The sequence below is a fragment of the Humibacillus xanthopallidus genome (assembly GCF_006717145.1).
Taxonomy (GTDB): Bacteria; Actinomycetota; Actinomycetes; order Actinomycetales; family Dermatophilaceae; genus Humibacillus; species Humibacillus xanthopallidus.
In genome coordinates, this window is sequence record NZ_VFQF01000001.1 from 2469882 (window position 1) to 2526999 (window position 57118).

A 57118-nucleotide genomic window follows, 5' to 3' on the forward strand; every position below is an offset into this window, starting at 1 on the left:
GCGGCAGACCTCGGCGCACCCGTGCCCGTGCCTCGTGATGCGCCATGGTTCCCCCGTGACGTCGAGGCGTGGTCGGTCCGCTGGGTGGCGATGCACGTCGTCGAGGAGCTCGCGCGCCACGCAGGGCACGCCGACATCGTCCGCGAGTCGATCGACGGCGCGACGATGTACGAGCTCGTGGCCGCGCGTGAGGGCTGGCCCGAGACGCCGTGGCTCAAGCCGTGGCGGCCGTCGACGCGGGTCGTCAGCTGACCGGTCGGGCGCGAGACGTCATGGGCTACAGGGCTGCTCACGACTGGAGTCGTGGGGTGTGAGGACCCGCAGACAGGCGAAGGGCCCTTGGGAGTATGAGTCTCAAGGGCCCTTCTGGGGTGATCGGTCGATGTGACGCTCCCGATCGACTGCTCTTCTGCTCCGGTCCCGGTCGCCGCGTCACCCGGCTTCCGCAGTGGGTTGCCCCGCTGTGTGGACCCTCGCCTCCGAGCCGTCCCGCTCTCCCCGAGAGGAGGGCGTAAGAGATTTCTAGCCCCCTTTGCCAAGCCCCGCAAGGGAATCCGCGAAGTACTTCGCCCGTCCACAGGCGGTCGGCGTGTCGTCCACAGGCAGTGAGCGCTTCTCCACACGGAGCGAGCGTCCGTGCACAGCTTGTGCACCGGCCCTGTGGACGACGCGCCTTACGGGGAGCTCTGCGCGGACTCGCAGAGGACGGCATGCAGGAGCGTCACCCCGCCCGCAGCGGACTGGGCGCGCGGCGCGTCTCCGGCGGCGGCATACGCCTGCTGGGCCTCGTGGAGGAGAGCGACCTCGGCGACGACGATGGCGCGCTCGGCCGCGGCGTCGAGGAACCGCCGCTGCGCCTCGGTCGCCCCGACACCGACGGCCGCCCCGGCCACGCGAGCTGAGCTCGTCGCAGAGGGGCCACGCGCGCCCTCCGCGTCAGGGGACGGGACGGCTTCGGCGTTCTCGATGGCGGCGATCGCACTGCGCAGCACGGCGGCCGCCTCACGGTCTCGCTGGCGCATCGCGAGGGTGAGGCGCGAGCGCAGGGAGGCTCGGAGCGTGGACGTCATGCCGTGACGCTACGCCTTGGGCGGCGTTGCGATCCAAGGGTTTTGGCTCCCGCCGCTGTCAGTCGGGCGCAGCGGTCCTGTGATCGAACAGCCGCTCCTTGAGAAAGCCGACGACTCGCTCGACGGCCTCCGGGTGACGGTGGTCGGTCAACGTCGCGTGCCCGTGACCTTCGAGCTCGACCCGGATGAAACCGTCGCCGAGGAGCTCGGTGAGGGTGTCGAAGCGGGTGCCGGTCACCCAGTCGTGGTGGTAGCGCACCCCGAGGACGGGGCACCCTTCCGCGGCACGGCGGGCCACTGCGGCGAGGTCGTCGTCCGAGAGGTTGACGTCGCCGGCGCGACGCCTGCCGAGCGGTATCGGCGTCGCCGGCTGGGCGACGACCGGCGCGACGACGACGGGGTCGACCATCATCGCCAGCGCGAAGCCGCCCGTGACGCACATCCCCACCGCGCCCACACCGGGGCCGCCGACGTCGGCATGGAGGGCGCGGGCCAGGCTGCGCAGCCACGACGCGAGCGGCGCGGTCACCCCGGTCGCGAACATCGTGAACTCCCGGGTCACGCAGAGACGCGGGATGACGAGTGCCCCTTCGTGCCGGCGTGGTCGCGAGTGCGAGCTGCCGAAGAGGTGCGGCATGACGACCGTGAAGCCGTGCTCGACGAGCTCGTCGCCGAATGCGATGACCTCGGGAGTCAGGCCCGGGCTCTCGTGCATGACGACGACGCCCGGCCCCGCACCGCGGCGGTAGGTCGGGAAGTTGACGCCCTCCGCGATGTGGCGACCCGCCTCCCACTGGGCGAGCAGGCTCACCGCGCCACCACCTTCCGTCGTCGCACCGGCCCGCTCGCAGGCCCCTCGGGCGGCCCGAGTGCCCTCGGTCTCCCGTGCCCCAAAAGTACAGTGGCGCCATGACGCCGAGCCGGTATGCCGGGATGTTCGCCCCCACGGACCGTGACCCTGCGCTGGTGGCCGAGCCCCAGGCCCGACGCTCGCTCGGCCTCGAGACGGCCCTCGTGCTCGGGGTCAGCCTCGGCGCGTCGGCGATCTGGGCCATCCTGTCGATCATCGAGAAGCTGACGCGGCCGGTCCCCTTGTCGCAGCAGACGACGGCGATGAACCAGTCGGCGACACCGGGGCGCCCGTGGCTCGACCTCGCCTACCAGCTCGTCGGCATCGCGCTGCCGCTCGTCGCGGTGGTGCTCGCGATCTACCTGCTCAACACCGTGCAGCGGCCCTCGGTCGACGTGCGGGCCGGGCGCTTCATCGGGCTCGACCGGAGCGAGCCCGGCCGCGACCTGCTGCGCGGGGTGGGGCTCGCCGCCCTCATCGGCCTGCCCGGGCTGGCGTTCTACTTCTTCGCCAAGGCGATCGGCATCAACACCCAGGTGTCCGCGGCCAACCTCGAGGCGGTGTGGTGGTCGGGGCCGGTGCTCGTGCTGTCGGCGATCGAGAACGCCGTGCTCGAGGAGGTCATCATGGTCGGCTACCTCTTCACCCGGTGGCGCCAGATCGGGTGGTCGTGGCCCGTCATCATCGGCGTGTCGGCTCTCATCCGCGGGACCTACCACCTCTACCAGGGCTTCGGCGGCTTCGCGGGCAACATCGTCATGGGCCTCGTCCTCGGGCTCGTCTTCGTGCGCACGCGCCGGGTCATGCCGCTCGTCGTCGCGCACTCGATCCTCGACATCGTCGCCTTCGTCGGCTACTCGGTGCTGCGGTCGCGGGGGGTCTCCATCTGAGGGCCCTCGGACGGCCATTTCTGCTGTCTCCGTGCGGCCTTCCTGTGGATGACCCTTGTTTCTGATTCGAACATGTGTTCTGCATATCTGCTTAAGTGAAGTCGGGTATGGGTGCTTCGTCAGGTCTGAGGAGTTCGTGGAGCGGATGGGGATCGGTAACCACGGCCTGTTCGAGCAGCCGGTAGAAGAGCAGCCCGCGGGACTTGGCGTTGCGCCGGTTGAACCGGAAGGTGTACTCGTCCAGGTAGTAGGGCAGCTGGTGCTCCTCGACCCGGAAGTGCAGCGTGCCGATCAGCCAGCGTTTGAGCAGCGAGGCCACCAGGTGGACGCCGGGCAGGACGCTGGCCTTGTCCGCGGCGTTGTAGCCGGTCGTGAACTCGTGCTTGTAGCCGAGCTCCGAGAGGCGTCGCAGGGTGCGCAGGCCGTCGGTGCGGACCGTCGATCCGGGCTCGATGACCTGACTCGCCCAGTCGACGAGCTCGCCGGTGTTGGGCCGCTGCGCGACCGCGAGCCGGACCCGGCCAAGGCGACGAGTTCCGTTGCGCTCCACGGCGATCATGACGGGGACCTTGTCGCTCCCGGCCCCCGGTTTGCCTGGGCTGACGCCGCCGATCATGGTCTCGTCGAGCTCGACGAGACCGGACAGCTTGTCGCGTTCCGGGCGCACCATCGCACGGCGAAGCTTGTGCATCCAGGCCCACGCGGTCTCGTAGGAGCCGAACCCGAGGACCCTTTGCAGCCCGAGGGCTGACATCCCGTTCTTCTGCGAGGTCAGGAACCAGATCGCCGCGAACCACGTCGACAGCGGGGTCCTCGTCCGGTGGAAGATCGTCCCCGCGGTCACCGATGTCCGCCTGCCACATGACCGGCACATCCACAGGCCCGCGCCCGTGCGCCAGAACTCACGCGCCGTGCACTTGGGGCAGACGAACCCGTCCGGCCACCGCAGGGCCGCGAGGTAGTCCAGGCACGACTGGTTGTCCGGGAACCACTCCAGCAGCTGCTGGTACGTCGACGGGTAGTCCACTCCCCGAACCGGATTCGCGGTCATCCACAGATGTTACTTCACCCAAGCAGATATGCAGAACATGTGTTCTAATTGAGCAGTCAGGGAGGAGGCGTCATGCCGTTCACGAGCGACTCACGGTCGCGTCTCGAGGGGTTCCTCGAGCGCGGGTTCGTCATGACGATGGAGCAGCGTGACGAGCGGCACGTGGCCCCGTCCGCACACCGGCTCGTCGCCACCCTGATGTCCGAGACCGCCCCTGCCACTGGACCCGGGCACGTGGACCACGCTGGGGTGGCTGACGCGCTCGCCGACTCCGAGGACTCCGGGGATGCCGGCGACGGCGTGCACGCTGGGGCCGCTGGCGACGCTGGCGACGCGGTGGACGCTGTGGACGCTGCGGACGCTGACAGCGTGGAGAGCCTCGAGGATCGTGAGGATGCGGCGAGTGCGGCCTCCTTCGAGGCGCTGATGGCCGCCGACCTCGCCTGGTTCGAGGGCGGGCAACGCGTGAAAGGTATGGCCGAGGACCACCAGCTCGAGGCCCTCGCCCGGCTGCACGCGACCGCCCTCGCCGAGCTCGGCGCCCGGCACGCGCAGTCCTGGGTCGAACGCAACCCCTTCTCGGCCCGCGAGGCCGTCGTCATGGAGGTCTCGGCCGCGACCGGGCTGGCCCAGGGCGACCTGTCGTTGCGGCTCGAGCTCGCCACCGGAGCGCCGGCCCGCACCGCCTTCCTCCGGGAGCAGATCCGCACCGGTGCCACCACCCTGCAGCGTGCCTGCGAGCTGGTGCGAGAGACCCGAGAGCTCGACGACGAGCTCGCCGACCACATCGCTCGCACCACGCTGGCCCCGACCCGTGACGGGTCCGGGCTGTCGGGAGCGCTGTTCCGCCAGCGGCTGCGCCGGGCCATGCTCAGCGCCGACGCCGACCAGGCTGCCCGCCGCCGCGCCGCCCGCCGGCGCATCGGCGCTCACAGCGAGGTCTTCGACGACGGCACCGGCCGCCTCACGGTCGTCAACGACGCCGACAAGATCGTCGCCGCCATCGAGCGGGCCGACGCCGCCGCGCGCGCCGCCAGAGCTGCCGGCGACCCCCGCACCCTCGACCAGCTCCGCGCCGACTACCTCACGGGCGCTGCCATCACGGGTTGGCCGGACGGTGATGTGGGCTTCGCGCGGCAGTCCCCCTCCCCGGCCGGTCGGGCCGTCGTCGTCGTGCCGTTCGAGACAGCCCTGGGCCTGTCCGACCGTCCCTGCGAGCTGCCCGGGCACGGCTTCGTCAGCGCCCAGCAGGCCCGCGAGATCATCACCGCACCCGGGTCGATCTGGCAGACGCTTCTGGCCGACATGACAACCGGCCGCGCCCTCGCCCTCTCTCGTAGCGGCTACCGCCCCACCCCCGAGATGATCGAGCACATCCGAGCCGTCGACGGCACCTGCCGCGGGCCAGGGTGCACGGTCCCCGCCCGCGCCTGCGACCTCGACCATGACGTGCCTTGGCCGCACGGCCCCACCGCCGTCGACAATCTCAGTGCGAAGCACCGTCAACACCACCGGGTCAAGACTGCTGGTTGGTGGCGCGCCACCCGAGACGGCGACACCCTCACCTGGCACACCGCTGCCGCCCGCACCTACACCACCCATCCCAAGGACTGGCTCGACGGCCACCGTCGTCACCACGACCCACTGACGTCGCCGGGCTGCGGCCCCGAGCCCAGTCCTCCCGCAACGCCACACTCCTCCACGACGGCAAGGCCGACTCAAACGGCCTCGACCCGGCGGGCGCCCTCCTCCACGGCGGCAAGGCCGACTCCAACGGCCTCGACCCGGCCGACGCCAGACCCGCCGCCGTTCTGATCTCGACGCTCCGGGTCGCAGGAGCGTCAGTGACGCGCCCGATCCCAACGCGCGAGCCGCGGTCCCCGCCTGACCGCCCGACCGAGCCACACTGCATACACTCTCGCCCATGAACTCGGCCCGGCAGGTGCGCGCGCGCCTGCTCGGGGACCCCGCCGACGACTACCGCCTCAGCCGGCGCACGTCGGGACGGATCGCGTGGCTCGGCTGGCTGGGGCCACTCTTCTTCACCGCCGTCGGCGGCATCATGCGCTTCTGGCACGTCGGCGCGCCTCACAAGCTGGTGTTCGACGAGACGTACTACGTCAAACAGGGCTGGTCGATGGTCCTGTTCTGGTTCGAGATGAAGAACGACGACCTCCTCCAGGAGGCGCAGCAGGTCGACCAGCACTTCACGGCCAACGACCCGTTCATCTACGGCACCCAGGGCGACTTCGTCGTGCACCCGCCGGTCGCCAAGTGGCTCATCGGCTGGGGCGAGATGCCGTTCGGCATCCTCAACTCCTTCGGCTGGCGATTCTCGGTCGCCCTCGCCGGCACGCTCTCGATCCTCATGCTCGGGCTCATCGCGCGGCGCCTCTTCCGCTCCGACCTGCTCGGCACGGTGGCGGCAGCACTGCTCGCGTTCGAGGGTCACCACTTCGTCCACTCGCGCACGGGCCTGCTCGACATCTTCGTCATGTTCTTCGGGCTCGCGGGGTTCGGCGCGCTGCTCATCGACCGCGACCGAGCCCGAGCGGTGCTGGCCCGCAAGGTCGGTGACCGCCCCCGTGCGGCGACGTCCTACCTCGGCCCGTGGCTCGGGTGGCGCCCGTGGCGGTGGGTGGCCGGCGTCATGCTCGGCCTCTCGACCGGCGTCAAGTGGTCGGGCCTCTACTTCGTCATCGCGTTCGGTCTGCTCACCGTCCTCTGGGACCTCGGGGCACGACGGGCCGCCGGCGTGCGCGGCTGGAGCGCCGGCACCCTCGCCAAGGACGCGCCCTATGCGTTCGTGCAGGTCGTCGGGGCCGCCCTCGTCACGTACGTTGCGAGCTGGACGGGCTGGATCCTCAGCAAGGGCGGCTCGTTCCGCAACTGGGCCGACACGAACCCGACGCCCTACACCTGGCTGCCCGACTGGTGGCGCTCGCTCTGGGCCTACCACCAGCAGATGTTCCTCTCGACGCAGGCGATCAACGCGCCACACCCCTATCAGACGAGCCCGTGGTCGTGGCTCATCCAGGGTCGGCCCACGTCGTTCTTCTGGGAGGGGCCGAAGCAGGGCACCGAGGGCTGCACGGTCGACTCGTGCGCCAAGGCGATCACCTCGATCGGCACCGTCTCGATCTGGTGGGGTGCGACGATCGCGATCTTCGTGCTCCTCTTCATGTGGGCATTGCGCCGTGACTGGCGCGCGGGCGCGATCCTCTGCGGCATCGCTGCGGGCTATCTCCCGTGGTTCGTGCTCTCGGGTCGCACGATCTACTCGTTCTACGAGGTGGCCTTCGTGCCGTGGATCGTGCTGGCGTGCGTCTACGTGCTGGGCCTCATCATCGGCGGGCGCGGGGCCTCGCTGACGCGGCGCCGGGTCGGTTACGGCGTGCTCGGAGCCTTCGTCGTGCTGACGATGGCCCTCTTCGCCTTCTTCCATCCCATCTACGTCGCCGACGTCATCCCGCTCACCGAGTGGCAGCGTCGGATGTGGTTCCCGAGCTGGGTCTGAGGCCGGTCCGCCGACCGCCCATCGATTGGGTATGCCGTCCGGCGTGGTGTTAGCATTCACGCGCACCAGGGGCTGTGGCGCAGTTGGTAGCGCGTCTCGTTCGCAATGAGAAGGTCAGGGGTTCGAATCCCCTCAGCTCCACCAACGCCAGATGGACCAGACACGCTTTTCGTCTGGTCCATGTGGCGTTTTGCGGATGTGTATGGGGGGATTCGGGAGGACGACCGAGCGCCAGCGAGGAAGGACGGCTCCCCTCAGCTCCACAACATGAAGAAGGACCGGGCAGCTTTTAGCCCGGTCCTTCTTCATGTTCTGGGACGACGAGCGGGGATTCGGGAGGAGCCGGAGCGAAGCGGAGGCGACGGCTCCCCTCAGCTCCACCGGATGTACTCGGCGACGGGAGGGGCCCCTGCGAGGTGGGCGCAGAGCCGCTCGGGTTGTCGTCAGCCGCCTGCGGGCGGCTTCAGCGCCCACCAGTTGTCCATCCGACCGATAGCGACCGGACGGTCGACGACGACGCCGATGCCGCCATCAGCGACGCTGTCGAGGACGCGCCGCAGTCGGTAGAGGTAGGTCACGATGCCGGCTGCACCCTGCATCCAGCCGACAGCGGGCGGCAGCAGCGGATCGTCGTTGCGGTGCTCGACGGAACGCCAAAAGGCGCGGTCACCCTCGACCACGGCGTGCTCGACGAGGGCATCACCGAGGCGGACCGCGAGCGCCAGGTCGCGAGAGTCCCCTAGGCTGGTCCAGGCGTCCAGCAGCATGTCACCCACCCCTGCCGTGCCGCAACAGCGACCATCGTTGTCCCAGAAGCCTGGTCGCAGCCTTTCCGGTATGCCGGAGGCGTGGATCGCGTCTAGGCACCGTCGGTGCCAGCTGAGCGGGTGCTCCCCCGCCACCTTGTCGACTCCCGCCTCGTCGAGCGCGCGGAAGAGGACCGAGGTGCCGGTCGGGCCGTGGCACCAGCCGTAAGCAATGGGTTCGAGCCCGAGCTCCGGCGCCGCGGGCACCAAATGCGGGAGCGCCAACCCTGGATGGCCGGACACGCGGAGCCCGACGAGGTGCTCCGCCCCTCGCCTGGCCTGCTCCACGACGTCTGGCCGCTCGAGCTCGGAGCCGGCGAGGGCCAAGGCGGTCGCGATGCCCGCCAGGCCGTGAGACCAGTTCGGCATGTCACGGCGCGGGCGCAGCCGGTGACGCTCCGGCACCATCGACCAGTTGACGCCGTCGGCCATCGGCTCGGCTTCAGCCAGGAGCACGTCGACGCAGCGGTTGGTCAGCTCGCGCGCGGCCGGCGCGCCGTGTCGCATCGCCCACAGCGCCGCGAGGAGGACACCGGCGGTGCCGGTCGTGGCGTCATGGATCCGTGCGTCCGGCGTGTACCCAGGGGGCCCCACGTGCTCGGTGGGCCAGCCGTCAGGGGTGAGCAGCTCCAGCATCCGCAGGAGTGCCGTGTCCACGCCCGTCGGCGCTGCGACGCCTCCGTCCGGCCTCGCGCTCGGAGATGCCGGCCTCGCGATGAGCCCATCGGCGGCGACCAGCGTGCCCACCGTGCTCGACTGGCCGTCGAAGTACGTCACGTCCGTGGCGACGGGAGACTCGGCACGCAGCCGATGGACGGCGCCGTCGACGAGCCGGCTCTCCTCGTCGGTGAGCTCGCGGGTGAGCCCGATCTCGCGGAGCGCGTGGACGAGGCCGGAGACGCCGCTGTGCAGGCCCTGTGGGAACTGCGACGGCTGGGCAGGTCCGCCGTCGAGGTCAACGGAGTCCGGGATCCACGGGCCACGGTCGTCCCACTCCACCTGGTCGAGCACCCAGCGCCAGGCAGCGGAGCCGAGTCGGGCGTAGTTCTCGGCCCTGGCGGCGGGATTCGGGCCGGGGAGTCCCGTCGGTGCCTGCTTCGACATCACACCATCGTGGCAGGCGCCCGAAATCGGCGCAGACTGTCTGTATGCCCCTCAGCGCCGAGGCACGAGCGAGGCTGGAATGGATCCGCGACGACTACGTCGCGCTCGTGAGGTCTGCCGCGCCGCGCGACCTCCTCGCCCCGTCGGATGGCACGAGGTGGACGAACCGCGAGCTGCTCTTCCACATGTGGTTCGGACAGCGCATCGCCCGAGCGCTCATTCCCGTGATGGGAGGCTTCTCGCAGTTTCCGCCGTCGGTTTCACAGGCGTACGCCGGCATGCTCTCCGCGGCGACCCGGCCCTACACCTGGATCAACTATGCGGCCGCCGTGGGCGGAGCCCGGGCGGCCGGCCTCGAACGCTCTCAACGGTGGATGATCGCCGACACCGCCTGGCTCCTGCGCTGGGCCGAAGGCGCCAGCGATGCCGACCTCGCACGCGGGATGAGCGTCCCGCCCGGCTGGGACCCCTACTTCACGCCGTGGATGAGCCGGGCTGACGTCATGGACTGGTTGCCCAAGCACTACCAGCATCACCGGGCTCAGCTCACGCTCGGGCGGTGAAGAGCGTCGCCAGCGCGCACCGAGCACCACATAATTTGATGCCTATCGATATTGACATCAATCGATACGCAGAGCAGGATGGGCCGCAGAAGGAGCCACCATCCATCGCCATCTCATGTCCGAGGAGACCCCATGAACCGTGTCCAGCTCGCCCTCAACGTCGATGACCTCGACCGGTCGATCGCCTTCTACTCCGACCTGTTCGGGACTCAGCCGGCCAAGGTCCGCCCCGGCTACGCGAACTTCTCCGTCGCCGAGCCGCCGCTCAAGCTCGTGCTCATCGAGAACCCCGGCGAGGGTGGCAGCCTCAACCACCTCGGAGTCGAGGTGGCCGACGTCGACACCGTCGACTCCGAGCAGACCCGACTCGCGACCCACGGCATGACGACCGTCGACGAGCGCGCCACCACGTGCTGCTACGCCAAGCAGGACAAGTTCTGGGTCCAGGGCGCCCCCGACGGCGAACGGTGGGAGGTCTACACCGTCCTCGCCGACAGCCCCACCTTCCGCGAGGAGGCCACCGACGAGGCGGACGCCTGTTGCGGCACGACCGCCAGCGGTGCACAGCCACTCACCCTGGAGGCGGCGCCCGCGTCCTGCTGCTGACGCGAGCGCGCGGACAGCCCCTGGAGCGCGGGCCTTCGGCCCTGAGGCAGGCACCCCGGCGTGCGATGGACGAGAGGGAGCGGCATCCGCGACACCTCGATCCACCCCACGGCCGAAGGCGGGCCCATGACTCGCACCTCAAGACCCGAGCAGGAGCGTGACGCGCGCGAGCCATCCACGCCCCTCTGGCGGGCTCAAACCGCGCCCGGGGGCACACGCCGAACGCATGCCCCCGGGAGCGATCGCCAGGTCGTCGGCCCTCAGGCGCGGCGCCGGCGGTTCGCCGAAGCGACCATGAGACCACCCGCGACGACGACTGCCGCAGCCGCTCCGAGCCCGACCGCAGGCACGTCCGCCGGCTCTTCGGAGCTCAGCACGAGCTTGGGTGCGACGGCCGGAGCCGGAGCCGGAAGGTCACGGTCGGCCGCGCTGCTCGAACCGGCACCCGTCACGCGGCGACTCGAGGACGAGGAGGACAGGCCCTGCTCGGCCGCGCTGCTCGAGCCGGCACCCGTCACGCGGCGACTCGAGGACGAGGAGGACGGGCCCTGCTCGGCCGCGCTGCTCGAACCGGCACCCGTCACGCGGCGACTCGAGGAGGAGGATGAGGAGGAGGAGGATGAGCCCTGCTCGGCTGCGCTGCTCGAACCGGCGCCCAGTGCCTGGGCTCTCGAGGACGAGGAGCAGGACACGCCTGTGCCCCCACCGGATGTCCCGCACTGCACGGAGACGGGCGAGGGCGACGGGTCGCGCATCTGCGACGAGGAGGCCGGCCCCACGAGGGTCAGGGACAGTGCCGCGGACGCGCCGAGTGCGGCGGCCACGCGACGGCGGGGGCGGTTGCTGCTGGTGTTGGACTGACTGGACATGAGGCGCTCCTTTCACATGAGGTCGACCCGGCACGGTCGCGCCTGGACCGTGATAGCCCCCGGGGGCGCCGTGCCTCCCGGAAATCCGTCGGGTCGTGGCTGGAGCTGATCAAGCTGGGTTACGGACAGACGCGCGGAGGGGCGCCCAGATACCCCACCCGAGCGCCAACACCCGAGAGCAGGGCCGCTCCCACCGTCCGGGGATCCGCCTCCGACGTCGTCCCACTCCACGGACCTTCGACCCTGACACTCGAGGGAGTGAGGGCGTAGACCCGAGATGGCGGAGGACACCCAGCCCATCGCCCAGCCCATCCCCCAGCCCATCCCCAGCCCAGAGGCGCACCGCATGAGTGGAGCCCCGACACAGGACCACACAGATCCCACCCGCCACCCAGAGCCGGCCAGGCGGGCGGCGGTTCCTGCCACTGCCGCCCTGTTGGCCGCGACAGCGGTATGGGGTTCGACGTTCGTCGTGACCAAGGACTCGGTCGACGAGCTGGCCCCAGCCTCCTTCCTCACCTGGCGCTTCGGGATCGCCGCAGCTGCTCTGCTGCTCGTGCGTCCCACAACGCTGCGAGACCTCGCCCGGACCGACCTGTGGCGCGCCTCGGGCCTCGGGGTCTTCCTCGCCGCGGGCTTCCTGCTCCAGACCACCGGGCTCCTGCATACCCTGGCGGGCGTCTCGGGATTCCTCACCGGAGCAGCGGTCATCCTGACACCCCTCGTGGCCGCACTCCTCTTCTCCGAGAGGGTCGGTCGAAGCGGTTGGCTCGCCGTCGGCCTGTCCGCTCTCGGGCTCGCCGCCCTCACCGGCGGGGTCAGCGCGCCCTCCGCCCTCGGCGCCCTGCTGACCCTGGGCGGGGCAGCCTTCTTCGCCCTGCACATCACCGGGCTCAGCCAGTGGGCCAGTCGCGAGAACGCCTACGCCCTCACGGCCGTGAGCGTCACGACAGCGGCACTGCTCTGCGCCCTCGTGGCCGGCCTGACCGGCGGCGTCACCGCCCCTGCCACGTCGTCGACCTGGAGCGCCGTGGTCTACCTCGGGGTGGTCGCCACCTGCATCGGCTTCGGCGTGCAGGCCTGGGCGCAGAGCGCATTGAGCGCCACCACCGCAGCGGTCGTGATGACGATGGAGCCGGTGTTCGCCGCAGGGCTCGCGTTCGCCCTCGGAGAGCGAGGCATCGGCCCCTGGGGATGGGTCGGCGGCATGCTCGTCGTGGCCGGCATGGCCTTCAGCGAGCTCGGACCCCGCCGCTGCTGCGACGCCATGTCGCCGCGCATCGAGTGCTGCTAGAGACGAGGTCTCTGCGCGGAGACCGCGCAACCGGGGAGCGACCCCGCCCACGCGCACACCTCGCGGGTCTACACTCCCCGAGGCGACGGCATACGGGCTCGTCGTGCGACGGATGGACGAGCGGCAGGAGGTGGGCGCCATGTGCGGCGAGCCTCCTAGTCATACGACCGACGAGAGCTGAGCGCTCGAGACTCCCGGTGGGGGCTTGCGGCGGTTCTCGTCGTGATGACCGCGTGCCCCTTCGTCCCTCCTGGGAGTCGTCATGTCCGAGCGTCCCCGCAACCCGATCCGCACCCTCGCCGGCCGCGTGCGCCGGCCCACGCCGTCCGGCCCCGCCCACACCCCGGCCCCGACCGTCGTGCCGCGTCGTGGCCGCGACGGCGCCAGCATGGTCGACAGTGCGATCTACGTCGCGGGCCGGCGGTCGGCCTCTCCGGCCACCCTCTCCGAGACCTTCAGGGGGCTGCGCGAGGAGACCGGCGCTGTCGGCTGGATCGGCCTCTACCGCCCGAACCAGGACGAGCTTGCCGCTCTCGCAGCGGAATTCGACCTGCACGAACTGGCCGTCGAGGACGCGATCGTCGCCCACCAGCGACCCAAGCTCGAGCGCTACGGCGACACCCTCTTCGTCGTGCTGCGGGCCGCCCGCTACCTCGACGAGTCCGAGGAGGTCGAGTTCGGCGAGGTCCACCTCTTCGTCGGCAGCGACTTCGTCATCACCGTTCGCCACAGCGAGGCGCCCGACCTCTCCGCGGTGCGCCGCCGCCTCGAGAGCGACCCGGAGCTGCTCGCGCGGGGACCTGAGGCGGTGCTCTACGCGATCCTCGACCGCGTCGTCGACGGCTACGTGCCCGTCGTCCGCGGCCTGCACAACGACATCGACGAGATCGAGACCGAGGTCTTCCGCGGCGACCCTGCCGTGTCGCGTCGCATCTACGAGCTGAGCCGCGAGGTCATCGAGTTCGAGCGCGCCGTGCGTCCGCTGGCGACCGTCATCCAGTCGCTGTCGGCGGGCTTCGAGAAGTACGGCACCGACGAGGAGCTGCGCCGCTACCTGCGCGACGTCGAGGACCACCTCACCCAGGTGCGCGAGCAGGTCGAGGGCTTCCGCCACCTGCTCCGCGACATCCTCACCGTCAACGCCACCCTCGTCGCACAGAAGCAGAACGAGGAGATGAAGACGCTCACCGAGGCGAGCATGGACCAGAACGAGGAGGTCAAGAAGATCTCCGCGTGGGCCGCCATCCTCTTCGCGCCAACGCTCATCGGCACCGTCTACGGGATGAACTTCGACGCGATGCCCGAGCTGCACTGGCAGTTCGGCTACCCCTTCGCGATCGGGCTCATGGGCCTCGTCAGCGTCACGCTCTACGGCATCTTCAAGAAGCGCCGCTGGATCTGAGACCTACGGTGGGGTGATGGCACGAGCCCTCATCGGCGTATCCGGCTGGCGCTACCCACGCTGGCGCGGCGACTTCTACCCCAAGGGCCTCCCCCAGCGGCTCGAGCTGACGTATGCCGCCGAGCGCATGACCTCGATCGAGGTCAACGGCTCCTTCTACTCCCTCCAACGCCCGAGCTCGTATGCCGCGTGGCGGGCTGCCGTGCCACCTGACGTGATCCTCGCGGTCAAGGGCGGCCGGTTCATCACGCACATGAAGTCGCTGCGCGACGTGAAGGCACCGCTCGCGAACTTCTTCGCGAGCGGGGTGCTCGCCCTCGGTCCCCAGCTCGGCCCCCTGCTGTGGCAGCTGCCCGAGCGGCTCGGCTTCGACGCCGACCGGCTGAGCGGGTTCCTCGACCTGCTCCCCCGCACGACCGCCGCGGCCGCCGAGCTCGCCGCCCGCCACGACGACAAGCTCGCGGACGACCGCACCCTCACGACGTGCGAGGTCGACGTGCCCGTGCGCCACGCGCTCGAGCCGCGGCACCCGAGCTTCGACACCGACGAGGCGCGGGCGCTCTGCGCCGCTCACGACATCGCGATCGTCATCGCAGACAGCGCCGGCCGGTGGCCCACGATGGACGACGCGACTAGCGACTTCCGCTACGTGCGGCTGCACGGCGAGACCGAGCTCTATGACAGCGGCTACACCGACGCGTCGCTCGACCGGTGGGCCGCGACGTGTCGCGAGTGGCTCGCCGAGGGCCACGACGTCCACGTCTACTTCGACAACGACGCCCGGGGGCACGCCCCCTGGGACGCCGTGCGGCTGCTCGACCGGCTCGGGGTCCGACCGCAGCACGACGGCACCGACGGCACCCACGGCACCCACGGCACCCACGGCACCGACCGACGCTGAGGGCGCCGGACCGCGGACGCCTCCTGACGCGCGCCGACGCCGACCGCTAGGTTCGTCATGTGAGCCGCAGTGTCTACGTCGCGTCACCCGAGGGACTCACCGGCAAGTCGGCCGTGGCCCTCGGCCTGCTCGATGCCCTCATCCGCGAGGTCGGGTCCGTCGGGGTCTTCAGGCCGCTGACGACGCTCGGCGGCAGCGGACCCGACGACGAGGTCGACCACATCGTCGAGATGCTCGTCGCCCAGCCCGGCACCGACCAGACCTACGAGGAGGCGCTCGGCGTCACGTACGCGCAGGCGCACGTCGACCCCGACGAGGCGCTGCACCTCATCGTCGAGCGTTACAGCCGCCTCGCGAGCCGCTTCGAGGTCATGGTGGTGCTCGGGTCGGACTACACCGACGTCTCCACCGGAACCGAGCTGTCCTTCAACGCCCGCGTCGCCGCGAACCTCGGCTCGCCCGTCGTGCTCGTCGTGCACGGCCGCGACCGCACGCCGGAGCAGGTCCGCGTCGCTGCCGACAGCGCCCTCGCCGAGCTCAAGGCCAACCACGCCCTCACCGTCGCCGTCATCGCCAACCGGGTCGAGTCCGACGAGCTCGAGGCGACGAGCGTTGCGCTCGCAGGCCTCGACCTGCCCGTGACGGCGGCGATCCCCGAGAACGCCCTGCTCGCTGCTCCGAGCTTCCGCTCGCTCACCGAGGCCGTCGGCGCGCGGCTCGTGCTCGGCTCGGAGTCGTGGATGGACCGCGACAGCCTCGGCCTCGTCGTCGCCGCGATGAGCCTGCCCAACGTCCTCTCGCGCCTCAGCACCGACGTCACGGTCATCGCCCCGAGCGACCGCAGCGACCTCATGCCGGGCCTCATGCTCGCGCACCAGTCGGGCACCTTCCCGACCCTCGCCGGCGTCATCCTCACGGGTGGCTACGAGATGCCCGAGACGATCGCCCGGCTCATCTCCGGCGTGCAGCAGGACCTGCCGATCGCCCTCACCGACATGGACACGATGCACACCGCGCAGGCCGCGATGCAGGTGCGCGGCCCGATGATGGAGAGCTCCCGCAACAAGATCGAGACCGCGAGGCGGCTCTTCTCCGAGCGCATCGACCAGGCGGCCCTCCTGCGCGCCATCGACGTCTCGTCGTCCGAGGTGCGCACACCGCTGATGTTCGAGTTCCAGCTCATGGAGCGCGCCCGCTCCGACCGGCGCCACATCGTCCTGCCCGAGAGCCAGGACGACCGCATCCTCGAGGCCGCCGACATCCTGCTGCGCCGGGGTGTCGCCGACCTCACGCTCCTCGGCGACGAGAACGCCGTGCGCCGCCGCGGGTCCGCCCTCGGCCTCGACCTCGACGACGCGCGCATCGTCTCCCCCACCGACCCCGAGCTCGTCGAACGCTTCGCGCAGGCGTATGCCGAGTGCCGGGCTCACAAGGGCATGACCGTCGAGCGCGCCCGCGAGGTCGTCACCGACATCTCCTACTTCGGCACGATGATGGTGCACCTCGGTCTCGCCGACGGCATGGTCAGCGGCGCCGTCAACACGACCGCCCACACGATCCGCCCCGCGCTCGAGTTCATCAAGACGGCCGACGGGGTGCGCACCGTCTCGAGCGTCTTCCTCATGTGCCTCGCCGACCGGGTGCTCGTCTACGGCGACTGCGCCGTCATCCCCGACCCGACGACCGAGCAGCTCGCCGACATCGCGATCTCCTCCGCCCAGACCGCGGCCCAGTTCGGCATCGACCCGCGCGTTGCGATGCTCTCCTACTCGACCGGGTCGAGCGGGTCGGGCGCAGACGTCGAGAAGGTCCGCGACGCGACACAGCTCGTGTCGCAGCGTGCCCCCGACCTGCGCCTCGTCGGGCCGATCCAGTACGACGCCGCCATCGACCCTGTCGTCGGTCGCGCCAAGATGCCGGACTCCGACGTCGCCGGCCGGGCCACCGTCTTCGTCTTCCCCGACCTCAACACGGGCAACAACACCTACAAGGCCGTGCAGCGCAGCGCCCACGCCGTCGCCATCGGCCCGGTGCTCCAGGGTCTGCGCAAGCCGGTCAACGACCTCTCTCGCGGTGCCCTCGTCGACGACATCGTCAACACCGTCGCGATCACGGCCGTGCAGGCGCAGAGCCTCTCCTCCTCCGGCCAGCGGGGAGCCACCGGGTGAACGACCTCCTCGACCAGACCGCTCGACCCGTGCTCGTGCTCAACGCCGGGTCGTCGTCGCTGAAGTACCAGCTGCTCGTGCCCGAGACGGGCGAGGTGAGCGCCAGCGGCGTCATCGAGCGCATCGGCGAGGCCGGCAGCGACGTCGCCGACCACGCGGCCGCGCTGCGCACCATGAGGGCCACACTGGCCTCCGACGGGGTCGACCTCGACGCCGTGCCGCTGCGGGCGGTCGGGCACCGGGTCGTGCACGGCGGCCCGGACTTCTCCGAGCCGGTGCTCATCGACGACGCCGTCGTCGCGCGCATCGAGTCGCTGAGTCCGCTTGCGCCACTGCACAATCCGGCAGCTGTGACAGGCATCGAGGCCGCGCGAGGGCACTTCGCCGTGCCCCACGTCGCCGTCTTCGATACCGCCTTCTTCTCGACCCTGCCGCCCGAGGCGTCGACGTATGCGTTGCCGCGTGACCTCGCGCAGCAGCACTCGATCCGCCGCTACGGCTTCCACGGCACGTCGCACCGCTTCGTGTCGCAGGCGACCGCCGAGCTGCTGGGCCGACCCGTCGAGGAGCTCAACCAGATCGTGTTGCACCTCGGCAACGGCTGCTCGGCCTCGGCGATCCGCGGCGGCGTGGCCATCGAGACGTCGATGGGGCTCACCCCGCTCCAGGGGCTCGTCATGGGCACCCGTTCGGGTGACGTCGACCCCGGGCTGCATGCCTTCCTCGCGCGCCAGGTGGGCTTGTCGATCGACGAGATCGACACAGTGCTCAACAAGCAGTCGGGCCTGCTCGGTCTCAGCGGGGTCAACGACTTCCGCGAGCTCGCCCAGCGAGTCGACGCCGGCGACGAGGCCGCAGTCCTCGCGTTCGACATCTTCGTCCACCGGCTCAAGCACTATGTCGGCGCCTACCTCGCCCACCTGGGGCGGGTCGACGCGATCGTCTTCACGGCCGGCGTCGGCCAGAACAGCGCGCGGGTGCGGGCCGCGCTCGCCGACGGCCTCGAGGGTCTCGGCATCCGCGTCGACCCCGAGCGCAACGAGACAGGCGGCGGGTGCTTCTCGAACGCCGCCGTCATCTCGCCCGAGGGGAGCCCGGTCGTCGTCGCGGTCGTGCCCACCAACGAGGAGCTCGCGATCGCCCGCCAGACCGCCGACCTCGTGCGCTGACGCTCGGCGGCTCGTCCCAGACCACCCCGCGGCTCGAGGTGATCGCGGCCCCCACGTCACCCCCGGCATCACCTCGAACCGGATTGTGGTCACCCGCGATTCGAGGTGATCGCGGCCCCCACGTCACCCCCGGCATCACCTCGAACCGGATTGTGGTCACCCGCGATTCGAGGTGATCGCGGCCCCCACGTCACCCCCGGCATCACCTCGAACCGGATTGTGGTCACCCGCGATTCGAGGTGATCGCGGCCCCCACGTCACCCCCGGCATCACCTCGAACCGGGAGTGAGGGGGCGCAGTTCGCCGGGGGACGCGGCTGAGCTGACTTCCGGTTCGAGGTGATCGCGGCCCCCACGTCACCCCCGACATCACCTCGAATCGGATTGTGGTCACCCGCGATTCGAGGTGATCGCGGCACCGACGTCACCCCCGGCATCACCTCGAATCGGGGAGTGAGAGGGGCCGCAGTTCGGGGGACGCAGATCCGAGGGGACGCAGATCCGGGGGGACGCGGTCGAGTGGGTGAGCGGTCGACTGGTTGAGTCGGCGGCCGTCAGTCGGGGCGCTGCTGTGACTCGAGGTGCTCGCGCAGCGACGTCGGTCGCCTGCCGGTGAGGCGCTCGACGTCGTCGCTCACACCGTCGAGCTCCCCGGCGCGCACCGCGGTGTAGGTCGACACCCAGGCGTCCACCTGCCAGTCCGGGGCGCCGTATGCCGCACGCGACGCATACGCCTCCTCGACCGTCTCGTCGTGGAAGCTGACGTCACGACCGGTCACCTCGCGGATCACCGTCGCCATCTCGGCGAAGGACAGCGACTCGGGCCCCGTGAGGTCGTAGGTGCGCCCGACGTGCACGACCGGGTCGCGCAGCACCGCCACGGCAGCACGGGCGATGTCGTCGTGCGACACCACTGCGGCGCGACCGTCGCCGGCCGGACCTCGAATGACGCCGTCCGGCCCGACCATCTGGTCCATGAACTCGAGGTAGAGGTTGTCGCGCAGAAAGGTCCACGCCATCCCCGACGCCTTGAGGTGCTCCTCCGTGGCCCAGTGGTCACGCGCAAGAGTGAAGGTGGCCGCGGGCGCGGCGCCGAAGAACGAGATGTAGACGACGTGCGCGACCCCGGCTGCGGCGGCCGCGTCGACGAAGGTTCGGTGCTCCCGCAGCCGGTCCTCCTGCTCGGCCGCCGACACCATGAAGAGCGTGCGCACCCCAGCCAGGGCTTGCTCGGCAGCCTCCCGGTCGCCGTAGGTGCACTCACGCACGACGGCTCCGCGGAGCTCCGGAGCCCTCGATGCATCGCGCACGAGCAGCCGCTGCGCGACGCCGCGAGCCGCGAGGTCACCGGCGACGAGGCCGCCGAGCCAGCCGGTCGAGCCGGTGATGGCGAGATCCGGGCCGAGGTCCTCTCGAGTGCCGTCCATCCTCCGACCCTACGCAGCGAGACCCGGCACGTCACCGGGCACGGAGCTCGCACGTCGCCGACATGGCCGGGCCGTGCGCCACTGCACAATCCGGCAGCATACGGTGGGCTTCGTGACCGACAACACGACCGAGACCGTGGCTGACGACAGCAGCCCAGACGTGAACGATGCCCGGGCTTCCGCGCCGGGGCACACGTCGCACTACGTTCCCGCTCCTGACCCCGACCTCGAGCGTCCCGCGACCGGCATCGGCTCCGTCCCGATGGGCGTCAAGGCTGCCAGCGAGTGGTCCTGGCGCCTCCTGCTCATCGCCGCCGGCCTCTTCGGGCTGGGCCTGCTCGTGCGCTCGGTGTCCGAGGTCATCGTGCCGCTCGCCATCTCGGTGCTGCTCACGGCCCTGCTGCGCCCCGTCGCGCTGCGGTTGCGCTCGGTCATGCCGGCCGGCGCTGCCGCAGGGCTCACGGTGCTCGGCACGATCCTCGTCGTCTCGGCGTTGCTGACCCTCGTCGGCAGCCAGTTCACCAAGGGCTTCGCCGACCTGACGACCCAGGTCGGCGCCGGCATCAGCCAGATCCGCGACTGGGTGCGCACGACGTTCAAGATCAGCGACGCCCAGTTCGACGGCTACTGGGACACGATCCGCGAGAAGGTCAGCAACTCCGGCAACCTCGGAGACACGGCGACCGCCTTCGGCCTCACCGCGACGCACTTCGTCGCGGGCGTGTTCATCTCGCTCTTCGCTCTCTTCTTCTTCCTCTACGAGGGCCCGCGCATCTGGGCCTGGGTCGTGCGCCTCTTCCCCCGCACGGCGCGTGACCGCGTCGACTCCTCGGCCGTCATCGCCTGGGACCAGCTCTCGGCCTTCGTGCGCGCGACGATGATCGTCGCGTTCGTCGATGCCGTCGGCATCGGTGTCGGCGCGGCGATCCTCGGCGTGCCCTTCGCCTTCGCGATCGGCATCCTCGTCTTCCTGCTCGCCTTCATCCCGATTGTCGGTGCGTTGCTCTCCGGCTTCGTCGCGGTCGTGCTGGCTCTCGTCTCGCACGGCCCCGGGGTCGCGCTCATCATGCTGGCGATCGTCATCGGCGTGCAGCAGCTCGAGTCGCACGTGCTCCAGCCGTTCCTGCTCGGCAAGGCCGTCAGCGTCCACCCGCTCGCGGTCATCCTCGCCATCGCGATCGGCTCCATCACCGCGGGCATCGTCGGCGCTCTCGTGGCGGTCCCGTTCGCCGCCGTCATCAACGCCGTCGGCAAGCACCTGCTGGTCGGTGAGTCACGCGAGGAGCTCGAGGAGGAGCTCGAGGAACGGGCCCATCAGGGCGGGTCGCCAGCCACCGCATGACGATCCGAGCCCCTGGGACGACGAAACGCCCCGACACCGCTGCGGCGTCGGGGCGTTTCGTCGTGCTGGGGTGGGCCTAGCCAGAGACGGCGCGCCGGGCGAAGAGCGCCCGGTCGTCGAGCTCTTCTGCCTCGTCCGCGAACTCCGGGGTGTCGAAGACGTCTGCCGGGATGCCGTCGTCGGTCCAGCGCGGCTCCGCCTTGGCCTTGAGCGCGTAGGTCGGCACCGGCACCGGCACGGGGCTCCAGCTGCCCGGCACCTGCTCCGCGGCTGCCGCCGGAGCGGCCGGCTGCACGGTCACGCCACCCGTCTGGGCAGCCTGCACGTCGAAGACGCCGTCGTATGCCGCCGCCGGGGCAGCCGCTGCCACCGCGGGCTCGTGCGCGTGGTTGGCGGGGGCGGGGGCGGAGGCGGAGGCGGGGTGGGCGACGTGGCGCGGGTCGCCGCGCCCGGGGTGACGCCGGCTTCCGGCGGCCCGCCGAGCCTCCTCGAGGGCGCGGTGGCTGATGACCTGGGTGTCCTCGCTCGACAGCACCGGCGCCGGGGCCGCATCACGGCGGCGCCGGTCGGAGCCCTCGGAGCGGCTCTCGGAGCGGTGGTCTGCACGGTGGGCGCGGTCGGCCTGGGCCTCGGTGCGCAGCCAGTAGAGCACCGCGACGAGAGTGACGAAGGCGAAGGGCACCGAGACCCAGAGCAGGACTCCGGTGATGGCAAGCACCGTCGACACCGGCACCCAGAGCAGGGCGAGCAGCAGCAGGGCGGCTCGCAGCCGGCGCTGGGCCATCGAGACCCGGTGCGGCTGGCTCGGGCGACCCTGCGGGGCTCGGTCTCGAGTTGATGGGTTGTGGGACACGGGCATTCGATCCACCTCACCGCGGTGTGCGTCGGACGGATGCTGCTGGTCGATCTCGAGCTGGTCGATCTCGTGCACGGCCTCGAGGTGCTCACTCGCGCGTCGGGCGACGAGCGGCGAGCTGGGCCGCACGGCACCAGCGGGCACCGCGCGCTTGACGTCGACGGTGGCGCGAGAAGCGGCAGCGGGCTTGACGGCATACGAGTTGGGGCGGGGTGCCCGCAGCTCGGTCTGCGGGAGCAGCGGGCGCTTCTCGAGCACGCGCATCGCCTTGGAGAAGCCCTCGACGGAGCGGGTGGCGGCGGCGTCCTCACGACGACGGACCCAGTGCTGCAACAGGTAGGCAGCCCAGATCGCGACGATCACCACGAAGATCAGGCTCCCCACTTGCACGAACCCCACGGTAGGCCGGGGGCGCTGGCGCACCATGCATATCGGGTGCGTGTCGCGCAAGAGGCTGGTGTTACGGCTGTGACAGACGAGCCATGAGCGTCGAGCCGCCGAGGTCCTCGGTCGTCACGGCGAACGAGCGGTGGTCGCGCCACGCGCCGTCGATGTGGAGGTAGCGCTCGCGGATGCCCTCGTCGCGCAGGCCGAGACGGCGGGCGACCCCGAGCGAGGCGGCATTGTCGAGCCGGATGTTGACCTCGATCCGGTGCAGCCCCGCGGGGCCCAGCGCATGATCGACAGCGAGTGCGAGTGCGCGGCTCGCGATGCCGCGGCGGGTCACGGCGTGCGAGACCCAGTAGCCGGCGGCGCCCGAGAGCTGGGCCGCCCGGATGATGCCGAAGATGTGCACCTGCCCGACGATGCGCCCCTCGACCTCGATCGCCCACGGCATGGCGCGATCGGCCCGCGCCTCGGTGTCGAGGTCGCGCACGAACTGGCGGAACGACACCGGCGTGCGAGCGTCTGCTCCTGGAGGCAGGGTCGGCTCCCACGGCTGCACGTGGTGGGCGTTGTCGCGGCGCACCTGTTGCCACTCCGCCTCGTCGGAGGGGCGGAGCGGGCGCAGGACGATGACCGGCTCGGCGGAGGCGTCGCGCAGCACGACGGGCCACCGAGCCTGCCCGTCGCGGTGTGGCCGCCAGGGCATCCTCACGCGGCCGCGCTCACTGGTGGTCGCCTCGGTTCTTGGCGTGGTGCTTGGCGTGGTGCGTGCCGTGGTGCTTGTGCTGGACTGCCTGATGCCCGCTGTCGTGGACGCTGTCGTGGTCGCTTCCGGGGATCTGTGCCAGCGCGTGGCCGAGCACGGGCTCGAGCACGTCGAGCGCGTCGGCGACTCCGCCGCGTGAGCCCGGCAGGTTGACGAGGAAGGTGCGGCCGGCGACCCCCGCGAGGCCGCGCGAGAGCATGGCCGTCGGCACGCCCTTGGCGACCCCCGCCGCGCGGATCGCCTCGGCGACACCCGGCACGAGCCGGTCGAGCAGCGGCAGCGTCTGCTCCGGCGTGGCATCCGTCGGGGTCAGCCCCGTGCCGCCGGTGGTGAGCACGAGGTCAGGCTCGCTCGCCAGCGCGTCGCGCAGGGCCAGCCCGAGCTCGTCACCATCGGGCACGACGACCGGGTGACCGACCGAGAAGCCCCACGAGAGCAGACGGTCGACGATGACGGGACCGGACCGGTCGGCATACGTGCCGTCGGCTGCTCGGGTCGACGCGGTCACGACGACCGCGCGCCGACCGGCCCCGAAGCCGGGGGCGGTCTCGTGCCCCGGGATGGGGGGCCTACTCATGCCAGTCCCCGGACCGGCCGCCCGACTTCGCGGTGACCCTGATGTCGGTGATCCGCCCGTGCTTGTCGACCGCCTTGACCATGTCGATGAGCGCGAGGGCCGCGACGCTCACGGCCGTCAGCGCCTCCATCTCGATGCCGGTGCGGTCGGCCGTCCGCACGGTCGCGGTGATCTCGACCCCCTCGTCGACGACGAGCAGGTCGAGGGCGACGCCGTGCACCGCGATCGGGTGGGCGAGCGGGATGAGGTCGGGGGTGCGCTTCACGGCCTGGATGCCCGCCACTCGGGCGACCGCGAGCGCGTCGCCCTTGGGCAGGTCTCCCCCGCGGAGGGCGGCAACGGCGCGCGGGCTGAGCAGCACGCGGCCGGCCGCGCTCGCCTCACGGGCCGTGACGGCCTTGGCCGACACGTCGACCATGTGGGCGCTGCCGTCGGCGCGCACGTGCGTCAGAGCCGGGGTGTCCGGCGTCGTCGCGTCGGCACCCCGGCCGACGTCGGCACCGCGGCCGGCGTCGGAGCCGGGGACAGCGCCGGAGCCGTGGCCCTCGGGCTCGGTCACCTCAGGCCTCGCCGTCGAGGAGGATGACGTCGACGTGCTCGCCCGCGACGAGCTCGGTGATGTCCTCGGGCACGACGAACAGTCCGTTGGCCCGCGACAGGTCGGCGAGGAAGTGCGAGCCCTGGCCGGCCACCGGCGACGCGAGCAGCTCACCCTCGGGCGAGCGTGACACGACGGCGCGCCCGAACTGGCGCCGACCCTCGGGTGAGCGCACACCGGCGGTGACGCTCGCGGCACGCAGCCGGCGCTTCTCGGGCTTGAGCCGCATGAGGCGGCGCAGGGCCGGCCGCACGAAGACCTCGAACGAGACGAAGGACGACACCGGGTTGCCCGGCAGCGCGAAGAGCGGCACCTGACGCCCCTCCGGCCCGGTGAGGTGTCCGAAGCCCTGCGGCTTGCCGGGCTGCATCGCGACCTTGACGAAGTCGATGCCCTCGCGGCGCAGGGCGCTCTTGACGACGTCGTAGGCACCCATCGAGACGCCGCCGCTCGTGATGATGACGTCGGCCACCCCGACGACCTCGTCGAGCACCTCGAGGAGCTCCTCGTCGGTGTCCCCGACAGCGGTGCGGATCTCGGCCGAAGCGCCGGCGGCCACCGCCGCAGCCCAGAGCATCGAGGAGTTCGAGTCGTGGATCTGGGCCGGACCGAGCGGTGCCCCCGGGGCGACGAGCTCGTTGCCCGTCGACAGCACGACGACGTGGGGCCGGCGGTGCACCTCGACGGCCGCGTGCCCGCACGCGGCGAGCAGGGCGATCGTGCGCGGGCCGACGATCTCGCCGGCCGACACGACGACCGCGCCGGCGGCGACGTCCTCGCCGCGCGGGCGAACGAAGCGTCCACGCCGGGCTGCAGCGCGGCACTCGACCTCGCCCTCGGCGGCCCCGTCGGTGTCCTCGACGGCGATGACCGAGTCAGCGCCCTCAGGCATCTTGGCCCCGGTCATGATGCGGGCCGCCTCACCCGGGCCGACCCGGAAGCCCGGGTCGTCGCCCGCGGCGACCTCGCCGACGATGCGCAACCGCACCGGCTCGGAGCCGGCGCCCTCGAGCGAGGCTGCGACGACGGCATACCCGTCCATCGAGGAGTTGTCGAAGCCCGGCAGGTTGACCTTGGCGCGCACGTCGCGCGCGACGACGAGCCCGAGGCTCTCGGTGAGCGGGATGGGCGCCGTCGGGGCCGGCTCGATCGAGGCGAGGATCGCCCGCAGGTGCTCGTCGACGGTGCGGACGTCGGACGGGGTCGGCCGGACCGGGGGCTGCTCCGGCTGCACCGGCTCGCCGAGGACTGCGTGGTCGCGCACCCGGTGGTAGCCGTCGATGAGGACCTCGCCGACGAGGGTGACATCACGTCCGAAGACCGGGTCGCCGATGACCCGCAGGCTCGTGCACTCGCGCATCGAGGGCACGCCCTGGGGGAAGCGCTGCTCGAAGCCGGAGACGAAGCGGTAGGCGGAGTCGAGGTCGACGTAGGGCTCCGGGCGGTCGCTCGAGGCGACGACGTGGTAGCTCTCGTCGAGGGAGAAGAAGTCGGAGCGCAGGACGAGCAGGTCGTTCGTCGTCTTTACCGGGCGGAAGCGGGTGCGCGGCACGAGGATCGCCTCGGAGCCCTCGAAGACCTCGATGGCCGTGCCCATCGCCGACTCCATCTGGATGACCTCGGGCGAGGAGGGGTCGGCGGGGTCGACGGTCTTGTGGTTGACGATGATCGGCAGCCCAAGCACCCCTTCACGGGCCGTCATGCGCTCGCGCAGCACCTCGAGGTTGATCCACACGTTGTTGGCGTTGAAGGTGCTGTGGCGGCGGATGTCGCGGAAGAAGCGCTCCTCGCCGTCCTCGACCATCGCGGTGTCGCGAAGGACGATCCGCCCGTCGGACTTGCGCACCGCGAGGTGACCACCCTTGCGGTCGCTCTTCGTGCGGTGGCAGACCTCCGCGACGAAGGGCACGTCGTGCTCGACCATCCAGGCCGCGACGTCGGGGTCGCAGGTGGCGCCGAGGTTGTCGGAGTTTGAGAGGAAGGCGAAGCGGATCCCCTTCTCCAGCAAGGAGTCGAGCACGCCCGAGGTGACGAGCGAGACATAGACGTCGCCGTGGCCGGGCGGGCACCACTCGAGCTCGGGGTCCTGCGGCCACGTCACCGGCCGGAGATCGCCGGGGGTCAGCTTGGGCTCGGCGTTCTGGATGAAGTCGAGCGGCAGCCCGTCGACGGCGAGCGAGTCGTACTTCGCGAGGATCTTGAGCGACTCCTCCGACGTGCGGAAGGAGTTCATGAGCACGAGCGGCAGCTCGACGCCCCAGCGCTCGCGCAGCGCGAGCACCTGCAGGGCGATGATGTCGAGGAAGGTGAGGCCGTCACGCACCTCGAGGGCCGACTTGGCACCCGTCATGCCCATACCGGTGCCGAGGCCGCCGTTGAGCTTGATGACGGCCGTCTGCGACAGCGCCCGGCGGGCCTCCTCATCGGTGACCTGCACCTCGCCGAGGGCCTGGATCTCGCCGAGCGGCTCGATGCTCTCCTCGGGGATCGTGCCCAGCGCGCCGGCCTCGAGCTGCTCGTAGTAGTACTCGAACACCTTGATCGCCTCGGGCCCGAGGCCGCGCCGGCGCATCAGGTCCACGGATTCGCGCAGCCCCTGGTCAGTCATGGCCATCACCCTACGATGGACGGCATGGGCCCGAGCGACGTCAACGCGAGGAGCCTGCTGTGAGCGGCCCGTCGAAGCGTGACCTGCGTCACGCTGCCCGGGCGCGCCGGGCCCGGCTGGCCGCCGAGCTGCGGGCGCGCGACGACGGTGCCGGCGTCGACGAGGCCGCCGAGGCGATCGCCGCCACCGTGCTCGGCTTCGTGCCCGACAGCGGCCGGGTGGCGGTCTACGAGTCGCTCCCCGACGAGCCGCCGACCGGACGGCTGATCGAGCGGCTCGTCGAGTCGGGTCACGAGGTCATCGTCCCCGTCGTGCTGGGCGACTTCTCGCTCGAGTGGCGGTATGCCGTCCGCGGCACCGTGGGTGGCCAAGGCACCGTCACGCGGCGGCAGGGTCCGCCGGACGCGCAGGAGCGCTCGGGCTGGCTCGGGGTCGACGCGCTCGCCCGGTGCGACCTCGTCGTCACGCCCGGGCTCACCGTCGACCGGCACGGCACGCGACTGGGCCAGGGCGGCGGCTGCTACGACCGCGCCCTCGCGCACCGCGACCCGGCCGCCCCCGTCGTCACCCTGCTGCACGAGGGCGAGGCGAGCGAGCTCGACCTGCCGGCCGACGAGCACGACCAGCCGGTCGACGCCTACGTCACGACGACCGGCCGCCTCGTCCGAGTCCGCTGAACCGGCTTCGGCCGAACTGACGTCGCCGAGCCCCCGTCGCCGAGCCGCATCCGCCGAGCCCCCGTCGTCGAGCCGCATCCGCTGAGCCGCGTCCGCCGAGCTGGCGTCGCTGGGCACGGCCCGCGCCGGGCACCTCCCGTCACGGAGGAAGCGGAGGCGGCCGGACGGCATACCTCAGCTGGTGCCGGGAGCACCCGGAGGCACGAGCGTCAGCTCGTCGGACGACCCCTCGCGCACAGCGTTCTCCGTGAAGGCCCACGGGAAGGTCTCGTTCGCGGCCCACGCGTCGATCTGGTCGGAGTAGTGGTCGGCGTAGGCGTGGCCCGACTGGCCCGTCGAGTTGACCCACAGCGAGCCGTCGAGGTTGGCGAGGTCGACGACCATGCGCATCGAGGGGCCGGCGACGACGTCGTAGCCCGGTGCCGCAGCGTTCCACGAGTTGGCGTTGACGATGGAGTTGCCGCCGCCGAGCTCGATGTCCTCGCGGTTGAAGATGCTGCGCACGAGCTGCGGCAGGGAGTCGTCGCCCATGACGGGGTGTTGCAGGTCGAGCTGGTGCAGCCGGCCCCAGCGCCACGTCGCGGGCACCTTGCCGAGCTCGCGTGCGAGGTCGAGGCGGGCGTCGACGAGAGCCCGCTTGAGGATCTCGCCGGAGCCCTCGGTGACGCCGGGCGTCGTCTTGTCGTCCCACCACTCGTTCTTCGGGTCCTTGAGCAGCTGCTCGATGACGATCATCCAGCGGCTGCCGCCGTCGGGGGCGAGGTCGGGCGGGATCTCGTCGAAGGTGTAGTCGAGCAGGTGCTTCCACACGGCGTTGTAGTAGGCGGCCGACGCGGAGTCTCGCGACTTGTCGTTCGGCTGGCTGCCGTCCCAGTCGCGCAGGAGGCGCTGGGCCTGGGCGGTGAAGTCGTCGACCTGCACGGCGAGCAGGCGCTCGACGAGACCCGGCGCGTAGGTGTTGCGCACGTCGCCCTGGAACTGCGACATGTCCTGGGGCGACACCTTCGACGTCGAGGCGAGGAGGGTGCGGATGCGCTGGGCGCGGAAGCCGTAGTCCCACTCGGTCGTGAGGAAGGGCTTGTTGCTCGCAGTCACCGCCTGGTTGGCCGTGACGATGAAGCCTTCCTCGGGGTCGAAGGTGTGGGGCAGGTCGGCGGCGGGCACCCAGCCCTTCCAGTCCCACTGGCTGTCCCAGCCCGGCGCGGGCCAGTAGCCGGGCGGCGCGCCCGGGGTCGCCGAGCGGCGCACGGGGATGCGGCCGGGCGTCTGGTAGCCGATGTGCCCGGCGGTGTCGGCATAGACGAGGTTCTGCGAGGGCACGGTGAACTCGGCCGCGGCCTCGCGGAAGTCGTTCCACCCGGCGGCCTTGTTGAGCGCGAAGATCGCGTCACCCGCGGTGCCCGGCGTGAGGGCCGTCCAGGCCAGCGACACGGCATACCGGTTGGACTGGGGAGCACCGCGCACGACGACGCGGTCACCCGCCTCGTCGACCGAGGCGGAGACGTCGCTCATGATCGGGCCGTGCACCGTGGAGCGCACCGTGATGGTGACGTCGGCGCCGCCGGCGACCTTGATCGTCTCCTGGCGCTTCTCGAGCGGCACCCGCTCACCGTCGCGGAGGTAGGTGTCTCCCGTGACCTGCTCGAGGTAGAAGTCGGTGACGTCGGGACGCAGGTTCGTCATGCCCCAGGCGATGCGCTCGTTGTGACCGATGACGACACCCGGCACGCCCGAGAAGGTGAAGCCCGACACCCGGAAGGGGCACGCCTGGGTCACCTGACGGCACTGGAGGTTGACCTGCGACCAGATGCCCGGGATCGACAGCGCCAGGTGCGGGTCGTTGGCGAGCAGCGGCTTCCCCGTCGTCGTGCGCGAGCCCGAGACCACCCAGGAGTTCGAGCCGATGTCATCGCCCCGACCAAGCGTCGAGGGGGCCGCGTCGAGGGCCGCGACGGCGTTGTCGACCGCCTTGGCGCCGTCGGCGCTGCTCAGGGCCTTGAGGGCGGCGGGAGCGGCCGGAACCGAGGAGGCCGCCTGGCTGGTCGCGGAGTCCTTCGCCGCGCCCGGCGCCCAGTCGTCGCTCGAGAGGATCGGCTGGTTGCGGTCGAAGGGATAGGGCGGATAGAGCAGCGCGATCTGGCGCAGCGAGATGCCGCGGCGCGAGAGCCGGGCGCGGGTCAGCTCGTCGTTGTAGTCGCCCCGCAGGTCCCACGCGAGCGCCTTGAGCCACGCGAGGGAGTCGATCGGCGTCCACGGCTCGACGCGGTAGCTCGGGTTGCGGCGCTGGAGCACGGTGTACTCGAGCGACATCTTCTCCGGCGACTCGACCTGGCGGATGTAGGCGTTGACCCCGTCGGCGTAGGCCTGGAGGTACTGCCTCGTCTCGGGCGCGAGCCGCGGCAGCTCCTGCTCGGCGACCCGGCGCCAGCCCATCGTGCGCACGGCCTTGTCGGACTCGAGGCCGGCTGAGCCGACCATCTCGGAGAGCCGCCCAGCCGTCAGGTGGCGCCGCAGGTCCATCTCGAAGAAGCGGTCCTGTGCGCTGACGAAGCCCTGCGCGCGGAAGAGGTCGCTCGCGTTGTCGGCATAGATCGTCGGCACGCCGCGCCCGTCGCGCAGCACCGACACCTTGCTCGTGAGCCCCTCGATGGTCAGCTCGCCCGCGGTCTGCGGGAAGCTCTGCCGCACCGTCGACACGCCGAGCGCCCCGACCCCGACGACCGCCATGACGAGCAGGACGGCGACGACGATCAGGACCCGACGAGCTCGTTTCAACCGTGGCACGCACCGAGCCTAGGTCACCGCCGGGACAGCCCGGCGCAGCCGTGCACGGCCGGTGCCACATCGTTGCCGAACCGACGAACTCCGCGCTGGACCGCCCGGCAGGGCCGCTGGGGCAAGTGGTTTCATGGGCGCACACGTCAGGAGCTGCCCGTGACCTCGCTCGCGTCCATCACGTCGTCGGGAATGGATCTCGACGACCTGACGCGCGTGCTCCTCGTCGGCTCGATCGTCCTGCTCGTCGCCGTCGCAGCGGTGCGCCTATCGGTGCGCTCGGGGTTGCCGTCGCTGCTCATCTACCTCGCCATCGGCCTGGCGCTGGGCAACGCGGGGCTCGGCATCCAGTTCGACAACGCGTCGGTGACGCGCGTGCTGGGGTATGCCGCCCTCGTCCTCATCCTCGCCGAAGGTGGCCTCACGACGTCGTGGGGCAACATCAAGGACTCCGTTGCGCCGGCCGCGCTCCTGTCGACCGTCGGCGTCGTGGTGTCGGTCCTCGTCGTCGCCGTCGCCGCCCACACCCTCCTGCCGCTGTCGTGGACGATCTCGCTGCTCATCGGGGCCATCGTCAGCTCGACCGACGCGGCCGCCGTCTTCTCGGTGCTGCGCAACGTGCCGCTGCCGAAGCGGCTCTCGGGCATGCTCGAGGCGGAGTCCGGCTTCAACGACGCGCCGGTCGTCATCCTCGTCGTCGCCTTCGCGGCGCAGGGGGTGCCCGGCGGCGACTCGCACGCGTGGTGGCAGCTCGTCCTCCTCGCCGCGCTCGAGCTCGCCGGCGGGGCGGCCGTCGGCATCGGGGTGGGCGTGCTCGGTGGCCAGCTGCTGCGCCGGGTCGCCGGTGGCTCGTCGGCCCTCTTCTCCATCGGCGTCATCTCGCTGACGGTGCTCGCGTATGCCGTCGGCGCCTCGCTCCACGTGTCGGGCTTCCTCGCGACCTACCTCTGCGCCCTCGTGCTCGCCAACACGGGCCTGCCCAACCGCACGTCCTTCCAGAGCTTCGGCAGCGCCCTCGGGTGGCTGGCGCAGATCGGGCTCTTCGTGCTGCTCGGCCTGCTCGCCGACCCGTGGGAGCTGGGCGGTGAGCTCCGGTCGGCCATCGTCATCGGCCTCGTGCTGCTGCTCGTCGCACGGCCGCTGGCGGTCTTCGCGTCGGTCTCGTGGTTCCGCATGTCGTGGCGCGACCAGGCCTTCCTGTCGTGGGCGGGCCTTCGAGGGGCCGTGCCCGTCGTGCTCGCGACGGTGCCCCTCACCGAGGGCACGCCGAACACCGAGTGGATCTTCGACCTCGTCTTCGTGCTCGTCGTCGTCTTCACCATCGTGCAGGCACCGACGCTGCCGTGGGTGGCGCGGCGGCTCGGGCTCACGGAGCAGGTGCACGCCGTCGACGTCGACCTCGAGAGCACGACGCTCCTCGAGATCGGGGCGGACGTCATCCAGGTGACGGTCGGCGACGACTCGCGCCTGCACGGGGTGGCGGTCTTCGAGCTGCGCCTGCCCACGGGCGCGAACGTCACGCTCATCGTGCGCGGCAGCAAGGGCTTCGTGCCCGAGCCGCACACGACGATCCGCCACGGCGACCGGCTCCTCGTCGTCGCGACCTCGGCGGTGCGGCCGCGCACGGAGCGACGCATCCGCGACGTCAGCCGTGACGGGCGCCTCGCCGGGTGGCCGTAGCCCCGCTGGTCGTAGACTGACGGGCGGTTCCCTCCCCCACCTTCCGAGCTCGAGGTTCACCCATGCCCACCTACTCCTACGCGTGCACGGCCTGCGGCCACGCCTTCGACATCCGCCAGTCGTTCACCGACGACTCCCTGACGGTGTGCCCGGACTGCGGGGAGACGACGCTGCGCAAGGTGATCCACCCGGTCGGCATTGCCTTCAAGGGGTCGGGCTTCTACAAGACCGACTCGCGCGCGTCCGGCACGGGCGGCAGCGCGGGCAAGCCCGCCGCCGCGGCGGCCGGTGGGTCGGGCGACTCCTCCGGGTCGTCGAGCTCTTCTGGGTCTTCAGGGTCGTCGGGGTCGTCCGACTCGTCGGGTGCCGCGAGCACGGCTGGTTCTGGTTCTGGTTCTGGCGCGGCGTCGAAGCCTGCGGCCTCGTCGTCGAAGCCGGCTGGAAGCTCGTCGTCCACACCCTCCTGACCCGTCAGGGGCCGTTGTCCCCAACCCGGCCGTATGCCGTTCGCCGGGGACCGCTCGCGTCCTAGGCTTCCCGCATGACGACGATCGCCGACCCCGAGACCTCCGGATCCCCCTCGCCGACGACACCGGCGCCTGTCGGGCCGCGCGCCGAGATCGGCGTCATCGGCGGGTCAGGGCTCTACGACTTCCTCGAGACCTACGAGACCGTCGAGGTCGAGACCCCCTTCGGTCCGCCCAGCGACCCGCTCGTCGTCGGTGAGGTCGAGGGCCGAATGGTCGCCTTCATCGCACGACACGGCAGCGACCACCGGTTCGCGCCGCATCGGGTCAACTACCGCGCCAACCTCTGGGCGCTCCGTGCCCTCGGGGTGCGCCAGGTGCTCTCGCCGTGCGCGGTCGGGTCGCTGCGCCCGGAGTACGGTCCGGGCACGATCGTCGTGCCCGACCAGGTCGTCGACCGCACCTGGGGTCGCGCACAGACGGTCTACGAGACCGAGGGGCCGGTGGTGCACGTGTCCTTTGCCGAGCCCTACTGCCCCAACGGTCGTCAGGTCGCGGTCGATGCCGCGCGGCTCTCCCCGCTCGAGGTCGTCGGCGACGGCACGCTCGTCGTCGTCAACGGGCCGCGCTTCTCCTCGCGGGCCGAGTCGCTCATGCACCAGCAGCTGGGCTGGAGCATTGTCGGCATGACGACGATGCCCGAGGCCGCCATCGCCCGCGAGCTCGCGCTCTGCTTCACGACGATCGCCATGGTCACCGACCTCGACGCCGGGGTCGAGGGCGGTGAGGCCGTGACCCACGACGAGGTGCTGCGCGTCTTCGCCGACAACGTCGAGCACCTCAAGTCGCTGCTGCGTGACGCGATCGGCCAGCTCCCGGCCCACGAGGACGACTCCGAGGCCACCTGCCCGTGCCGCCGCGCCCTCGACGGCCTCGAGCTGCCGATCGCCCTGCCCTGATCGGCGGGGCCGGCGCGTGGGGTTCGGACGAGACATGCGGGGGCGTGCGGACCGACGTGGGGGACGGAGCGTCGACGCCTCAACGGGAGCAGGGGTTCGACCCGGGTCGGGTGCGGTGACGGGTGACGGGCTCTCCCCCACACCGCGGCGCCGGTCCCTCAGCGCCCGGCAGCGACTGGCCCGGCGGGCTCGCTGGCGGCGGTGGGCCGCCGCGCTTCTCGCGGCTACAGCCGCCGCGGTAACGCTCTCGGCCCTGGCTCCGCGAGCGACGCAGGCCGGTGGGCGCGAGGTCGTCGTGGTCGTCCGCGACCTCGCTGCCGGCGCCGTCGTCACCCGCGACGACGTCGAGGTGGTCGCCCGCCCGGAGGGCACGGTCCCCGCGACGGGCCTCACGGCGTACGCCGACGTCGTCGGTCGCACGACGGCCACGGCCGTGTCGTCGCGCGACGTCATGACCTCGGAGCGGCTCGTCGGCGCTGCGCTGCTCGCGGGGCAACCGCCCGGATCGGTGGCGATGTCGGTGCCGGTGCTCGACGTCGGCGAGGCCACCCGACCGGGTGCCCGCGTCGACCTCTACACGACGGCGGCCGGCGAGGCCGCGGCCACTGACGTCGTCGTGCTCGCGGTCCGCCGGCCCACGGAGTCGGGGACGCTGCTCGGGGGTGGCGCATCGCCCCAGCTGACCGTCGCTCTCGACACCGCGGAAGCGTCCGCGGTGGCCCGCAGCCTCAGCGGTCTCGACGGCGGGCAAGGTCTCGTCGTCGCCGTCCGGCCACCGACCGGTTTGTCACAGTAGGCTCGGCACGCACGGTGGCTCACCGGACCGCGCCGCGCTGCGGTCGCCAGAGACCCCCACCGGGGGGTGCAGAGAAAGGGATCACCTTCATGCTCAAGGGTTTCAAAGAATTCGTCATGCGGGGCAACGTCGTCGACCTCGCGGTCGCCGTCGTCCTCGGCGCAGCCTTCACCGGGATCGTCACGGCGATCGTCAACGGGCTCATCAACCCCATCATCGCCGCGATCTTCGGCAAGCCCGACCTGACGAAGGTCGCCAACTTCACCATCAACGGCGCCGACTTCTCGATCGGCCTCATCCTGGCCGCGCTCTTCAACTTCATCGTCGTCGCTGCGGCGATCTACTTCATCGTCGTCCTGCCGATGAACAAGCTGCTCGAGCGGCTCGCCGAGCGCCGCGAGCCGGAGCCCGACGCTCCGTCGCCCGAGGTGCTGCTCCTCACGGAGATCCGCGACTCGCTGCGCGCTCGCTGACCAGAGCACCACGAAGGGCGGGAGCCACCCGGCTCCCGCCCTTCCCATGCCCTCCCCCAATTCGAAAGAGCACTCCGTGGGGTGCGCGGGCAATCGAAAGAGCAGTTCGTCGCCCTTCCTCGCGAGCGCGCAGACGCGCTCAACGACGACGAACTGCTCTTTCGATCGGGGAAAGGGGGCCGCTACTTCCGCATGCCGCCAGCCGCGCGGAAGAGCACTCCGTCGGGTGCGCAGGCAATCGAAAGAGCAGTTCGTCGGCCTACCCCGAGACCGCACGGGCGCGCTCAACGGCGACGAACTGCTCTTTCGATCGGTGGGAGTGGGCAGCTGCTTCCGTATGCCGTCAGCCGCGCGGAAGAGCACTCCGTTGGGTGCGCGGGCAATCGAAAGAGCAGTTCGTCGGCCTTCCTCTAGAGCGCGCGGGCGCGCTCGACGGCGACGAACTGCTCTTTCGATTGGGAAAAGGGTTCGCTTCTGCCGTATGCCGTCAGCCGCGCGGTCGGTCAGCCGGCCTCGTGGCGGGCCGGGGCGGCATACGCCTGCGGACGCTCGTAGTCGCCGAGGATCTCGGCGAGCGCCAGCGGACGCGCCGCTTCGTCGTGACGACCGGCGCGCTGGAGCGTGCGGCCGAGCAGCAGGTGGGCGTAGCCGTCGGTCGGCGACTCCGCGGTGATGCGGTTCAGCGTGGCCTCGGCGCGGCCGAGCTGGGCCGAGTGGAAGTAAGCACGGGCCAGGAGCAGCCGCAGGTCGTCGGTGCCGTGGAGCACGTGGTCCTCAGCCGTAGTGGCCGCGGTCTCCGACGTGCCGCCCTCGATCTCCTCGACGAGGTCGGCCAGCGCGAGCGCGGCCTCGCGGAAGTCCCCGCGGTCGAAGAGACCCTGGGCGAACGAGAGCCGCAGAGTGAAGGGCGTCATGGTGTTCATGCGCCTCACAACGCCCGCACGGCCATGCACATTCCACACCCGCCACCATCGCCACCTGCCATGACCCGACGGACTTCCCACCCTCTCTCGACGGACTCCCCCACCCTCCCCGAATCGAGGTGATCCCGACACCGACGTGGGGCCCGCCATCACCTCCATCGGCCGGGGGGGTGCCTGCCATTCGAGGTGATCCCGGCACCGACGTGGGGCCTCGGATCACCTCGAATCGGGGGTGAGTGAGGGGGAGCTGGTCGAGTCGGAGTCACTCGTAGTGCGGGGGGCGCTGCTCCTGGAGCCAGGTGTCGCCCACACCGGAGCGGGCGGGCCGCTCGCCCCAGCCGAGGTCGAGCTCGTCGCTGCTGCGGCCCAAAGCCTTGCCGGGCTCAGCCTCACCTGCGGCCCTGTCGCCACCTGCCGGCTCGGCCGCGGCACCGGTGCCCTTGCGGAAGACCCGCCGCCGCTTGCGCTTCGACGTGGTGTCGGCGGCCTTGCCCTTCGGCGCGCCCGCTGCCGCCTTGCCGTCCGCAGTCTTGCCGTCTGCAGACTCGGGATGGTCGCCCGTGCCGTTCGACTCCTCCGCGTCGGCCGCGGCCCCGGTCGAGTCGGCTGTCGCGTCGACCTGACCCGCTCCGTCGCCGGACCGGGCATTGCCACCGTCACCGCCGTTGCCGCTGCCGTCGCTCGGCCGTGGCGGCTGGATCGCCTTGACGATCGTCACGATGCGGGCGATCTCGCGGGCCGGGTCGCGGAACAGGTCGGTCGTCCAGGCGCGCTCGTGCAGCCACCCGAGCCGGCCCAGCTGCTCGGGGCGCAGCCGGTCACGGTCGCGCGTGCTGTGCAGGGCGGCATACCGCAGCCCGTCGGTCTCGACGGCGAGCAGCCCGCGCCCGCGGTGGTAGGGGTCCTCGACGACGAGGTCGATGCGGTGGTTCGCGGTGCCGAAGTCCTCGTGGACAGTGAGGCCCTCGCGGCGCAGGCGGGCTGCGAGATCGCTGCGCAGCGGGTCGTTCGTCGTCGGCGCGTTGGCGAAGAGGGTGTCCTCGTCGCCGCGGCCACCGCCTGCCTCGGCGTAGGCGAGGAAGTCGCGGAGCATGAGCGCGCCACGAGCCTTGAGCCGCGCGGGGTCGAGGTCGGACGCGCGCAGCGCCGAGACGACCGTCATGCGCGAGCGGGCTCGGGTGATGGCGACGTTGAGACGCCGCTCGCCGCCCTCGATGTTGAGCGGTCCGAAGCGGTGCAGCACCCGGCCGTGCGGCGTCTTGCCGTAGCCGATCGAGAGGATGATCGCGTCGCGCTCATCGCCCTGGACCCGCTCGAGGTTCTTGACGAAGAAGCGCTCCTCACGGTCGTCGGCGAAGAAGGCCGCGAGCTCGGGCGCGCCGCGCAGCGCGTTGGTGACGGCCTCGTCGAGCCGGTCGGCGTGCTTGATGCCGAGGGCGATGACGCCGAGCGACTCGTCGGGCCGGGTGCGGGCGTGCTCGAGCACCAGCTCGACGACCCGTGCCACCTCGCCGTCGGTCGTCTCGATCGTGTCGACGCCGGCCTGCACCACGGCCTGGCCGTCGACCGGCTCGAAGACCACCGCGGAGTCGATCGCGGTGCCCGGGAAGGTCGTGAGCCGGCCGTCGTACATCTGCGTGTTGGCGAACGCGATGAGCCGCTCGTCGCGGCTGCGGTAGTGCCACGTGAGGTCGCGCGTCGGCAGCGCGGCAGACAGGACGTCGAGCACAGACTCGAAGCCCTCGGTGAGGACGTCGTCGGCCGGCGTCGCGCTCGTGCTCTCGTCGTCGGACACGACAGTGAAGAAGTTCGTCGGGGGCAGCTGCCGCTCGTCGCCCGCGACGACGACCTGCCGCGCGCGGCTGATCGCCGAGATGGCCTGGGCGGGCTGGACCTGCGAGGCCTCGTCGAAGACGACGACGTCGAACCACTTGCCGGGCGGCAGGGTCGACGCGACGACGAGGGGGCTCATCGCCCAGCAGGGCTTGATCGCCGTGAGCGCGGAGTGCGCCTGCGGCATGAGGTCGCGAAGAGCCTTGTGCCGCCGCGACTTGCCGCCCTCGGCGCGCACGAGCGCCTCCTGCGCCGGGTTGTCGGCGAGCACCTCGCGCACGTTGCGCGCCACCGCCGCCCGCACCCGCTCGACGGTCGCCTCGAGGTGGGCCCGGTCGGCTGCCGCGAACTCCTCGACGTCGCGCCGCAGTCCCGCACCGTCATGGGCGCCGTATGCCGGGTCGCGCACCGTGATCTCCTTGGCCAGCGACGCCCACCAGACGTGGTCGACCTCCGGGATCACCTGGTCCGTGCCGATGCCGCGGCGCGCGAGGTCCTCGACGAGCTCACCGAGCCCGACACCACGCAGCTCGTCGAGGACCGCCGTCACCTGCGGCAGGACGGCGATGCGCTCGGGCCGGCTGGCGAGGTCAGCGAGCCGGGCGCGCAGGTCGCCGAGCGGGAGCGCGGCAAGCCGCAGCCCGTCGCGGCCGGGCCGCAGCCGGGTGTCGAGCCACGCGAGGTCCTCCTCGAGCCCGGACAGCACGGCCAGACCCTCGTCAAGCCGCGGCGAGATCTCCGGGCGGCCACCCCCGCCGACGAGGGCGAACCAGCTCTGCCGCTGCTCGCTCGCCGCGACGAGCTCGGCGTGGAGGTTGGCCGGGGGCCGGCCCGGGCGGAGCAGGCGCTTCGTCTGCCGGCGGACGCGCCACCGGTCGAGCCAGCCCATGTCGATGTTGCGGGTCTGGCGCCAGTCGCGCGACCCCGTCGCCGCGATGAAGTCGTCGAGCGGGGTGTCGAAGACCTCGGGCCGGAAGACCTCGAGCGTCTCCTTGACCTTGGACATCGTGTGGAAGGCGGACGACCAGTCGTCGACGGAGTTCGCCTCAGGCACCCGCGACTCGGCGAGGATCTGGTTGAGCTGGTCACCGAGCGCGTCGAGCCCGCCACTGCTGCGCCGGCTCGTGATGTCGAGGGCACGCAGGGCGTCGTCCTGGGTGAGGATGCGCGCGCCGAACCACGGGTCGTCGTCGTCGCGGGTCCAGGCGCCGAGACCGACGGCGTCGCGCAGGCGCCGCGAGAGCTCGGTGATGCGCGTGCGGCTCAGCTTGGCCAGGTCAGCGCTGGTCAGGCGTACGTGCGACAGCGGCGCGGGCCGCCGACCGCCGAGCTCGACGAGGGCCTGCTGCACCTGGTGCGCGCTGACGCCCCACGGCTCGCGGGTCTTGTGCAGCGCCTCGACGTGGCGCTGCAGGCGCGCGCGCCGCTCTCGCAGCGTGGCCACGCCGTCGTCAGCCACGGTCGGGTCGTGCCTGAGCGCTGCGTCGAGCGTCTTGGAGAACTGCTGGGCCGTCGCGCGCTTGTTCGTCGGGCCGTCGTAGGCGTCGAGCACGAGGTCGCCGAGCCCGAGCCTGTCGAGCCGGGTGAGCACGGCGTCGATGGCCGCGCGCTTCTCGGCGACGAAGAGCACCGACTTGCCCTCGGCCGCCAGGGTGGCGATGAGGTTAGCAATGGTCTGCGACTTGCCCGTGCCGGGAGGTCCCTTGACGACGAGATGGGCCCCGGCGCGTACGGCCTCGATGACCGCCTGCTGCGACGAGTCCGCGTCGAGCACGAGGTGCTCGTGCTCCGGGTCCGGGTCGGGCTCGGGGTCCGGAAGGCGCAGCCGGACGGCGGCGAGCGCCTGCTCGTCGCCTGCGAGCGCGGCGACGACGTCGTGGTCTGCGAGCGAATCCCCTTGCAGCGCAAGGTCGGCCACCATCGGCAGCTTGGCGTAGGAGAAGGTGCCGAGCACGAGGCGCGGAGCGATGCCGAAGTCCTGGACACGGGCGCACTCGTGGCCGAGGGCGGCATACGCCGGGTAGGGGTCGAAGGTGTTGCCGACGTCGGCGAGGTCGGCGAGCGCCTCGCCGTCGATCTCGATGCCCTGCTCGGAGCGGAGGTACTCGCGCAGCACCGGGTTGAACTCGACCTCGGGACCGAGGTCGATCTCGAAGTCGTCCTGGGCGGCACCGACGGCGCGCAGCACGCAGGGCCGCAGCAGCACCGGCGCGGCCGGCGGACGGGCGGCCCGCGGCACCGACCACGTCGCCATGCCGATGGCGAGGAAGCCGGCGGCGATGCCGCGCTCCTCCTTGAGCTCGAGGGCCTTGGCGCGGATGGCGCGCGCGCGGCGCCGGGCCTCCTCGAGGGCCACCGGTTCGCGGACGAGCTCGGTCAGGCGGGTGCCGTGGCCGGCGAGCAGCTTGGCGACGCCCCCGGGGTGGGCGGTCGTGAGGTCGAGCGTGCCGGAGGGGAGGTCGCGATACCAGAGCAGCGTGTTGCGGCCACCGAGGTCGACGAGCGTGCGTCGCCACGCCGTGACCGCCGCGGCGACGCGGTCGGCCCGCGGGTCGCCCGAGGTCGACGCAGCCGGGGGGGCGGGGTCGTGCCGGGGGGCGTCCGTCATCCCTGCAGGCTAACGAATGGGAGGGCGCCGCCCCGGCACCGACAGCCGGAACGACGCGGATGCTCCTCCCCCGCCGGGGGCAGGGCCCGAGGAAGTCGGCGGGGAAGGAGCGGGCGCGGTTCGATCGGGGTTCAGTCCTGCTCGGCCGGGGCTCCGCCCTCAGCCCTGCGCCACGGTGAGCGGGAAGGTGCCGGGTGCGGTCGCCTCCCACGTCGTCGTGTAGCTGCGCAGGTAGCTGTCGAGGTAGGGCGAGCGCTCCCCCTGCGTGGGTACGTCGGTGCGCGGGCTCTGCAGGTCGAGCGCGAGCGAGGCCGAGGACACAGTGATCGTCTGGCCCGACGGGGTGGCCGACCACGAGCGGGTCGTGTTCGTGCCGACCCCGACGACGAGCTGGTGGCCCTTGCGCAGGGTCCAGTCGGTCGACTTGAGGTCGAAGGCGACCGTGCCGCCGCGCACGAGCGACATCTGCTCGTCGAACATCACGGCCGTGCCGTCGGGGGCGACGTCCCACAGGCGGACGAGCACGTTGCCCGTGCCGCTCGTGCCGCCCGTGCTGCTCGTGTCGAGCGAGACGCGCGGGGTTCCGACGACCCGCACGTCGTTGACGACGGGCTTGGACCACGAGTAGTACGCGTTGCCGTCGTCGGTGGTGCGCGGCTTGGGTCCCCTGGCGCGCTCACTCGCGCCGGGCGGCATACCGGGAGCACTCTCCATGTCGTAGGTGCCCGCGTCGGCGGCGGCGACCCCGGCGGCGGGGCGTCCGGCGTCGTCGACGTAGCTGCCCGGCTGGAGCCGAGCGGTCGTCGAGCGTCGCGTGGCGGGCCACGTGTCCTGCGCGCGCCAGGTGCCACGGCTGTCCTCGATGACGTATGCCGGGTCGGTGACGGTGGGCGTGACGCCAAGGAGGTGCGCGTCGTAGAAGCGCATCACCTCGGCGAACCAGCCCTCGCGGCCCATCCGCAGCACGCCGTCGGCGCCGGTCTCGGTGCCGCGCACGTGCTCCCACTGGCCGAGCCAGCCGCGCTCGGGGCCGGTGTGGTTGTCGAGGTACTGCTCGATGTCCTCGGGCTTCGTGTTGGGTTCGATGAAGCCCTGGGTGACGAAGAGCGGCACCTGCGAGCCCTTCGCCTGCTCGGCGAGGTTGCGCGCCTTCCAGTAGGTGGAGTCCGGGTCGGGGTTCTGGGTGTCGGTGAGGTTGTTGGCGAGGCACTCGGGGTGGGCGACCTCGTAGGCGGCGTTCTGCTTGTAGCGGTCGGAGTCGTCGGCCATGCCCTTGAGGTTCGCGATGCCGTTGTAGGCGCGCGGGGTACCGAGGTAGTTGGGCCGGCGGACGCCGTTGCTGAAGAGGTAGTTGTACATGTCCCACACGGGCTCCTGCGCGACGACGGCCTCGAGGCCCTTCGGCGCGAGGTTGGCGCCGACGAGACCGGTCGAGGCGTCGTAGGACTTGCCGTAGAGGCCGACCTTGCCGGTCGACCACGCCTGGCTCGCCGACCACTCGACGGCGGCCTTGACGTCGGCCTGCTCGCCGGGGCCGACCCAGTCGAGGCAGCCCGTGGAGCCGCCGAAGCCGCGCAGGTCGACGAGGACGACGGTGTAGCCGCGCTCCATGAGGTTCGCGCCCTCGATGAGGTCGTTGAAGCGCTCGGAGGGGCCGGTGCCGGTGAAGCCGTCGTCGCCGGTCTGCCCGCGGTGGGCGAAGTAGGGGCCGACGGAGAGGATGACCGGCGTCTTGGCGCCCGCGGGGAGGCCCGCCGGGCGGAGCACGTCGGCGTGCAGCTCGACGTCGCTGCCGTCGGAGGACGGGAAGTACTCCTCCGTCCAGAGCGCCCCCTCCGGGACCCGGGGGTTCTGGTCGTGGGAGACGGGGGCGCCGGGGGCGGGGATGACGGCGGTGGGGGCCGCGGTTGCTGTCGAGGTGGCTGCGGTTGAGGTGGCCGCGGTGGCTGTCGGTATGGCGACGGCGGCCATGGTGCACGTCAGCGTGGCGGTCGCCAGCATGGCGATGGAGCGGGAACGGTGCATGAGGTGCCTCTTCGGTGTGAGTGTCCTGGCTCTCTCGACGCTAGAACCGGACAAATCACCCAGCAACTCGAAGTGGCTCGGGCGGGGCGTGGCGGGGGGGTCTGGGGCCCGCTGGGCTCAGCGGAAGCGCGGCGGCGCGTACGCCTTGGTGGGCGGCACGTCGTAGTCCCAGCGGCGCAGGATGTCGTATGCCGTCTTGAGCCTTTGCGTGAGATCGACGTGGTGCTCGTGGTCCGTCTCGGGCCAGTCGGTGCCCGGCTGGCGCACGTGGGCGACGTTCGTCGGCCCCATGAGGGTCTCGCGGAGGAACTCGGCCTGGTAGGCGCCGGTGCGGATGGCGAGTACCTTCTCCTGGCTGCCGTGCCTCACGATCCCCTGCGGCTCGAGCGTGCGCAGGAGGCGTCCGATCTGCTGGCACTCGAAGGCGCCGAGGTAGGGCGAGTTGAGCGCGAGGGCGTCGTCGAGCTCCTCGTGCGGCACCTCGAAGGCGAAGGCGAGCGCCTGCTGGAGGCTGCGGAACTGCGCCGCGTCGATGATCGGGACGTCGACGAGCGGAAGGAGTCCGCCCGTCACGGGCGGCCGCGGTTCGCCGCGCTCGTCGCCGCGGTTGCCGAGGGAGACGATGCGCGGGAGCCAGTCGGCCCTGGGCTTGTCGTGGTCGACCGCGCCGTCGGGGCCGACCGTGGCGTTCATGGTGTCGTGGACGCACTGGACGTGGAGCATGCGAGCGCTGTTGAAGTCGGCGACCGTGGCGGTGTCGAGGGTGAGGTCGTGCAGGTGGGCGCACTTGGCCTCGAAGACTTTGGCGATGACCTCGTCGCGCACCTGGGCATAGGGCCTGGCGCCCCGGTTGCCGAGGTCGGTGATGACGGCCATGAGGGCGGCCCACTCCGCGTCGCTGGTCGGACGACGAAGGAAGGGGACGCCGCTGAAGGAGATCGGGCGGATGGAGTCGACACCGTTGAAGGTGACTGCCTCTCCGCGGGCTTTGGCGTCGTGGCGGTCGAAGAAGGCGCGCAGCCCCGCCTCCGGGTCGGCTGGCCATTCGCGGTTGGGGTCGAAGAGGATGCGGTGGTGCGGGAACTCGACGTAGACGGCGTGCTCGTCCACCTCGACCCACCGCTTGCAGAGGTCGCTCGTCGTCATGTCGGAGAAGTCGTGCTGCTGCCGCTGGGTCAGGCCTGGCTCGAGGAAGGGCGCCAGCTCGCGCGCGAGGGCTGCCGTGGCGTGCGGCCCGGTGAGGATGAGGTCGATGCGGGGCGCCACCTCCTCGAACGGCACCTCGCCCTTGCCGCGGTAGAAGACGAGGTCGTCGAACCCGAACGCCTTGCCCTCGGGGATCCAGACCAGCCCACCGGGCTGGTCCTGCTCGAACGCTCCGACGTGGGCCACGACTGCCTCCTCGAAGAGGGCCTCTGACTACTTCGAGTCTATGGAGGCTGGGAGTCGGCGTCCGAGAAGTCGATCGGGCCGGGGCAGGTGGTGACGCGGTTCACGAGGCCACGGGCGGTAGGCATCGTTCGGAGGGAGGCTCTGGGTCCACTACCCTGTCAGCGTTTGGCTGAACCTGTCTTCGGCGTCGCAGTGAGAGCTGCAGCGATGGCGTTGGAGACGGTCTGCCGGACCCCCGCCCTCGTAGCTCAGGGGATAGAGCACCGCTCTCCTAAAGCGGGTGTCGCAGGTTCGAATCCTGCCGGGGGCACCACGCAGCAACCGCAACGAGCCGAGACCGTCCGCAGAAGGTCAAGGGAACGAGCGAGTGGGTGTCAACGTGCGGAAATCGGTGCCTCCCCCCTGCCACTCCTTGGGTCCGGGCTGTATCTCTGCAGTTGAGCGCCCTCCTGTCCTGCCAGCCGTGGACCTGATGGTCAGCTGCGGCGTCGACTCACGTACCCGAGACGCCCCCACAGGTTCAGCAGCCCGAAGCAGTCGGCACCAGCGAAGAACGGAAGCACCGGTAGTGAGGTTCCGCAAAGCCGCCGATGAGGATAGGGACCCCCTGCCGACAGCGACCCAGTGGTGCGAGAAGGCCAGAGGCACACCGCCCACTGTGACGCACCCCGTCGAGTTGGCGTGCCCGCCGGCCGAGACTGAAATCTGCAGGACTGCGGCTGACGCTCTACGTCAGCGCCCCGAGGGGAGGGCCTTTCCCAACTGGCGGTGCGGGATCGCGCCCGAGTCGCCGTGCCTCAGGGCTCAATTGTCACCTCTAACGGAAGCCGTTGGTCGACACTGGATCGGTAGACCGTCCGGGGTGTAACACCCCAGATGAGGAGAGGCTCTGTCAGTCTCTACGCATGTTTGACGCGACTTGGAACGACGAGCCCCTTTCCGGACCTGGTGGCGACACCCTGGCTACCAGCCACGTCGCCAAGACGGCGGCCGACGTGATCTCCGCTGCTCACTCGGCGGAGGGAAGCGTCGTATTTGGCCTATCAGGTCCCTGGGGGAGCGGGAAAACGTCGCTGATCGAGATGACGCGGCGTTACCTAACGGACGAGCATAGCTCGCAAGGCTGGCGCATTGTTGACTTTACCCCATGGTCCACCAGTGGCGTCGATGTGATGCTGACTGAATTTTACGCCACGATAGCCAGCGCTTTACCCACACAGGGGGCCAAGACTGCCAGAAAGGCTCTCACCGGATTAGTGCAGGTTAGCGCAATCGGTTTGAAGGCAGTGCCAGGGGCCGGGCCGGCGCTATCAGGAGGCGCAGAGGCGCTTGCCAAGCGATTAACGGCCACAAATTGGCAGAGGAGCTTCAACGCTGTCTCGATGGCCTTAAGAGACTTGGGGCTTCGAATCTTGGTTATAGTGGACGATATAGATCGCCTGCAGCGAGACGAGCTCGTTGCCCTACTTAAGGTGGTGCGGCTCCTGGGTAGATTCCCGGGAGTCACCTACCTTTTGGCGTACGACGAAGGAACTCTTTTCTCAAACCTGCAGAGCGCGGACCTCGGAGCAGAAGGCCGCGAGGGCGCACGACTATTCATGGAGAAGATTGTTCAGTACCCCCTCACTGTTCCACCGCTTCTCAGGTCGCAGATGCTTAATATGCTTGACTCGGGCATCGCTTCGGCTCTCTCCGAGCTTGAACGCGAAATCAACGAGGCGGACTACCGATTATCCATGCACGTGGACGAGTTCGAGTCACAACTAACAACCCCACGCAGCGTCGCGCGATTCTTGGCTCAGATTCGCCTGCATCTGTCGATGCATGCCGTAGGGGAAATAGATGATGTGGACCTCATTCTTCTCACCTTTCTGCGCGTGCAGTTTCCAGACGTTTACGCACGGCTCCCGCGCTGGCGCCGCAGGCTGACTCACTCGCCTTCCATGTGGGAGATGGCTAGCGAAAGCAACAAGTCCGTGGACTGGAGCCCTCTTACTGAAGGTATCGGTGGTGAAGAATCCCGCGCCGACGCACGTGCAATTCTGACAAGTTTGTTCCCTGCAATAAAGGGCGACGCGAGTCGGGAGGGCCCTCACGTATCGTCTACGGATTATTTCAATCGATACTTCGTGCATGCCGTCCCTCCGGACGACATCTCCGACTCAATGATCGACGACGCTCTTCAGCAGGCTATGACGCAAGGCGCCGGCATAGACAGGATGTCCAGCATGCTGAACGATGCAAATCATGATCGCGCCGATTTGGCATATCGAAAATTGGTCCGTCACCCTCTGAACAAGGAGCCATCGACGGTTTCTACCGTGCTCATTGAGAATGTCATGTCGATCTTGCCCGAGCTGGATGACAGGTCAGGTCGAGGCATTCTCGGATTGACCATGCGAGACAATGTCGTTCGATGGGCAGGCGACCTTCTCCGGAGGCTGGGGACGGGAACCCCACCGAGCGTGGTCGCAGCCGCGGTGTCCGCATGCGGCGAACTAAGCCTCCGTCTGAACGTTCTATGGATGGCTGCGCGAACGGGTGAGTCGGAGGCTGCGGTTCCTCTGCCTTTGACTGACGCTGTAGCGCAAGGAGTGCGCGACGCCTTCCCCGAATTCCTGAGGCATCTTGAGCTACGCGATGCCGCCCCGGCCGAGCAACACGTCCATGTTCATCTCGACTTCGTTGCGGCATTTGGAGACGTTGATACCGCCAAGAACAAAATCTATGAGCTCCTCGACCGGGAGGTTACGGTGGAAGATGTTGCAGCCCGATGCCTCACCCTTCAATATCTATATGTGGAGAAACCAGTGGCGCGGCTCGGTGATTTCGACCAATCCCTGTTCGCGCGCTTTGCGCCTGCCGAGGATCAGTTGTATACCACAGACATCGTGGCTAACGTTGACCGTGAAGATTTGTCGTGGGCAAATCGACGAAGATACGTCCGGGGGCGGGTCAAGGCGCCAATGTGAGTTGCCGGGGGTCGTCGCACCAACTTCGATCGCTCAAGCACCTAGGGCCAGCACTTCGAAATACAACGGCCAGCCCCAGTCCCGAATCCCGGGCGCTACTGTCGCTAAGATTGATGCACCGGACATCACCCTGGGATCGATCAACATCGAGGCCGAGGACCCGGCTTGCGCTGGTCAAGTTCGCAGCATTAGTCGCTGGCGCGCGGACAAAAGGCTCAAGGCGTACGCGGCGTAGCCTCATGGACCTGTCAGTACGTGTAGACAGTCAGCCCAGCCGAGAACGAAGACTTCTCGCACAGCGTTCATCAGAGGTTCCGCCGTTGGACGTGAGCAGATGGCAAGGAGTCCCCGTGTTATGCCGGTTCGTCTGGCGCCAAGCGGGCTTGCTCCGGCTCGAGCTGCTTGAATGTGGACTCCGTCGTTAGGGCGCCCAGATCGAACGCTTCCGGGAGCTCGACGCAATCGATCTCAAGCCGTTTCCGCAGGCGAGCAGCCGAATCCAGCGCTTTCTCTTTGGCAAGATTGGCCTCTCCCTGCGCATTGAACCACGCAGCCTTCGTCCTCCCAGGGAGAGCCGCGAGCGCGGGTCCACCCTTCAGGATGGCACCCATCAGGCCGAGCGCGGCGGCGCCGAAAGTCGCGTGCTCAGTAGCAATGTCGACCCACATCGACCCGGGCCGCAGACGCACACGGGGAGTGCCTCCCGCAGCTGAAGCGTCTAGCCAATCGACCCTCCCCGCGGTCGCACGCTCGGCCTCGTACGACAGCACGTGAACGCAGTCGCCGTACATGTTGTGCATGTCCGCAAGAAGCATTGTCAAATCGGACAGGGCGACGCCGGCTCTGTAGTCAAGCTCGCCACGAGGGCCTCGAACGAACCGGATGGAGACGCGGTACTGCCTGTCGAGGTCTCCAGCCGACCGGAGGTGCGCAAGCCTGTTCCCGACCGGTTCACCGGCGCGACCACTTAGCACTCGGACGTGAGTGGTGGGCAAGGAAGCCAACGACTTGAACCCCACAGCGCTGCGTGTCGCCCCTTCGACCGTGCTGTAAGTCTCACTGGACGTCATGGCAGTTCCGTCGTCCGCAACAAGCCGGATCATGTAACTTCCATCCGTCAGTGGCTCGACGATGATCTCTCCCATCGACGTGACTTTACCGGTGCCGCCGCGCGCCGACGCAACAGCGTCACGTCGCCGCCGGCTGACGCCAAAGCACGAACGGGTCTAGCGAAGAGCCGGAAATGCTAGGGAGAGTGACTGACGCGAGCGTCCATAGCCCTCTTGCGAGTCTCCCTCGTGTTCCCTGCACTGCGAACTGAGTTCGCACGAAGCACGGTCGCCCTGGACAAACAGAATGGCCGTCTCAACCGTCTGCACAAGTCGTGGGAAGCCGCGCTGGTGGCACCCGCGTCATATACCACGCACCCAGGAACCGACCTCTCCGAAGATCACGTCCTCCGCGGGCCAGAACATGTACATAGTCCCTGCCGTGACGACGGTCCTGCTTGTTCAAACCGAATCGGTTGGGCGGTCCGAGATGTCGCATTCGCACTGGTCAGTTCGCTTGATGGCGCACACTTGAGTGTGAACCTTCCGCCTGGCCATTCAGATGCCGACCGCGCATCAAATCGACGCCGGCTTGAGTGTGAAGCGTGCCGTCGGACGACGCCATCCACCACTCGGGTTCAGAATACAGTTGGTCGAGTTCGTCGAGCATAGCCCTGGCACCCCCCTGGCCACGATTGTCTTGGCCGTTATCGCCACTGTCCCGCCGTCATCGGCAAGACCAAGCATGCGCGACCGCCTTTGGAGACAGCTCCACGCGTTACCTCATCCTTATGGATCCCAGTTCGCGCCACCTGACAATCATATCTCGGGCAGCAGCCTTCGCCTCGGAACGCTTCAGCCCCCCATCTCGAAAGACCTTGACTAGAGCGGTGAAGAAGATGCCTTCCCACTGTTCCTCAAAGCCAGTGGGAGGAAGCTCGATGAGCAGGCGCGGATGATGCATCGTTGTTGACATGCGGTCCCCCGCCACGCCGTGCTGCAGATATATTGCGCGGGCAGACAGGACCTGATCAACCAGTCCTGCCTTTTCGGGCAAGGCAAACGTCGGGGCAATCGTGAGTTCAATGGGTCGTTCGAATCGCAGGCGGAGAAGTAGGCCGTCGCGGCCCTGAGCCCACTGTGAATGGCAGTCCCCCGGCCCCAGGTACTGATGAACACGAACGAGTTCTGCGACATCCGGGTGGTCACTCATGTCGACCATCACCACCGGGACGAGCCTCCCAGCAGCAGTTCCCTGCTTCCCGATCGCGCCATCGGCTACGACCCGCATCAGGGAATTCCGTGAGATGCGTTCCAACTGCCTACGACCCATCCTCATCCGCCTTCTTGAGCTGCTCGTGGACGAATTGGGAAGGTAAGGTAATGTCGTTCCCGAAGGTGTCAGTAAGCACAAGCTTCAACTCCTCGACATCGCGGTCGTCTGTCAATCCTCGCTTAGTCGTAATCTGCAAGGATCCTGCCGCAGCACTGTTCGCGGGTATGGTGAACGGGAGAGTTAATGCGCCAGGAGGCGGGCTTGACTCATTCGGCCGCCAAGGTGCCTTGAGGTTCACTGGCCTCCCGTCGACAGCATACTCGAAGCATAGGTCAGCCTCAGCCAGTGCATTTCCCCGATCGGACGGATTCCGAATCAGTAGATCAAAGATGTAACGGCGTTCTCTATCCGAAACCTCACATGTTGCAGAGATGAGCCGAATGCTTAGGGTTGCCTTGCGTCGCTCCTCTTGCGCCTGGGAGATCTCCAACGATTTGTTAGATGTGGCCGAATTGCGCCTTGTTAGTCGGTACCCCGCGACGCCCAAGAGAAGCATTGCGATTGGCACTAGGCCAAGCTTTGGAGTGTCTTGGAACCATTCAATCAGCTCATTCATTGTGCGAGATCCTAGTGCGCCTCGGGCATGACTTCTGCAGGGTCTGTGGCAGGTGCCTCACTATGGGGATGAGGCGGCAGTTGAAAACTATCCTGACGGGGGCGCGTCGGGGTCGTTCGACACAGGCTCTTGCCCGAGACTCGTCCGCCCGCATCCCGCTCGGAGTTTGGCTTCGATTGCCCTCGACCCTCTGCGACGGGCACGGCATGGACGCCGCACCTCCGGCGATGGAGCATGTAGAGGACCACAAAGACCGGCCCCAGGCTTTCGTCGATCAGAAGTGAGGGTCTCGAGGTGGGGCTGGTCGAGGGTCGAGCGAACCGGACCTGTCGAGCTGAGCCCGATGTTGCCAGGCCCCTCGATACCCGAAGCCGCAGCCCGCTTTCAGCCCGGAACGGACACCCCGACAGGGGCACTTTGGCTGGTAGCCGCATGTCGGACTCGAACTGTCGCGCTGACGCGAACCGCACTCACCGCAAAGGAGCATGACATAGGGCCGACACCAGGTCTCCCCGGCGCCGGCCCTCATCCTTAAGTCAGGACGCCTTGCTTCCCTCCTCCTTCTCCGCGAGGGCCTTCCACTCCTCCGCGAGCTTCACGACCTCCATCGGCACGAAGAAGCCGCGCGCGCGCTGGAAGCCCTTGATCGCCGGGTCATAGTCGGGGAGCAGCAGGTCCTCGGCGTCGTCGGGGAGCAGGCCCTTCTCCTGGGCCTCCTCGGTGAAGCGGTTGACCGGCCGGGTGAAGCCCTTGAGCGAGCGGCTCTCGTCGTAGTGGCCGAGCTCGTAGACCTGGTCGCGAGAGACGTAGCCGGTGCCGTTCTTGATGGCCTCGAAGATGACCGCTACCTGGACGTAGTGCTTGCGGAGCAGCTTGGTGATGACGTCGAGGTAGGCCTTCTGCGTCCAGCCGGACGGCTCGACCTCCTCGGGGATGACGGGTGCCGGCGGCGCGTCCGTGCCCTGTACGGCGGCGGCGGACAGCTTGTCGATGAGCTCGAGGAGCTCGGTGCGTGCCGGCGTCGACCAGTCAGTGACGTCGGTGGTGATCGTGGTTCCCATCGTGGGATCCTCCTTGTGGCTGATCCTGGGGTGGGTATCTCTAGCGGGAGACCACCCCAGGATTGGTTGTGTTTCGTACAAGTCGTACTGTATACGAACAGGGGCCTGTACACAGCATCTTAAGCGTTTTGTGTTGTGCATGGCTTTATAGGCCCCCCGTGGAGGGCGCCCGCGCGGGCTCTCAACCTGTCGGTGAGTACTTGGACGGGTCGCGGCCCTTTCGCACATTCACCGCCTGGGGCGGCACGCTGCTTCGGCACCGTCCCGACCCTCGCATCCAATCGACGTCATTCGTGCTGGCGCCTCCAACCGAGAGCGACTCCGCTGGTCGCTTCGTCAACCGTGCCTCCGGCTCGACTACCTGGGCTTCGCATTGAAGTCTCACGCGGAGCTCACGGCCAGGAGCGCCGACTCGGAAGACTCGGTCCGTCTCTCCCCCGCCCCTAGTCCGAAGATCAAGGTGGCCACGCGTGGGTGAGTGCCCACAGGCCTGGTGGCGCTCTGGCGCGGTGGGCGGTCAGGCGGCGGGTTCGAGAGTGACTCGGTAGCCGAGGTGTTGGAGTTCGCGCACGTGGTTGCGCATCTTGCGGTTGAGGTTGGCGCGGGAGTCGTAGTAGTCGGGGCCGAGGTCGTGGAACCGGGTGTTCGGCTCGGCGAGGAGGTGCCAGATGATGACCAGGATGGAGCGGCCGACAGCGACGATGACTCGCTGCTTGCCACGTCGTCGGGCGATCCGGCGGTAGCGCTCGCCGAGGAAGGTGTCGGTGCGGCCAGCCGACACGGCCGCCTCGCCCAGGGCTCGGGCTAGGTAGGGGTTGCCGTGCCCGGCGGCGCCGTTGCCTTTCTTGCGGCCGGCGGACTCCGTGATCCCTGGCGCGAACCTGCCCCCGGAGGACAGCGCGGAGTCGGGAAGCGCGTCATGTCCAGTCCGATCTCGGCGATGCTCGCCTGGGCCGCGGTGACGCCGATCCCGGGGATCTCATCGAGGCGGGCGACCGCTGGGGCGATCTGGGCGTTGGTGCGCTCTTTCCAGGTCTGCGATGTCGGCGCTGAGTTGGTCGATGCGGGCGAGCATCTTGGTGAGCAGGAACGCGTGGTGCTCGGTGAACCGGCCGATGAACGCCTCCCGCAGCTCAGGCGTCTTCTTGCGCATCCGGCCGCGGGCCAGGCCCTGCCAGGGTCTCGGGGTCGCGTTCGCCGGCGATCAGCGCTGTCATCATCGGCCGACCGGAGACCCCGAAGCTGCGGGTGGTAGAGCTCGACCCGCACGACCCGGTCAACCACCACGCCCTGACCGTCAAGCGGCCGTGGAGAGCGGAGGCCCGTGCGGGAGAGGTGTACCGGGACCGCCGGGTCAGCGACCCACGAAGCGATTCGCGCACGGCGTTCTAAACCTTCATCGTTCCAAGGGTCACCGTCGCCCAGATGCACGCACATAATGCCGCGATGACTGCGTTGACGACTTGAGTCACTTCGCCGCCTGTCGGGCGATGAAGGACTCGTCCAAAGGACGGGGGCTTTGCCTGTATCCAGTCAGGACCCAGGCTCGACAATGATCTGGGTGGTGACCAGGGGTAGCGCGCCGGTGCTGATCACGATCGTGTGCGTTCCCGGCGTCAACGGGTGCAAAGGCGCAACCCAGCCGTGGCCCACGGACAGTCCTGTCGTTCCGGCTGGCATCCCAAAGAGGTTGTCACTGGGCAGGGTGATCGGAAGGAGTGGCGTCTCCGCTTCGGTCACGGGCACGGGCTCGCCGTCGAGGCGGACCACAGACTCAGTCGGGCTGTTCTCCCGCGCACAGGCCCGCAGCTCGGCTTCAGTGCTGCCGTTCCCCTCGAACGTGCTGCACTCGTACGAGTAACCGACGATGAAGATCTTAGTGCCTGGCTTCACGGTGCATGATTCCGCGCCGACGGGATGGAACGGCGCGACTATGCCGCCGAGGTCCCAGCATGCGTATTCTTGACCGCCATCGCCGAAGGAGTTTTGCGCGCTCGGCGTTTCGAGCACCGAGGTCCACAGCGCGGCCAGGGCGTCATTGGCCTGAGCCTGCGGGGCGGCGCTGGCCGTTGGCCCAGCTCCGGCGGAAAATACTGTCGCCAGAAGTGCCGACACAACGATCGTCACCAATCGGACACGACTCATGGCCACCACTCCAATCGACTGAAACTAGGCGCGCCGCCCAACGAGTCCGCACCGCATGACACGACACTCCCATACTCGGTCGCGCATCATCTGGCGATCGCAGAATCCCTTTGATGACGACTTGGTCCGAACGTCACCGTGCAGCGGTGTCCACGACGGCCGTGACCGGACGTGGGCGACGCCCGGTTCCGGTTGCGCGATGCCCCGTCCAGCGTCCTACCGCCGCGAAGCGGCAGCGTCCTTCCGCGGCCAAGGCTCGGGCGGCACGTCACCCGCCCTTCGTGGGCTCCGTCCACCCCAGCGCGTGGAACATGACGTCGGTGGCTTCGGACAACCTTGACAAGTGCACCACGTGCTTGCCGTTCAACCGCAGGAATTCACCGATACTCGCGACGAGGTCGTCTAGGTCCCTCACGGTGAGCGTCATCTCGGCGACACCCTCTTCGACTGCACTCAGTTCATTCGTCAGCCACTCAGTCCAGCCGGTGACCTCAACAGCGACCTGGGCGAACCCCTCGCGGTTGCTGTTCTCCCACGTGGACAAGGCATTGCGTATGGTGAGCCACTTATCCAGCTCAGTGTCAAGGGTTGGCTTAGTCGACGCAGACGGATGCTGAGGCGAACCTGGCGCGGGCGGCAGGTGACCGGACCAGTACCCCTCCCAGCAGGGACTCGGCCAGTCGCCGTCCATGACATAGCCCTTTCCGCTGCAGAACCTGCATTTCAGTCCGGTCTTGGGGTGTCGTCCGCTTTGGCAGCCTGCACACGGGCAAGGCGTGGATTTGCGCATCATTGGGACTCCTTCTGGCGCGCCGGCTCGGCGAACAAGAGTCAGCTGGATGGTGACCTGCGTGCACCCGTAGCATCCGTTGTCTATCGCGAGGGGCCGCCCGCATCGGTGTCGTTGTTTGCCGTCATATCCGGGCCGCCATCAGCTTCGCGGGAGATCTGGCCCGTCCTGACGATGCCCGGGACGTCGGGCACTCTCCGCGTGATGGGAAGCCGCTTGCCCCGCACCGCCTCGAAGAGACTGCGTTCGACATTCACGACCGCTCCTCTCGACTCAACTTCAATCATCCCCCACGCACAGGCTGCTCGACCTACGGTGTAGTCAGACCGACACCTCCGTGGCCGGTAAGAACCTCCAGCAAAGAGCGCGACGTGAACCGTGAGCTTGCACCCCCTCGGGGAACACCGGCCACAGCGTCGGGTAGTCAGGTGAGGGGCCCCTCCGTAGAGGCGCTACTGGCACCGACAGCCCGTCCCGGAGACAGTCCCAGAGTCGCGTCAAAACACCGCCTGCCGGGCGCATGCATCTCGCCCACATGCGATGACAGGACGCTGCGGATGAGCGGCGGGAAGCTGGGCCCGGGAGCACGCCACCAACCGTCCTGCGCTGCTGAACACGAATGGTGACGGCCGCGGTGCCAGCCTCGGTCGACGCGACGAAGGTCACCGGGGCGTGGCGGCGGGGCCAGAGCCGGGTGCTGAGGCTGTCCTGGTCCTACGAGTTGGTCACGGTCGCGAAGGAGCGACTGGGCGGCGGCCATCAAACGGACCCTCGAGCGCGCTTTCCAGAACTGATGCCCTTGCTGCAGCTCGACCAGGCGGCTCCAGACGGCGCCGGCAGGTGCCCGCGTGCACCCTGGGTCCACACCGACCGGCTCAGCCTCGCCCCGCCAGGTGATCTCGATCCAGGTCTTGACGGGCCGGTCGACCCGTATCTGGGCGCGCCGGTGCGTGCTGGCGGCGGACTCTTGTGCCGGGTGGCCGACCCTAGGTAGAGTACGAGCATGCCCCCGCGCATGACCCTGGCAACTCGGTTGGTCCTCGACGTCCTCTTCAGCGACCTGGAGGCCGACTGGTACGGGTCGCAGATCGGCCAGCACGCCGGCCTGCCGAGCGGCACCGTCCATCCCATCCTGGCCCGCCTGGAGAGAGTCGGCTGGCTGGAGTCCCGGTGGGAGGACATCGACCCGAGCCGGGAGGGGCGACCGGCGCGCAGGTACTACCGGCTCACGGACTCGGGTGCCACCCAGGCTGGGAGGGCGCTGGCAGCTGCGCGCCGGCCGCGACCCGGCTTCGCTGCCATACCGAAAGCTCCGATACCGAAGGAGGGCTTGTCATGAGAAGGAAGACCCAGAGGGCGGCGGTCCGCTTCGCGGCGTCGGCGATGGAGCGCGCCACCGTCGGCGTCCCCTCCGAGACCCGCGATCGCTACCACGACGAGCTCGTCGGCGAGATGCACGACCTCGGGCGTATCGCCGCGTGGCGCTACGCCCTCGGGGTCGCCGCGTCAGCCTCCTCGATGCACGCCGCCCTCACGGACGGCGGACCACAGCCGGCGCCGGCCGTCCACCTACCCCTCGGCTGTCGCACCAACACCCGCCACGTGTGGCAGACGACCCACACGTCGGACGGCAAGCTGTATCGCGCCTGCGCCCGGTGCGGCAAGGAGTACGTCCCCATGGGTCCAGGGGCCGGCTTCACCTGGGGCTGAGCCGGGCCCTGGACCGCCGGGTCAGAGGTCGCCCTCGAAGAAGTGGGCGCGTGCCTTTGGGTGAGATCCGTGAACGCTAAGGCACACCGCGTTCACCCACGCCCTCAACGCCGGCGACCCGCTGCGCGATGTGCAGATGTTCGCGCGTCACGCCGACCGCGCACGCCCCGGTGGTGGCGACGACCCCAACAAGGGAAACCGAGCCCTCCACCATCCAATCCGGCGCGAGCACGGTAGGCGGAATGCGCGTCAGCCTCGCGACGCCGATTGAGGGTCGTCTCCCCGCGACCACGCGATCGCGATCAGTCGGCGCAGCACATCGATGTCGATGTCGTCGAGGCTCTTGACATACACGCATCCCGCCCCCTCGGTGTACGTCCCCAACGAAGGCAGCAGCGCCGCGCCCTGGGGCAGATCCTTCAGCCCGTACAACGACAACTGCGCCTTGCGCGGTGAGAACCCGGTCTTCGGCCACTGGCCGTGCCTGCGCGAGTCAGCGGGCGACACATAGCGGTAACTGCCATAGCCGACAATCGACGGACCCCACAGGATCGGGTCCGCCCCCGTGACGTCGTGGAAGATCCCGGCGAGACGCAGGCCGTCCTCACGTCGACGAGCGGGGGTGGCGGCGCTGAGGAAGTCGTCAACGCTCGCACCCGTCGGCACCGTCTTCGGTTCGACCATGAGCTCAGTGTGCCACGCGTCGTCACCGCGACCACGAACGGCGAACGGCCGTCCCATTGCGTGCTCTGACCCCACCTCAAGTGCGTCCATCCACCGCGAAGCGGCAGTGCCACTCCGCCGCGAGCCGACCGCTTGACTGCCGCTCGATCTCCCTCAGTGACCGACCGCTGAGAGACCCGCCGGACCCAGTCGGATCATCATGCTCGTCACCAGATTGGCGCAGCCGGGGATGTGCGAAGCCGAACTTGTCCTGCGGGAGCGTGGGCCAGGATCACGTCAGGGCCCCCTTCAAACCGTGCGGCCTCGACGCATCTGGCCGGGGCCGCAGGATACGCGGAGCCCGCTCATCGTGCTGACCGTCGACCACTCCGCCGACCGTCAACGGCTAGAGCGGACCTCCATCGCCACGCGGAAGCCCGAGTCGTGCCGCGGAAGGACGACCCCGACCACGGGCCGCGATTCGACGTGAACGTGCGCCGGGTGGCCATGCGGCCGCGAGCCCTACGGCGATCTGCGACGCGGAGCCTAGGGCGGGAGGATGTTGATCACCCGGGACAGCACCACGACGAGAACGGCCAGGGAGATCATCGACTGGACCGCCATCAGTCCTTTGACGCGATGGGTCAGTGGGAGCGTGTCGGTGGGGCTGAACGCGACCACGTTGGTGAACGCCAGGTAGAGGTGGTCTGGGAATCGTGGCTGCCAGTGGGGCGGCGCCAGCCCCTCGGTGCCGGTTTGGGGGAACTGGAAGTCGGGGTAGCGCGCGGCACCGACCCGGCGCACGTCGGGGCCGCCGCCGTCGATCTGCCAGTAGAGCAGCCCGAAGGTCACGATGTTCGTGGCGAGCAGGGTGGCGGCCGTGACGAGCAGCTGGGTCACAGTGGGAGGCGTCTCGCCTTTGGGCGTGCTTCGCAGGACGAGTGCCACGAGCCTGACCGCGGCGCCGGTGTTCGCCGCGATTAGGACGGCGACGAGCGACAGGACCAGGGGTCGAGCAGCCCGCGGGACCGGCCCCGGTTTCGCAGCCACGGCGAGGAGTATCAGGAGCACGGCCGCCTCGATCGCGGGCACGGCGAGCGGCGGTCCTTCGCGCAGTCTCGCCGGCACCAGAACCTGCGGAAGGATGACCACGACGAGGGCGACCAGCGGCCACACGTACGTCTCCGGCGCCGCCGCGACACCCGTCTGTCCGGAACCGGTGCCGCCAGGTGGCCTTCGCTCGGGCCCCGTCGACGGCTCGTTGAGCATGGGCCCATCATGCGCCGACCGATGCCGGCCGTCAGCAGATCTGGGTGGAAAACCGACCAGAGAAGTGCGGCCTTTCGCCGCCTCACGGTCACCCCGAGAGCGACAACGGGCGTGTCCGAGTGCGCGGCAGGAGTGGGCT

At 69.7% G+C, this 57118-nt stretch carries 48 protein-coding genes and 2 tRNA genes (1 of these 50 running past the window's edge); 23 read left to right on the forward strand and 27 right to left on the reverse strand.

Annotation, left to right across the window (positions count from 1 at the left end; translation table 11 throughout):
• Window positions 1-252, forward strand: the 3' portion of a protein-coding gene (locus FHX52_RS10815; protein WP_141821882.1) for a DinB family protein. It extends 357 nt beyond the left edge of the window; only the last 252 of its 609 coding nucleotides appear in the window; its start codon lies off the left edge, out of view; its stop codon occupies window positions 250-252.
• A 422-nt stretch (window positions 253-674) separates the two neighbouring features.
• Here the strand turns inward: FHX52_RS10815 and FHX52_RS10820 are convergent, their stop codons facing one another.
• A complete protein-coding gene (locus FHX52_RS10820; protein ID WP_141821883.1) occupies window positions 675-1070 on the reverse strand; it encodes a hypothetical protein in 396 nt (131 codons plus the stop codon).
• A gap of 58 nt (window positions 1071-1128) precedes the next feature.
• A complete protein-coding gene (locus tag FHX52_RS10825; RefSeq protein ID WP_141821884.1) occupies window positions 1129-1881 on the reverse strand; it encodes a dienelactone hydrolase family protein in 753 nt (250 codons plus the stop codon).
• 98 nt (window positions 1882-1979) lie between these two features.
• Here FHX52_RS10825 and FHX52_RS10830 point away from each other — a divergent pair, with 98 nt between their 5' ends.
• Window positions 1980-2810: a CPBP family intramembrane glutamic endopeptidase gene (locus FHX52_RS10830; protein WP_141821885.1), complete on the forward strand. Its 831-nt coding sequence runs from the start codon at window positions 1980-1982 to the stop codon at window positions 2808-2810.
• A gap of 91 nt (window positions 2811-2901) precedes the next feature.
• On the opposite strand, the gene FHX52_RS10835 is transcribed toward FHX52_RS10830, so the two are convergent.
• A complete protein-coding gene (locus tag FHX52_RS10835; protein WP_141821886.1) occupies window positions 2902-3861 on the reverse strand; it encodes an IS1595 family transposase in 960 nt (319 codons plus the stop codon).
• Between the two features lie 72 nt (window positions 3862-3933).
• On the opposite strand from FHX52_RS10835, the gene FHX52_RS10840 reads away from it, so the two are divergent.
• From FHX52_RS10840 to FHX52_RS10850, 3 genes are all read left to right on the forward strand, one after another.
• Complete coding sequence (locus FHX52_RS10840) at window positions 3934-5676, forward strand: HNH endonuclease signature motif containing protein (RefSeq protein WP_141821887.1); 1743 nt, start codon at window positions 3934-3936, stop codon at window positions 5674-5676.
• A gap of 109 nt (window positions 5677-5785) precedes the next feature.
• Window positions 5786-7378 carry a dolichyl-phosphate-mannose--protein mannosyltransferase gene (locus FHX52_RS10845; protein WP_141821888.1) on the forward strand — a complete coding sequence of 531 codons (1593 nt, stop codon included), beginning with the start codon at window positions 5786-5788 and terminating at the stop codon, window positions 7376-7378.
• Between the two features lie 68 nt (window positions 7379-7446).
• Window positions 7447-7522, forward strand: a tRNA-Ala gene (locus FHX52_RS10850).
• A gap of 299 nt (window positions 7523-7821) precedes the next feature.
• Here FHX52_RS10850 and FHX52_RS10855 read toward each other — a convergent pair.
• Complete coding sequence (locus FHX52_RS10855) at window positions 7822-9288, reverse strand: lanthionine synthetase LanC family protein (RefSeq protein WP_141821889.1); 1467 nt, start codon at window positions 9286-9288, stop codon at window positions 7822-7824.
• Window positions 9289-9332: 44 nt separating this feature from the next.
• Between FHX52_RS10855 and FHX52_RS10860 the strand changes: the two genes are divergently transcribed.
• Together FHX52_RS10860 and FHX52_RS10865 are read left to right on the forward strand one after the other, a co-directional pair.
• Complete coding sequence (locus FHX52_RS10860) at window positions 9333-9851, forward strand: DinB family protein (protein ID WP_141821890.1); 519 nt, start codon at window positions 9333-9335, stop codon at window positions 9849-9851.
• Between the two features lie 132 nt (window positions 9852-9983).
• Window positions 9984-10457 carry an ArsI/CadI family heavy metal resistance metalloenzyme gene (locus FHX52_RS10865; protein ID WP_141821891.1) on the forward strand — a complete coding sequence of 158 codons (474 nt, stop codon included), beginning with the start codon at window positions 9984-9986 and terminating at the stop codon, window positions 10455-10457.
• A gap of 260 nt (window positions 10458-10717) precedes the next feature.
• On the opposite strand, the gene FHX52_RS10870 is transcribed toward FHX52_RS10865, so the two are convergent.
• Window positions 10718-11326 carry a hypothetical protein gene (locus FHX52_RS10870; RefSeq protein WP_141821892.1) on the reverse strand — a complete coding sequence of 203 codons (609 nt, stop codon included), beginning with the start codon at window positions 11324-11326 and terminating at the stop codon, window positions 10718-10720.
• A 346-nt stretch (window positions 11327-11672) separates the two neighbouring features.
• On the opposite strand from FHX52_RS10870, the gene FHX52_RS10875 reads away from it, so the two are divergent.
• From FHX52_RS10875 to FHX52_RS10895, 5 genes are all read left to right on the forward strand, one after another.
• The gene (locus FHX52_RS10875) at window positions 11673-12620 is read left to right on the forward strand and encodes a DMT family transporter (RefSeq protein WP_281287990.1); all 948 of its coding nucleotides are present in this window, start codon (window positions 11673-11675) and stop codon (window positions 12618-12620) included.
• Window positions 12621-12882: 262 nt separating this feature from the next.
• Window positions 12883-14022 carry a magnesium/cobalt transporter CorA gene (gene corA / locus FHX52_RS10880; RefSeq protein WP_141821894.1) on the forward strand — a complete coding sequence of 380 codons (1140 nt, stop codon included), beginning with the start codon at window positions 12883-12885 and terminating at the stop codon, window positions 14020-14022.
• A 16-nt stretch (window positions 14023-14038) separates the two neighbouring features.
• Window positions 14039-14923: a DUF72 domain-containing protein gene (locus tag FHX52_RS10885; RefSeq protein ID WP_141821895.1), complete on the forward strand. Its 885-nt coding sequence runs from the start codon at window positions 14039-14041 to the stop codon at window positions 14921-14923.
• A gap of 59 nt (window positions 14924-14982) precedes the next feature.
• The gene (gene pta / locus FHX52_RS10890) at window positions 14983-17091 is read left to right on the forward strand and encodes a phosphate acetyltransferase (protein ID WP_141821896.1); all 2109 of its coding nucleotides are present in this window, start codon (window positions 14983-14985) and stop codon (window positions 17089-17091) included.
• Entirely contained in the window at window positions 17088-18260 is a 1173-nt protein-coding gene (locus tag FHX52_RS10895) for an acetate kinase (RefSeq protein WP_141821897.1), read from the forward strand. Before pta ends, FHX52_RS10895 begins: the two co-directional genes overlap by 4 nt.
• 553 nt (window positions 18261-18813) lie before the next feature.
• Here FHX52_RS10895 and FHX52_RS10900 read toward each other — a convergent pair.
• On the reverse strand, window positions 18814-19686 hold the full coding sequence (locus FHX52_RS10900) for an SDR family oxidoreductase (RefSeq protein ID WP_141821898.1): 873 nt from the start codon (window positions 19684-19686) through the stop codon (window positions 18814-18816).
• Between the two features lie 112 nt (window positions 19687-19798).
• Between FHX52_RS10900 and FHX52_RS10905 the strand changes: the two genes are divergently transcribed.
• On the forward strand, window positions 19799-21028 hold the full coding sequence (locus FHX52_RS10905; protein ID WP_246069819.1) for an AI-2E family transporter: 1230 nt from the start codon (window positions 19799-19801) through the stop codon (window positions 21026-21028).
• A 76-nt stretch (window positions 21029-21104) separates the two neighbouring features.
• Here the strand turns inward: FHX52_RS10905 and FHX52_RS10910 are convergent, their stop codons facing one another.
• From FHX52_RS10910 to FHX52_RS10930, 5 genes are all read right to left on the reverse strand, one after another.
• Complete coding sequence (locus FHX52_RS10910) at window positions 21105-22274, reverse strand: hypothetical protein (protein WP_141821899.1); 1170 nt, start codon at window positions 22272-22274, stop codon at window positions 21105-21107.
• 70 nt (window positions 22275-22344) lie between these two features.
• Complete coding sequence (locus FHX52_RS10915; RefSeq protein ID WP_141822176.1) at window positions 22345-22977, reverse strand: GNAT family N-acetyltransferase; 633 nt, start codon at window positions 22975-22977, stop codon at window positions 22345-22347.
• Window positions 22978-22993: 16 nt separating this feature from the next.
• Window positions 22994-23614 carry a MogA/MoaB family molybdenum cofactor biosynthesis protein gene (locus tag FHX52_RS10920; RefSeq protein WP_141821900.1) on the reverse strand — a complete coding sequence of 207 codons (621 nt, stop codon included), beginning with the start codon at window positions 23612-23614 and terminating at the stop codon, window positions 22994-22996.
• The gene (moaC, locus tag FHX52_RS10925; RefSeq protein WP_141822177.1) at window positions 23607-24032 is read right to left on the reverse strand and encodes a cyclic pyranopterin monophosphate synthase MoaC; all 426 of its coding nucleotides are present in this window, start codon (window positions 24030-24032) and stop codon (window positions 23607-23609) included. Before moaC ends, FHX52_RS10920 begins: the two co-directional genes overlap by 8 nt.
• A gap of 142 nt (window positions 24033-24174) precedes the next feature.
• Window positions 24175-26820 (reverse strand): UTP--glucose-1-phosphate uridylyltransferase, encoded by a 2646-nt coding sequence (locus FHX52_RS10930; RefSeq protein WP_141821901.1) that lies wholly within the window; start codon window positions 26818-26820, stop codon window positions 24175-24177.
• Window positions 26821-26879: 59 nt separating this feature from the next.
• Here FHX52_RS10930 and FHX52_RS10935 point away from each other — a divergent pair, with 59 nt between their 5' ends.
• Window positions 26880-27497 (forward strand): 5-formyltetrahydrofolate cyclo-ligase, encoded by a 618-nt coding sequence (locus FHX52_RS10935; protein ID WP_141821902.1) that lies wholly within the window; start codon window positions 26880-26882, stop codon window positions 27495-27497.
• A 174-nt stretch (window positions 27498-27671) separates the two neighbouring features.
• Here FHX52_RS10935 and FHX52_RS10940 read toward each other — a convergent pair whose 3' ends face one another.
• On the reverse strand, window positions 27672-30281 hold the full coding sequence (locus FHX52_RS10940) for a penicillin acylase family protein (RefSeq protein WP_246069820.1): 2610 nt from the start codon (window positions 30279-30281) through the stop codon (window positions 27672-27674).
• Window positions 30282-30431: 150 nt separating this feature from the next.
• Between FHX52_RS10940 and FHX52_RS10945 the strand changes: the two genes are divergently transcribed.
• From FHX52_RS10945 to mscL, 5 genes are all read left to right on the forward strand, one after another.
• Entirely contained in the window at window positions 30432-31952 is a 1521-nt protein-coding gene (locus FHX52_RS10945) for a potassium/proton antiporter (protein WP_141821903.1), read from the forward strand.
• Window positions 31953-32014: 62 nt separating this feature from the next.
• Window positions 32015-32419, forward strand: coding sequence for an FmdB family zinc ribbon protein (locus FHX52_RS10950; RefSeq protein WP_141821904.1), 405 nt, complete (start codon window positions 32015-32017; stop codon window positions 32417-32419).
• A gap of 74 nt (window positions 32420-32493) precedes the next feature.
• Window positions 32494-33378, forward strand: a complete 885-nt coding sequence (locus FHX52_RS10955; RefSeq protein WP_141821905.1) for an S-methyl-5'-thioadenosine phosphorylase — start codon at window positions 32494-32496, stop codon at window positions 33376-33378.
• Between the two features lie 115 nt (window positions 33379-33493).
• Window positions 33494-34174, forward strand: coding sequence for an SAF domain-containing protein (locus tag FHX52_RS10960; RefSeq protein ID WP_185747187.1), 681 nt, complete (start codon window positions 33494-33496; stop codon window positions 34172-34174).
• Window positions 34175-34263: 89 nt separating this feature from the next.
• Window positions 34264-34647 carry a large conductance mechanosensitive channel protein MscL gene (gene mscL / locus FHX52_RS10965; RefSeq protein ID WP_141821907.1) on the forward strand — a complete coding sequence of 128 codons (384 nt, stop codon included), beginning with the start codon at window positions 34264-34266 and terminating at the stop codon, window positions 34645-34647.
• Between the two features lie 503 nt (window positions 34648-35150).
• Here mscL and FHX52_RS10970 read toward each other — a convergent pair.
• From FHX52_RS10970 to FHX52_RS10985, 4 genes are all read right to left on the reverse strand, one after another.
• Window positions 35151-35570, reverse strand: a complete 420-nt coding sequence (locus FHX52_RS10970) for a tetratricopeptide repeat protein (protein ID WP_141821908.1) — start codon at window positions 35568-35570, stop codon at window positions 35151-35153.
• Between the two features lie 262 nt (window positions 35571-35832).
• On the reverse strand, window positions 35833-40011 hold the full coding sequence (locus FHX52_RS10975; RefSeq protein ID WP_141821909.1) for an AAA domain-containing protein: 4179 nt from the start codon (window positions 40009-40011) through the stop codon (window positions 35833-35835).
• Between the two features lie 159 nt (window positions 40012-40170).
• Entirely contained in the window at window positions 40171-42036 is a 1866-nt protein-coding gene (locus FHX52_RS10980; RefSeq protein WP_141821910.1) for a CocE/NonD family hydrolase, read from the reverse strand.
• A 117-nt stretch (window positions 42037-42153) separates the two neighbouring features.
• Window positions 42154-43428 (reverse strand): N-formylglutamate amidohydrolase, encoded by a 1275-nt coding sequence (locus FHX52_RS10985; protein WP_141821911.1) that lies wholly within the window; start codon window positions 43426-43428, stop codon window positions 42154-42156.
• A 237-nt stretch (window positions 43429-43665) separates the two neighbouring features.
• Here FHX52_RS10985 and FHX52_RS10990 point away from each other — a divergent pair.
• Together FHX52_RS10990 and FHX52_RS10995 are read left to right on the forward strand one after the other, a co-directional pair.
• Window positions 43666-43741, forward strand: a tRNA-Arg gene (locus tag FHX52_RS10990).
• A 592-nt stretch (window positions 43742-44333) separates the two neighbouring features.
• Window positions 44334-46400 (forward strand): KAP family NTPase, encoded by a 2067-nt coding sequence (locus tag FHX52_RS10995; RefSeq protein ID WP_141821912.1) that lies wholly within the window; start codon window positions 44334-44336, stop codon window positions 46398-46400.
• Window positions 46401-46753: 353 nt separating this feature from the next.
• On the opposite strand, the gene FHX52_RS11000 is transcribed toward FHX52_RS10995, so the two are convergent.
• The 9 genes from FHX52_RS11000 to FHX52_RS23860 form a co-directional block, all read right to left on the reverse strand.
• A complete protein-coding gene (locus FHX52_RS11000) occupies window positions 46754-47545 on the reverse strand; it encodes a hypothetical protein (protein WP_141821913.1) in 792 nt (263 codons plus the stop codon).
• Window positions 47546-47957: 412 nt separating this feature from the next.
• Entirely contained in the window at window positions 47958-48119 is a 162-nt protein-coding gene (locus FHX52_RS23845) for a hypothetical protein (RefSeq protein WP_185747188.1), read from the reverse strand.
• 108 nt (window positions 48120-48227) lie between these two features.
• Window positions 48228-48740, reverse strand: a complete 513-nt coding sequence (locus FHX52_RS11005) for a hypothetical protein (RefSeq protein WP_221630540.1) — start codon at window positions 48738-48740, stop codon at window positions 48228-48230.
• 1137 nt (window positions 48741-49877) lie between these two features.
• Window positions 49878-50402, reverse strand: coding sequence for a hypothetical protein (locus tag FHX52_RS11010; protein ID WP_141821915.1), 525 nt, complete (start codon window positions 50400-50402; stop codon window positions 49878-49880).
• Between the two features lie 517 nt (window positions 50403-50919).
• Window positions 50920-51183 (reverse strand): hypothetical protein, encoded by a 264-nt coding sequence (locus FHX52_RS23850; RefSeq protein ID WP_185747189.1) that lies wholly within the window; start codon window positions 51181-51183, stop codon window positions 50920-50922.
• A 198-nt stretch (window positions 51184-51381) separates the two neighbouring features.
• Window positions 51382-51555, reverse strand: a complete 174-nt coding sequence (locus FHX52_RS23855) for a hypothetical protein (protein WP_185747190.1) — start codon at window positions 51553-51555, stop codon at window positions 51382-51384.
• 380 nt (window positions 51556-51935) lie between these two features.
• Window positions 51936-52529 carry a hypothetical protein gene (locus FHX52_RS11025; RefSeq protein ID WP_141821916.1) on the reverse strand — a complete coding sequence of 198 codons (594 nt, stop codon included), beginning with the start codon at window positions 52527-52529 and terminating at the stop codon, window positions 51936-51938.
• 286 nt (window positions 52530-52815) lie between these two features.
• Window positions 52816-53238, reverse strand: a complete 423-nt coding sequence (locus tag FHX52_RS11030) for a hypothetical protein (protein ID WP_221630541.1) — start codon at window positions 53236-53238, stop codon at window positions 52816-52818.
• A gap of 182 nt (window positions 53239-53420) precedes the next feature.
• Window positions 53421-53594, reverse strand: coding sequence for a hypothetical protein (locus tag FHX52_RS23860; RefSeq protein ID WP_185747191.1), 174 nt, complete (start codon window positions 53592-53594; stop codon window positions 53421-53423).
• A gap of 746 nt (window positions 53595-54340) precedes the next feature.
• On the opposite strand from FHX52_RS23860, the gene FHX52_RS11035 reads away from it, so the two are divergent.
• Both FHX52_RS11035 and FHX52_RS11040 read left to right on the forward strand, forming a co-directional pair.
• The gene (locus FHX52_RS11035) at window positions 54341-54676 is read left to right on the forward strand and encodes a PadR family transcriptional regulator (protein ID WP_246069822.1); all 336 of its coding nucleotides are present in this window, start codon (window positions 54341-54343) and stop codon (window positions 54674-54676) included.
• Window positions 54673-55047, forward strand: coding sequence for a hypothetical protein (locus tag FHX52_RS11040; RefSeq protein ID WP_141821918.1), 375 nt, complete (start codon window positions 54673-54675; stop codon window positions 55045-55047). Before FHX52_RS11035 ends, FHX52_RS11040 begins: the two co-directional genes overlap by 4 nt.
• 249 nt (window positions 55048-55296) lie before the next feature.
• On the opposite strand, the gene FHX52_RS11045 is transcribed toward FHX52_RS11040, so the two are convergent.
• Window positions 55297-55731 carry a DUF1801 domain-containing protein gene (locus FHX52_RS11045; protein WP_141821919.1) on the reverse strand — a complete coding sequence of 145 codons (435 nt, stop codon included), beginning with the start codon at window positions 55729-55731 and terminating at the stop codon, window positions 55297-55299.
• Between the two features lie 525 nt (window positions 55732-56256).
• The gene (locus FHX52_RS11050) at window positions 56257-56979 is read right to left on the reverse strand and encodes a hypothetical protein (protein ID WP_246069824.1); all 723 of its coding nucleotides are present in this window, start codon (window positions 56977-56979) and stop codon (window positions 56257-56259) included.
• Window positions 56980-57118: the final 139 nt, after the last annotated feature.

What these genes read in the sequence shown, in the direction of transcription:
- FHX52_RS10975 (WP_141821909.1), bottom strand. Translation starts at nt 40,011, where the DNA reads ATGACGGACGCCCCCCGGCACGACCCCGCCCCCCCGGCTGCGTCGACC.
- FHX52_RS10875 (WP_281287990.1), top strand. Translation starts at nt 11,673, where the DNA reads ATGAGTGGAGCCCCGACACAGGACCACACAGATCCCACCCGCCACCCA.
- FHX52_RS10970 (WP_141821908.1), bottom strand. Translation starts at nt 35,570, where the DNA reads ATGAACACCATGACGCCCTTCACTCTGCGGCTCTCGTTCGCCCAGGGT.
- FHX52_RS10835 (WP_141821886.1), bottom strand. Translation starts at nt 3,861, where the DNA reads ATGACCGCGAATCCGGTTCGGGGAGTGGACTACCCGTCGACGTACCAG.
- FHX52_RS23855 (WP_185747190.1), bottom strand. Translation starts at nt 51,555, where the DNA reads ATGCGCAAGAAGACGCCTGAGCTGCGGGAGGCGTTCATCGGCCGGTTC.
- FHX52_RS10830 (WP_141821885.1), top strand. Translation starts at nt 1,980, where the DNA reads ATGACGCCGAGCCGGTATGCCGGGATGTTCGCCCCCACGGACCGTGAC.
- FHX52_RS10865 (WP_141821891.1), top strand. Translation starts at nt 9,984, where the DNA reads ATGAACCGTGTCCAGCTCGCCCTCAACGTCGATGACCTCGACCGGTCG.
- FHX52_RS11000 (WP_141821913.1), bottom strand. Translation starts at nt 47,545, where the DNA reads ATGGGAGAGATCATCGTCGAGCCACTGACGGATGGAAGTTACATGATC.
- FHX52_RS23845 (WP_185747188.1), bottom strand. Translation starts at nt 48,119, where the DNA reads ATGCTCGACGAACTCGACCAACTGTATTCTGAACCCGAGTGGTGGATG.
- FHX52_RS10860 (WP_141821890.1), top strand. Translation starts at nt 9,333, where the DNA reads ATGCCCCTCAGCGCCGAGGCACGAGCGAGGCTGGAATGGATCCGCGAC.
- corA (WP_141821894.1), top strand. Translation starts at nt 12,883, where the DNA reads ATGTCCGAGCGTCCCCGCAACCCGATCCGCACCCTCGCCGGCCGCGTG.
- FHX52_RS11035 (WP_246069822.1), top strand. Translation starts at nt 54,341, where the DNA reads ATGCCCCCGCGCATGACCCTGGCAACTCGGTTGGTCCTCGACGTCCTC.
- FHX52_RS11030 (WP_221630541.1), bottom strand. Translation starts at nt 53,238, where the DNA reads ATGGACGGCGACTGGCCGAGTCCCTGCTGGGAGGGGTACTGGTCCGGT.
- FHX52_RS10980 (WP_141821910.1), bottom strand. Translation starts at nt 42,036, where the DNA reads ATGCACCGTTCCCGCTCCATCGCCATGCTGGCGACCGCCACGCTGACG.
- FHX52_RS11050 (WP_246069824.1), bottom strand. Translation starts at nt 56,979, where the DNA reads ATGCTCAACGAGCCGTCGACGGGGCCCGAGCGAAGGCCACCTGGCGGC.
- FHX52_RS10845 (WP_141821888.1), top strand. Translation starts at nt 5,786, where the DNA reads ATGAACTCGGCCCGGCAGGTGCGCGCGCGCCTGCTCGGGGACCCCGCC.
- FHX52_RS10955 (WP_141821905.1), top strand. Translation starts at nt 32,494, where the DNA reads ATGACGACGATCGCCGACCCCGAGACCTCCGGATCCCCCTCGCCGACG.
- FHX52_RS11005 (WP_221630540.1), bottom strand. Translation starts at nt 48,740, where the DNA reads ATGCGGGTCGTAGCCGATGGCGCGATCGGGAAGCAGGGAACTGCTGCT.
- FHX52_RS11010 (WP_141821915.1), bottom strand. Translation starts at nt 50,402, where the DNA reads ATGGGAACCACGATCACCACCGACGTCACTGACTGGTCGACGCCGGCA.
- FHX52_RS10870 (WP_141821892.1), bottom strand. Translation starts at nt 11,326, where the DNA reads ATGTCCAGTCAGTCCAACACCAGCAGCAACCGCCCCCGCCGTCGCGTG.
- FHX52_RS10930 (WP_141821901.1), bottom strand. Translation starts at nt 26,820, where the DNA reads ATGACTGACCAGGGGCTGCGCGAATCCGTGGACCTGATGCGCCGGCGC.
- mscL (WP_141821907.1), top strand. Translation starts at nt 34,264, where the DNA reads ATGCTCAAGGGTTTCAAAGAATTCGTCATGCGGGGCAACGTCGTCGAC.
- FHX52_RS10950 (WP_141821904.1), top strand. Translation starts at nt 32,015, where the DNA reads ATGCCCACCTACTCCTACGCGTGCACGGCCTGCGGCCACGCCTTCGAC.
- FHX52_RS10915 (WP_141822176.1), bottom strand. Translation starts at nt 22,977, where the DNA reads ATGCCCTGGCGGCCACACCGCGACGGGCAGGCTCGGTGGCCCGTCGTG.
- moaC (WP_141822177.1), bottom strand. Translation starts at nt 24,032, where the DNA reads ATGGTCGACGTGTCGGCCAAGGCCGTCACGGCCCGTGAGGCGAGCGCG.
- FHX52_RS10885 (WP_141821895.1), top strand. Translation starts at nt 14,039, where the DNA reads ATGGCACGAGCCCTCATCGGCGTATCCGGCTGGCGCTACCCACGCTGG.
- FHX52_RS11045 (WP_141821919.1), bottom strand. Translation starts at nt 55,731, where the DNA reads ATGGTCGAACCGAAGACGGTGCCGACGGGTGCGAGCGTTGACGACTTC.
- FHX52_RS10920 (WP_141821900.1), bottom strand. Translation starts at nt 23,614, where the DNA reads ATGAGTAGGCCCCCCATCCCGGGGCACGAGACCGCCCCCGGCTTCGGG.
- FHX52_RS10820 (WP_141821883.1), bottom strand. Translation starts at nt 1,070, where the DNA reads ATGACGTCCACGCTCCGAGCCTCCCTGCGCTCGCGCCTCACCCTCGCG.
- FHX52_RS10995 (WP_141821912.1), top strand. Translation starts at nt 44,334, where the DNA reads ATGTTTGACGCGACTTGGAACGACGAGCCCCTTTCCGGACCTGGTGGC.
- FHX52_RS11040 (WP_141821918.1), top strand. Translation starts at nt 54,673, where the DNA reads ATGAGAAGGAAGACCCAGAGGGCGGCGGTCCGCTTCGCGGCGTCGGCG.
- FHX52_RS10900 (WP_141821898.1), bottom strand. Translation starts at nt 19,686, where the DNA reads ATGGACGGCACTCGAGAGGACCTCGGCCCGGATCTCGCCATCACCGGC.
- FHX52_RS10855 (WP_141821889.1), bottom strand. Translation starts at nt 9,288, where the DNA reads ATGTCGAAGCAGGCACCGACGGGACTCCCCGGCCCGAATCCCGCCGCC.
- FHX52_RS10840 (WP_141821887.1), top strand. Translation starts at nt 3,934, where the DNA reads ATGCCGTTCACGAGCGACTCACGGTCGCGTCTCGAGGGGTTCCTCGAG.